The 55295-nt window shown below is 49.9% G+C and carries 51 protein-coding genes and 1 pseudogene (1 of these 52 running past the window's edge); 30 read left to right on the top strand and 22 right to left on the bottom strand.

Annotated features, from left to right (window positions below; genetic code table 11):
• Positions 1–6: 6 nt before the first annotated feature.
• Positions 7–894 carry a LysR family transcriptional regulator gene (locus Q0X97_RS01615; protein WP_302065508.1) on the bottom strand — a complete coding sequence of 296 codons (888 nt, stop codon included), beginning with the start codon at positions 892–894 and terminating at the stop codon, positions 7–9.
• A 101-nt stretch (positions 895–995) separates the two neighbouring features.
• Here Q0X97_RS01615 and Q0X97_RS01610 point away from each other — a divergent pair, with 101 nt between their 5' ends.
• The 14 genes and pseudogenes from Q0X97_RS01610 to recR all read left to right on the top strand — a co-directional run bounded on the left by Q0X97_RS01610 (position 996) and on the right by recR (position 12496).
• The gene (locus Q0X97_RS01610) at positions 996–1406 is read left to right on the top strand and encodes a DoxX family protein (RefSeq protein WP_302065507.1); all 411 of its coding nucleotides are present in this window, start codon (positions 996–998) and stop codon (positions 1404–1406) included.
• Between the two features lie 70 nt (positions 1407–1476).
• Positions 1477–2082, top strand: a complete 606-nt coding sequence (locus tag Q0X97_RS01605; RefSeq protein ID WP_302065526.1) for a nitroreductase family protein — start codon at positions 1477–1479, stop codon at positions 2080–2082.
• A gap of 207 nt (positions 2083–2289) precedes the next feature.
• Positions 2290–2963 (top strand): annotated as a pseudogene (locus tag Q0X97_RS01600) (dioxygenase).
• Positions 2964–3101: 138 nt separating this feature from the next.
• Positions 3102–3248: a cupin domain-containing protein gene (locus Q0X97_RS01595; RefSeq protein ID WP_302065506.1), complete on the top strand. Its 147-nt coding sequence runs from the start codon at positions 3102–3104 to the stop codon at positions 3246–3248.
• Positions 3249–3310: 62 nt separating this feature from the next.
• On the top strand, positions 3311–3562 hold the full coding sequence (locus tag Q0X97_RS01590; protein WP_302065525.1) for an MliC family protein: 252 nt from the start codon (positions 3311–3313) through the stop codon (positions 3560–3562).
• A gap of 566 nt (positions 3563–4128) precedes the next feature.
• On the top strand, positions 4129–5688 hold the full coding sequence (gene narH / locus Q0X97_RS01585; protein ID WP_302065505.1) for a nitrate reductase subunit beta: 1560 nt from the start codon (positions 4129–4131) through the stop codon (positions 5686–5688).
• Positions 5688–6356: a nitrate reductase molybdenum cofactor assembly chaperone gene (narJ, locus tag Q0X97_RS01580; RefSeq protein ID WP_085362530.1), complete on the top strand. Its 669-nt coding sequence runs from the start codon at positions 5688–5690 to the stop codon at positions 6354–6356. Before narH ends, narJ begins: the two co-directional genes overlap by 1 nt.
• Before the next feature lie 2 nt (positions 6357–6358).
• A complete protein-coding gene (gene narI, locus Q0X97_RS01575; protein ID WP_199903430.1) occupies positions 6359–7042 on the top strand; it encodes a respiratory nitrate reductase subunit gamma in 684 nt (227 codons plus the stop codon).
• Between the two features lie 278 nt (positions 7043–7320).
• Positions 7321–7905, top strand: a complete 585-nt coding sequence (locus Q0X97_RS01570; protein ID WP_302065504.1) for an aminodeoxychorismate/anthranilate synthase component II — start codon at positions 7321–7323, stop codon at positions 7903–7905.
• A gap of 98 nt (positions 7906–8003) precedes the next feature.
• A complete protein-coding gene (trpD, locus tag Q0X97_RS01565; protein WP_302067658.1) occupies positions 8004–9038 on the top strand; it encodes an anthranilate phosphoribosyltransferase in 1035 nt (344 codons plus the stop codon).
• A gap of 391 nt (positions 9039–9429) precedes the next feature.
• A complete protein-coding gene (locus Q0X97_RS01560; protein ID WP_302065502.1) occupies positions 9430–9696 on the top strand; it encodes a FeoA family protein in 267 nt (88 codons plus the stop codon).
• A 67-nt stretch (positions 9697–9763) separates the two neighbouring features.
• The gene (locus Q0X97_RS01555) at positions 9764–11626 is read left to right on the top strand and encodes a ferrous iron transporter B (RefSeq protein ID WP_302065501.1); all 1863 of its coding nucleotides are present in this window, start codon (positions 9764–9766) and stop codon (positions 11624–11626) included.
• On the top strand, positions 11626–11772 hold the full coding sequence (locus tag Q0X97_RS01550) for a FeoB-associated Cys-rich membrane protein (RefSeq protein WP_302065500.1): 147 nt from the start codon (positions 11626–11628) through the stop codon (positions 11770–11772). The genes Q0X97_RS01555 and Q0X97_RS01550 overlap by 1 nt, the downstream gene beginning before the upstream one ends.
• A 118-nt stretch (positions 11773–11890) precedes the next feature.
• Entirely contained in the window at positions 11891–12496 is a 606-nt protein-coding gene (gene recR / locus Q0X97_RS01545) for a recombination mediator RecR (protein ID WP_302065499.1), read from the top strand.
• Between the two features lie 73 nt (positions 12497–12569).
• Here the strand turns inward: recR and Q0X97_RS01540 are convergent, their stop codons facing one another.
• Complete coding sequence (locus tag Q0X97_RS01540) at positions 12570–13913, bottom strand: DEAD/DEAH box helicase (RefSeq protein ID WP_302065498.1); 1344 nt, start codon at positions 13911–13913, stop codon at positions 12570–12572.
• Positions 13914–14273: 360 nt separating this feature from the next.
• Here Q0X97_RS01540 and Q0X97_RS01535 point away from each other — a divergent pair, with 360 nt between their 5' ends.
• From Q0X97_RS01535 to Q0X97_RS01510, 6 genes are all read left to right on the top strand, one after another.
• Positions 14274–14675: a glycosyl transferase gene (locus Q0X97_RS01535; RefSeq protein WP_302065497.1), complete on the top strand. Its 402-nt coding sequence runs from the start codon at positions 14274–14276 to the stop codon at positions 14673–14675.
• A 27-nt stretch (positions 14676–14702) separates the two neighbouring features.
• Positions 14703–15650, top strand: a complete 948-nt coding sequence (locus Q0X97_RS01530) for a class I SAM-dependent methyltransferase (RefSeq protein WP_302065496.1) — start codon at positions 14703–14705, stop codon at positions 15648–15650.
• Positions 15651–15690: 40 nt separating this feature from the next.
• Positions 15691–15915 (top strand): methionine-binding protein, encoded by a 225-nt coding sequence (locus Q0X97_RS01525; protein ID WP_302065495.1) that lies wholly within the window; start codon positions 15691–15693, stop codon positions 15913–15915.
• 65 nt (positions 15916–15980) lie between these two features.
• The gene (locus Q0X97_RS01520; protein ID WP_302065494.1) at positions 15981–16502 is read left to right on the top strand and encodes a ricin-type beta-trefoil lectin domain protein; all 522 of its coding nucleotides are present in this window, start codon (positions 15981–15983) and stop codon (positions 16500–16502) included.
• A gap of 67 nt (positions 16503–16569) precedes the next feature.
• A complete protein-coding gene (locus Q0X97_RS01515) occupies positions 16570–17835 on the top strand; it encodes a GntP family permease (protein WP_302065493.1) in 1266 nt (421 codons plus the stop codon).
• A gap of 17 nt (positions 17836–17852) precedes the next feature.
• On the top strand, positions 17853–18995 hold the full coding sequence (locus tag Q0X97_RS01510; RefSeq protein WP_302065492.1) for a glycerate kinase: 1143 nt from the start codon (positions 17853–17855) through the stop codon (positions 18993–18995).
• A gap of 115 nt (positions 18996–19110) precedes the next feature.
• On the opposite strand, the gene Q0X97_RS01505 is transcribed toward Q0X97_RS01510, so the two are convergent.
• Together Q0X97_RS01505 and Q0X97_RS01500 are read right to left on the bottom strand one after the other, a co-directional pair.
• Complete coding sequence (locus Q0X97_RS01505; protein ID WP_244741697.1) at positions 19111–20409, bottom strand: adenylosuccinate synthase; 1299 nt, start codon at positions 20407–20409, stop codon at positions 19111–19113.
• A 13-nt stretch (positions 20410–20422) separates the two neighbouring features.
• Positions 20423–21580, bottom strand: a complete 1158-nt coding sequence (locus tag Q0X97_RS01500) for an ATP phosphoribosyltransferase regulatory subunit (protein ID WP_302065491.1) — start codon at positions 21578–21580, stop codon at positions 20423–20425.
• A gap of 468 nt (positions 21581–22048) precedes the next feature.
• Between Q0X97_RS01500 and Q0X97_RS01495 the strand changes: the two genes are divergently transcribed.
• Positions 22049–22183: a DUF3149 domain-containing protein gene (locus tag Q0X97_RS01495; protein WP_085389731.1), complete on the top strand. Its 135-nt coding sequence runs from the start codon at positions 22049–22051 to the stop codon at positions 22181–22183.
• A 158-nt stretch (positions 22184–22341) separates the two neighbouring features.
• On the opposite strand, the gene tssH is transcribed toward Q0X97_RS01495, so the two are convergent.
• The 5 genes from tssH to tssK form a co-directional block, all read right to left on the bottom strand.
• Positions 22342–25140: a type VI secretion system ATPase TssH gene (gene tssH, locus Q0X97_RS01490; RefSeq protein ID WP_302065490.1), complete on the bottom strand. Its 2799-nt coding sequence runs from the start codon at positions 25138–25140 to the stop codon at positions 22342–22344.
• A 313-nt stretch (positions 25141–25453) separates the two neighbouring features.
• Positions 25454–25942 (bottom strand): Hcp family type VI secretion system effector, encoded by a 489-nt coding sequence (locus Q0X97_RS01485; protein ID WP_302065489.1) that lies wholly within the window; start codon positions 25940–25942, stop codon positions 25454–25456.
• Positions 25943–26107: 165 nt separating this feature from the next.
• Entirely contained in the window at positions 26108–27772 is a 1665-nt protein-coding gene (locus Q0X97_RS01480; protein WP_302065488.1) for an OmpA family protein, read from the bottom strand.
• A 5-nt stretch (positions 27773–27777) separates the two neighbouring features.
• The gene (locus Q0X97_RS01475) at positions 27778–28440 is read right to left on the bottom strand and encodes a DotU family type IV/VI secretion system protein (RefSeq protein WP_302065487.1); all 663 of its coding nucleotides are present in this window, start codon (positions 28438–28440) and stop codon (positions 27778–27780) included.
• A gap of 1 nt (position 28441) precedes the next feature.
• On the bottom strand, positions 28442–29791 hold the full coding sequence (gene tssK, locus Q0X97_RS01470; RefSeq protein WP_302065486.1) for a type VI secretion system baseplate subunit TssK: 1350 nt from the start codon (positions 29789–29791) through the stop codon (positions 28442–28444).
• 154 nt (positions 29792–29945) lie between these two features.
• On the opposite strand from tssK, the gene tssB reads away from it, so the two are divergent.
• The 3 genes from tssB (at position 29946) to Q0X97_RS01455 (ending at position 32511) form a co-directional block, all read left to right on the top strand.
• On the top strand, positions 29946–30443 hold the full coding sequence (gene tssB / locus Q0X97_RS01465) for a type VI secretion system contractile sheath small subunit (RefSeq protein ID WP_302065485.1): 498 nt from the start codon (positions 29946–29948) through the stop codon (positions 30441–30443).
• A 40-nt stretch (positions 30444–30483) separates the two neighbouring features.
• On the top strand, positions 30484–32013 hold the full coding sequence (gene tssC / locus Q0X97_RS01460) for a type VI secretion system contractile sheath large subunit (protein WP_302065484.1): 1530 nt from the start codon (positions 30484–30486) through the stop codon (positions 32011–32013).
• 213 nt (positions 32014–32226) lie between these two features.
• Complete coding sequence (locus Q0X97_RS01455; protein ID WP_302065483.1) at positions 32227–32511, top strand: hypothetical protein; 285 nt, start codon at positions 32227–32229, stop codon at positions 32509–32511.
• Positions 32512–32576: 65 nt separating this feature from the next.
• On the opposite strand, the gene yfaE is transcribed toward Q0X97_RS01455, so the two are convergent.
• From yfaE to nrdA, 4 genes are all read right to left on the bottom strand, one after another.
• Positions 32577–32888 carry a class I ribonucleotide reductase maintenance protein YfaE gene (gene yfaE / locus Q0X97_RS01450; RefSeq protein WP_302065524.1) on the bottom strand — a complete coding sequence of 104 codons (312 nt, stop codon included), beginning with the start codon at positions 32886–32888 and terminating at the stop codon, positions 32577–32579.
• Positions 32889–32970: 82 nt separating this feature from the next.
• Positions 32971–34104 (bottom strand): class Ia ribonucleoside-diphosphate reductase subunit beta, encoded by a 1134-nt coding sequence (gene nrdB, locus Q0X97_RS01445; protein ID WP_302065482.1) that lies wholly within the window; start codon positions 34102–34104, stop codon positions 32971–32973.
• Between the two features lie 127 nt (positions 34105–34231).
• A complete protein-coding gene (locus tag Q0X97_RS01440; protein WP_302065481.1) occupies positions 34232–34684 on the bottom strand; it encodes a hypothetical protein in 453 nt (150 codons plus the stop codon).
• Positions 34685–34769: 85 nt separating this feature from the next.
• Complete coding sequence (gene nrdA / locus Q0X97_RS01435; RefSeq protein WP_302065480.1) at positions 34770–37049, bottom strand: class 1a ribonucleoside-diphosphate reductase subunit alpha; 2280 nt, start codon at positions 37047–37049, stop codon at positions 34770–34772.
• A 763-nt stretch (positions 37050–37812) separates the two neighbouring features.
• Here nrdA and Q0X97_RS01430 point away from each other — a divergent pair.
• The 3 genes from Q0X97_RS01430 to Q0X97_RS01420 all read left to right on the top strand — a co-directional run bounded on the left by Q0X97_RS01430 (position 37813) and on the right by Q0X97_RS01420 (position 40062).
• Positions 37813–38172: a hypothetical protein gene (locus Q0X97_RS01430; RefSeq protein WP_302065479.1), complete on the top strand. Its 360-nt coding sequence runs from the start codon at positions 37813–37815 to the stop codon at positions 38170–38172.
• 67 nt (positions 38173–38239) lie between these two features.
• Positions 38240–39211: a class 1 fructose-bisphosphatase gene (locus Q0X97_RS01425; RefSeq protein ID WP_302065478.1), complete on the top strand. Its 972-nt coding sequence runs from the start codon at positions 38240–38242 to the stop codon at positions 39209–39211.
• 116 nt (positions 39212–39327) lie between these two features.
• A complete protein-coding gene (locus tag Q0X97_RS01420) occupies positions 39328–40062 on the top strand; it encodes an ankyrin repeat domain-containing protein (RefSeq protein WP_115133674.1) in 735 nt (244 codons plus the stop codon).
• 254 nt (positions 40063–40316) lie between these two features.
• Here the strand turns inward: Q0X97_RS01420 and Q0X97_RS01415 are convergent, their stop codons facing one another.
• On the bottom strand, positions 40317–42548 hold the full coding sequence (locus Q0X97_RS01415) for a DNA internalization-related competence protein ComEC/Rec2 (protein ID WP_302065477.1): 2232 nt from the start codon (positions 42546–42548) through the stop codon (positions 40317–40319).
• A 204-nt stretch (positions 42549–42752) separates the two neighbouring features.
• On the opposite strand from Q0X97_RS01415, the gene Q0X97_RS01410 reads away from it, so the two are divergent.
• Positions 42753–43829: a sulfate ABC transporter substrate-binding protein gene (locus Q0X97_RS01410; protein WP_302065476.1), complete on the top strand. Its 1077-nt coding sequence runs from the start codon at positions 42753–42755 to the stop codon at positions 43827–43829.
• Between the two features lie 168 nt (positions 43830–43997).
• Positions 43998–44810, top strand: a complete 813-nt coding sequence (locus Q0X97_RS01405; protein WP_302065475.1) for an endo alpha-1,4 polygalactosaminidase — start codon at positions 43998–44000, stop codon at positions 44808–44810.
• 99 nt (positions 44811–44909) lie between these two features.
• Here Q0X97_RS01405 and Q0X97_RS01400 read toward each other — a convergent pair whose 3' ends face one another.
• On the bottom strand, positions 44910–45248 hold the full coding sequence (locus tag Q0X97_RS01400) for a P-II family nitrogen regulator (protein WP_054598602.1): 339 nt from the start codon (positions 45246–45248) through the stop codon (positions 44910–44912).
• Between the two features lie 258 nt (positions 45249–45506).
• Between Q0X97_RS01400 and purL the strand changes: the two genes are divergently transcribed.
• Positions 45507–49472, top strand: coding sequence for a phosphoribosylformylglycinamidine synthase (purL, locus tag Q0X97_RS01395; RefSeq protein ID WP_302065474.1), 3966 nt, complete (start codon positions 45507–45509; stop codon positions 49470–49472).
• 175 nt (positions 49473–49647) lie between these two features.
• On the opposite strand, the gene Q0X97_RS01390 is transcribed toward purL, so the two are convergent.
• The 7 genes from Q0X97_RS01390 to Q0X97_RS01360 all read right to left on the bottom strand — a co-directional run.
• Positions 49648–50217, bottom strand: a complete 570-nt coding sequence (locus tag Q0X97_RS01390; protein WP_302065473.1) for an SCP2 domain-containing protein — start codon at positions 50215–50217, stop codon at positions 49648–49650.
• A gap of 46 nt (positions 50218–50263) precedes the next feature.
• Positions 50264–51043: an SDR family NAD(P)-dependent oxidoreductase gene (locus Q0X97_RS01385; RefSeq protein ID WP_302065472.1), complete on the bottom strand. Its 780-nt coding sequence runs from the start codon at positions 51041–51043 to the stop codon at positions 50264–50266.
• A 1-nt stretch (position 51044) separates the two neighbouring features.
• A complete protein-coding gene (locus Q0X97_RS01380; protein ID WP_302065471.1) occupies positions 51045–51641 on the bottom strand; it encodes a TIGR00730 family Rossman fold protein in 597 nt (198 codons plus the stop codon).
• A 233-nt stretch (positions 51642–51874) separates the two neighbouring features.
• Positions 51875–52555 (bottom strand): TetR/AcrR family transcriptional regulator, encoded by a 681-nt coding sequence (locus Q0X97_RS01375; protein WP_302065470.1) that lies wholly within the window; start codon positions 52553–52555, stop codon positions 51875–51877.
• Positions 52556–52650: 95 nt separating this feature from the next.
• A complete protein-coding gene (gene murB / locus Q0X97_RS01370) occupies positions 52651–53688 on the bottom strand; it encodes a UDP-N-acetylmuramate dehydrogenase (RefSeq protein ID WP_302065469.1) in 1038 nt (345 codons plus the stop codon).
• Positions 53688–55067 carry an MATE family efflux transporter gene (locus Q0X97_RS01365; RefSeq protein WP_302065468.1) on the bottom strand — a complete coding sequence of 460 codons (1380 nt, stop codon included), beginning with the start codon at positions 55065–55067 and terminating at the stop codon, positions 53688–53690. Before Q0X97_RS01365 ends, murB begins: the two co-directional genes overlap by 1 nt.
• A gap of 86 nt (positions 55068–55153) precedes the next feature.
• Positions 55154–55295 carry the final stretch of a hypothetical protein gene (locus tag Q0X97_RS01360; RefSeq protein WP_302065467.1) on the bottom strand. Its footprint extends 311 nt past the window's final position, so 142 of the gene's 453 nt are visible here — the last part of the coding sequence; the start codon falls outside the window, past its right edge; it ends in the stop codon at positions 55154–55156.

Here is a 55295-nt window from a genome sequence, read left to right as displayed (position 1 = left end):
TAATCATCACTCCTTAACCTTCTCACTCAAAAAATCAATAAAACTCCTCACCTTCGCACTCAAAAACGCACGATCCACATAAGCGGCATAAAGTTTTGCCGTCAGGAAACGGTAGTCGGGCAGCAGGCGCACTACTCTGCCGGCGATTAGGTCTTCGCAGGCGCACCATTCGGGTTGGAAACCGATGCCGGCACCTGCGCGGATCAGGCTGCCTATCATCAAAGTATTGTCGCTGTAAACGGTGGATGTTAATTCGAGCAGGCTCTGTTCGCCGCTGTGTTTATGTTGGATTTCTATACGGCTTATATTGGTGTAAGAGGGCAAAATGGCGAGATGCCGTGCGACTTCTTCAGGAGTTTGCGGCACGCCGTTACGCCGCAGGTAATCGGGGGAAGCAAGTAAAAGGAACTCGATATCGGCCAATGGTTTGACAATCAACGACGGATTGGGGTCGTTGGAAACGCGCAGGGCGAGGTCGAAACCGTCGGCGATGAGGTCGGTATGGCGGTTGCTGAGCACCAAATCGAGCGCTACTTCGGGATAGCGTTGCGTGTATTCGCTGATCCAGCGGCTGATGCGCGGATTGGCGAACCATTGCGGCATGGTAATACGCAGAATGCCTTGCGGTTTTTCGGTTACGCCGGCGGCTTTCTGGGCGGCGGTTTCGAGGGTTTCGAGGGCGTGGCAGCACTGGCGGTAGTATTCTTTGCCGGTTTCGGTGAGGTGGAGGTTGCGGCTGTTGCGGTGTAAGAGCTTGGCTTGGAGGGTGCTTTCCAAATGGTTCACATGCTTGCTGGCCATGGCGTTGGAAATGCCTAAGTGTTCGGCGGCACGGGTAAAGCTGCCGTTTTCGACTACTTGGCGGAAGACTTTGAGGCTGAACAGGGTATCCATGATTTCTTAATAGGAAATGATTTTTCAATAAAACGAGTATATATCCATGAAAAGAGAATATCTATACTGCGCTCGTTTTTTTAACCACACGAGTAATCAAGATGACGAATTCCTGTAACCGCCTAGCCCGTTTCCAACCTGTTTTATTATCGGTTCTCCGCATCACTTCGGCCTATATGTTTATGCTGCACGGTACGGCGAAGCTGTTTGCGCTGCCGCACCTCGAAATGTTCGACGGCTTGCAACTTATGTCGATTTACGGTTTGGCCGGCATTCTTGAAGTATTCGGCGGTTTGTTCTTGCTGCTGGGTTTGTTTACCCGTCCGGTAGCGTTTGTTTTGTCCGGCCAAATGGCTGTGGCCTATTTTATGGCACATGCCGCCCAAATACCTTTGCTGCCGTTGATGAACGGCGGTGAAGCGGCGGCCCTGTTCTGCTTTATTTTCCTGTATATCGCAGCGGCAGGCGGCGGTGCTTGGGCCTTGGATAATAAATTCAACAAGGCAGCATAACGACTGCCTGAGAATATCTGACAAAAAAACTTTAATAATTTTCCATTTATCTTTCTATAAGGAAACTATGATGACTTATACGACTATTCAAAAAGCTGCTGAAACCCGCCGCTCCGTTTACGCTTTAAACAAAAACCTGCCTCTGCCTGCTGCCGAAGTGGCCGAGATTATCAAGCATGCCGTGCTGCACACGCCTTCGTCGTTCAATTCACAATCTACCCGTGTGGTGGTGCTGTTCGGTGCGGAACACGAAAAGCTGTGGCAATTTGCCGAAGATGCCTTGCGCGCCATCGTACCCGCCGAAAACTTCGAGCCGACCAAGCAAAAGCTGGATATGTTTAAAGCCGCAGCCGGTTCGGTGCTGTTTTTTGAAGACCAAAACGTCGTAAAAGGCTTGCAGGAACGCTTCCCCAGCTATGCCGACAATTTCCCTATCTGGGCGGAACACGCCGATGCCATGCACCAATACGCAGTATGGACCACGCTCGCCGCTGCCGGTATCGGCGCCAACCTGCAACACTACAACCCGCTGATTGACAACGCCGTTGCCCAAGAATGGTCGGTTCCCGCCAATTGGACATTGCGTGCGCAAATGGTGTTCGGCGGCATTGATGCACCTGCGGGTGAGAAAACATTCGAGCCGCTGGAAGGCCGTCTGAAAGTATTCGGCCTGTAAGCCGTTCGATTGATTATGCCTGTCTGAAACGGGTTAAGGGTTGGCTGTGCCAACACCTTATAGTCAATCAGATTATTTTTAATACAAGGCAGCAAGCCGAAGACAGTACAAGTAGTACGGCAAGGCACAGCAACGCAGTAGTAAAAATAATCTGATTGGCTATAGTTATCCGTTTTCAGACAGGCATCGTTACATTTCAATAGCCCTATGAACAAAACCCCCGCCCTATTTCTCGGCCATGGCAGCCCGATGAACGTTATCGAAGCGGATAATCCGTTTACCCGAGGCTTCAGGCAGGTTGCGGCGCAGTTTCCCAAGCCCCGCGCCATACTGATGATTTCTGCCCACTGGTACTTGCTGCCGAAGTGCAGCGTTTGCTCGCGCCCGAACCGGTATCCGTCGATATGCAGCGGGGTTTCGACCACGGCACATGGGGTGTACTCAAGCCTCTCTATCCCGAAGCCGACATTCCCGTCGTGCAACTGAGCCTGAACCGAAATCAACCCGCCGAATGGCATTTCGCATTGGCGCAAAAGCTCAAGCCCTTGCGCGAACAAGGCGTGTTGATTGTCGGCAGCGGCAATATCGTTCACAACCTGCGCACCATCAGCTTTGCCCATATCCGCCAAGCGGGTGCGGCTTACGAATGGGCGGAAACCTTCCGCCGCGACATCAACCAAGCCATTTTGAATCGGGATAACGAAACCTTGACCCACTACCTGCGTTTGGGCGAAGCTGCCGCTTTATCCGTGCCCACGCCCGAACATTACCTGCCCCTGCTCTACATCATGGCGTTGCGTGATGAAGAAGATGAAGTCAAGCTGTTCAATGACGAGATTGTCGGCGGTTCGTTAAGCATGACTTCGGTGTTGCTGGGATAAACTTTTCACTTATTCTTTGAATCAATGGCTTATGCTTTTTTCAGACGGCCTCAGCTACATAGGCCGTCTGAAAATCCCACATGAGGGTGCTTTGTAAATATCCCCGCCGCCCCGCCGAAAGAACAAGATATTTGACTGGTGCTGCAAGGCTATGCCGAACTGCCAGACGACGAAAACAGCAGCCGAATAATCGGCGCGGGCAAAAGCATCGTGATCGATTCCGGCCTGACACACCGCGTGCAAAATAACGGAACGGAAGATTGCGTGCCGGTTTCCGTGGAATAATACCGATGAGGGATTTCGAGGCGGTTTAAACAAATGCCTGCCTGAAAAGGTTTTAAACAGACATTTGCGACAACGGCTATAAAGTTTTTGTGAACTATAAAAGCGCCGACAATATCGTGGTCAGCTTTAACAACGGCAAAGATACGTTTATCGTTCCCGCCCATCGCGCTCCGGCCGCATCGGGTGAATATTATGCGAATGATGCCAATACCTTAAGATGGCATGAGAAAAACGGTACGGCCGTGCTCACTTACCCTGACAGCAATTACCGAACCAGCCGCAAACTTTTGGAAACAACTTGCCGCCCGCGCTAACCTGCCCCCCCCTCAAAAGGCCGTCTGAAAACTTTCAGACGGCCTTTTAGATCAAGATCGTTAACAAAACAATCATCCGATGATGCCAAAATGCCCGCTGTTGAAATCTTTAACTACTTGGTAGATTTCGGCTGTCGGCACGATAGATTCGGCGTACGTTGTGCATGATATTTCCTCTTGATAAACCTAGGCAGTGTCGTCATGATACTACCTGATTACTTCAATCTTATTATTTATTCATATCCGCGGCCGCCTGAAAAAAATTAAGATTTCAGACGGCCTCTTCCTGCTTTTCCCGACAGGCATGCAAACCGACTGCCTTTCAAATACTCCCAAAGTATTACTTCCATTCACTCTTTCAGCTAACCCGTCCCCCCTATTTTGCCGCCGTTTCTTACGCTTTCTAGGCATACTTTTCTTGCCCGCGCTCCTTTAAACTTTTACCTGTCAAAAATCTTTATAAAACAAACTTTACCGCTACCGCCCCATCATTTAACGGCTATTTTTCAGACGGCCTGCCGCTACTGGAGAGGCCGTCTGAAAACCAAACCAAAAGGAACACTACCATGAAAATCAGAGCACAAGTCGGCATGGTTCTGAACTTAGACAAATGTATCGGCTGCCACACCTGCTCCGTTACCTGTAAAAACGTCTGGACTTCGCGCGACGGCGTGGAATATGTGTGGTTCAACAACGTGGAAACCAAGCCCGGCATCGGTTTTCCGAAAAACTGGGAAGACCAAAACAAATGGAACGGCGGCTGGGTGCGCAAGCCTGACGGCAAGCTGGTGCCGAAGCAAGGCGGTAAGTTGAAGATTTTGGCGAATATTTTTGCCAACCCGAATATGCCGAAAATTGACGACTACTACGAACCGTTCACCTACGATTACGAGCATCTGCAAAACGCGCCGAAAATGAAAACGCCGCCAACCGCGCGTCCGGTTTCTGTGCTCACCGGCAAAAAAATGGACAAAGTGGAATGGGGTCCGAACTGGGAAGACGATTTGGCGGGTGAGTTTGAGAAACGGGCGAAAGACGTGCTGTTTGAAGGCATTCAGAAAGACATGCACGCTGCGTTTGAGCAAACCTTCATGATGTATCTGCCGCGCTTGTGCGAGCATTGTTTGAACCCGACCTGCGTGGCTTCCTGCCCGTCCGGCAGCATTTATAAACGCGAAGACGACGGTATCGTGTTGATCGACCAAGACAAATGCCGCGGCTGGCGTATGTGCGTATCCGGCTGCCCCTACAAAAAAATCTACTACAACTGGACTTCCGGTAAAGCGGAGAAATGCGTGTTCTGCTATCCGCGTATTGAAGCCGGCGAGCCGACCGTGTGTTCCGAAACCTGCGTAGGCCGCATCCGTTATTTGGGCGTGCTGCTGTACGACGCGGATAAAATCGAACAAGCCGCTTCGGTGGAAAACCCGCAGGATTTGTACGAACAGCAACTTGGTGTGTTTCTGAACCCGCATGATCCCGAAGTGCAGCGCGAAGCCTTGAAACAAGGCATCAGCCAAAGCTGGATTGATGCGGCGAAACAATCGCCGGTGTACAAAATGGCGATGGAATGGAAAGTGGCGTTCCCGCTGCACCCCGAATACCGCACCTTGCCGATGGTTTGGTATATCCCGCCACTTTCGCCGATTCAATCTGCCATCGAAAACGGTTTGGTGGGCGAAAACGGCATCATCCCGAGCGTGGACGAAATGCGCATCCCGCTGAAATATCTGGCCAACCTGCTCACTGCGGGCAAAGTCGAGCCGATCAAATTCGCGCTGGAACGCATGATTGCCATGCGCCGTTTCAAACGCGGGCAGGTGGTTCACGGCGAAACGCTGGCGCAAACGCTGGAAGGCACCGGACTCACGCCCGAGATGGTGGAAGACATGTATCAAATCATGGCGATTGCCAATTATGAAGACCGCTTTGTGATTCCGACTTCGCACAAAGAAATGGTGGAAAACAGCTTCGGCGACAAAGCCGGCTGCGGCTTTACCTTCGGCAACGGCTGCTCCGGCGGCAGCAGCGAAGAGAGCTTGTTCGGCAAACGCAAAGGCGCGCCGATTATCTTCCACGGCCTGCGCAAAGATGCCGAGAAAAACCGTGAAGAAGGAGTACGCTGATGAGTGCGAATCCTGTTTACAAATGGTTTTCCGCGCTGCTGTGCTACCCCGAAGCCGAGCTGATCGGAGCCCTGTCTGAATTTCAGACGGCCTTACAAGAATGGCCCGAGTTGCAAACACAAGCAGGCCGTCTGAACAGCTTTTTAGACTATTTAAACAGCCACAGCCTGCGCGAATTGCAGGAAAACTACGTCGCCACTTTCGACCGCAACCGCAACCATGCGCTCTACATTTTCGAGCATGTGTACGGTGAAGACCGCGACCGCGGAAGCGCCATGGTGGACTTGCTGCAAGAATACCGCAACCACGGTTTCGAGTTGGGCAACGATGAGCTGCCCGATTACCTGCCCGTATTGCTGGAATACCTGAGCCAAGTGCCGCCCGAACACGCGCAAAAACTGTTGGGCGATGCCGTGCATGTGATCGCCCACATCGGCGGCAAACTTGAGAAAAACGGTTCGCCCTATGCCGTGCTGCTACAAGGCATCACAGCCCTCAGCCCGGTAGCACCGCAGCCCCTCATCGAGCCGCCCGTGCGCGATATGGACGAAGCGATGGAAACGTTCGGCCCCGATATTTCCGGCACCGAGCCGCTGCTGAAACCGAGCGTCGAAACCGTACAGTTTTATCCTAAAGCCGCTTTTCAGACGGCCCAAACAGGAGCATAAACATGAATACCCTGCACCAATTCTTCTTCGGCATCTTCCCCTACATTGCCCTCGCGATTTTCTTTTTCGGCAGCCTCGTGCGCTTCGACCGCGAGCAATATTCGTGGAAAAGCGAATCCAGCCAAATCCTTTACGAAGGCCAATTGCGCTTGGGTAACATTCTGTTTCACGTCGGCATCTTGGCCGTGTTTTTCGGGCATTTGTTCGGCCTGCTCACGCCTTTATGGTTTTGGGACGCGCTGGGCGTTTCCCACGGTGCCAAGCAAATTTTCGCGATGGTAATGGGCGGCATCTTCGGCGTGATGGCGATGGCGGGCTTGATTATCCTGCTGCAACGCCGTCTGAAATGCGACCGCTTGGCCGCCAACACCACGTGGCGCGACAAACTGGTATTGATTTGGCTCATCATCACCTTAGGCTTGGGCTTGCTGACCATCTTCGTGAGCATGGGCCATACCGACGGCCACGAAATGGTGAAACTGATGACTTGGGCGCAGCACATCGTTACCTTCCGCGGTGAAGCCGCCGGCCATATCGAAGACGTGAACTTCCTGTTCAAACTGCATATGGTGATGGGCATGGGTTTGTTTGTGATTTTCCCGTTCACCCGCTTGGTACATGTGTGGAGCGGCTTCGCCAGCGTTGCCTATCTCGGCCGCGCATGGCAGTTGGTTCGCCGCCGTTAACAAAGTGAATATTTAAGAGGCCGTCTGAAAGCATTTTCAGACGGCCTCTTCCTCTTTTGGATTGAAACGCCCTTGCTATGCAGCTCTCATCTGTTGACCTTTTCCGCACACTAAGCACGGGCAGTATCACGTTATCCGCAAAAGCAAATTTACAACCGACGAAGAAATGTAGGCATTTATCAATGGTGTCGAAAATCTAAACACCGCCCGCTAATGCCGTTATAATCCTTTTCTTTCAGACGGCCTTTGCCCCCACATACCATACAGGTTTATCCATCATGCTTCTAATGATCGACAATTACGACAGCTTCACCTACAACATCGTCCAATATTTTGCCGAACTCGGCCAAGAGGTTGTGGTGCGCCGCAACGACGACATCACTTTGGAAGAAATCGCCGCCCTCAAACCGCAATATCTCGTTATCGGCCCCGGCCCCTGCTCGCCCAAAGAAGCGGGGATTTCCGTGGCGGCCATGCGGCACTTCGCCGGCAAGCTGCCGATTATGGGTATTTGTTTGGGACACCAAACCATAGGCGAAGCGTTCGGCGGCAATATCGTGCGGGCGCAAACGCTGATGCACGGCAAGGTTTCGCCGGTGTTCCACCGCGATTCGGGCATGTTTAAAGGTTTACCGAACCCCGTTACCTGCACCCGTTACCACAGCTTGGTTATCGACCGCGCTACCCTGCCCGATTGCTTGGACATTATGGCATGGACGGAAGACGGCGAAATCATGGGCGTGCGCCACAAAACCCATGCCGTTGAAGGCGTGCAGTTCCACCCCGAAGCCCTGCTTACCGAACACGGCCATGAAATGCTGGATAACTTCCTGAAAGAGTTCCAACATTTCCAAGCGGCTTAATCTTTTATTACAGGCCGTCTGAAAACAGGCGCGGCGCATTTTCCACCAAGCCGGAAATTTCAGACGGCTTCAATCCTACATACAAAGGCGGAATACCGATGATTACACCACAGCAAGCCCTTGCCCGATTGATTGACAACAACGAGCTTTTCTATGACGAAATGACCGACTTGATGCGCCAGATTATGCGCGGCGAAGTTGCGCCGGAGCTGGTAGCAGCCATTCTTACCGGCCTGCGCATCAAAGTGGAAAGCGTATCCGAAATCGCCGCCGCCGCCGGTGTGATGCGCGAATTTGCCGCCGGCGTGCCGGTGTTGAACAAGCATAATCTGGTGGACATCGTCGGTACGGGCGGCGACGGGGCGCACACTTTCAATATCTCCAGCACTGCCATGTTTGTCGCGGCGGTAGCAGGTGCGAAGGTGGCCAAACACGGCGGGCGTTCGGTTTCCTCTTCAAGCGGTTCCGCCGACATCATCGAGCAGATGGGTGCGTCGCTGGATTTATCGCCCGAGCAAGTGGGCCAATGCATCGAAAACGTCGGCATCGGTTTTATGTTCGCCCCCAACCATCACAGCAGCATGCGCTATGTGGCTCCCGTGCGCAAAAGCCTCGGCATCCGCACCATCTTCAACATTCTCGGCCCGCTCACCAATCCTGCCGCCGCCCCCAACCAACTGCTCGGTGTGTTTCATATCGACTTGGTCGGCATTCTTGCCCGCGTGCTGCAACAACTTGGTTCGCAACATGTTTTGGTGGTGCACGGCAGCGACGGCTTGGACGAAATCACCATCACGGGCGCATCCCGCGTGGCCGAACTGAAAAACGGCTCCATTAGCGAATACGACATCCACCCCGAACAATTCGGCATTGCCGTGCGCAAGAATCTGGATGAAATCAAAGTGCAAAACAGCCAAGAATCGCTGCTCAAAATGCAGAGCGTCTTAAACGGCGAACACGGTGCGGCCCGCGACATCGTGCTGCTTAATTCCGCCGCCGCCATTTACGCCGCCAACCTCACCGATTCCCTTTCAGACGGCCTCGAAGCGGCCCGCGAAGCGCTTGATTCGGGCAAAGCCAAAGCGAAACAGGCCGAATTTATCGCCGCCAGCCGGAAACTGGCCGAAGGATAACGGCAGGCCGTCTGAAAAATTTGCCACTCCGCAAAACCGTGCCGCTTGTTTTCAGACGGCATCGATACGGACGAATCGGCGCGTTCCGGTGCCACCTGCTTCGAAATCCCATTGCATCGGTAAGCGTGGTTTTATGAGATGCCCCATTGCCTCGAGAAAACAATGGCATATCTGACTTAGCTCAAAAAAACGCCAAATAAGCCCGAAAGGCCGTCTGAAACCTTTTTCAGACGGCCTTCGTCCGATTGCAGCCCTGCATGAAAAAGACTAATATAAATAACAGATAGATATAAATAAAAACTAATACTATTTCATACTGTCAAAACGATATCACGTCTTAAACTCAACTTCATGTTTGTCAAAACAACACAATAAAGAAGGTAGGTTTATTATGTCCGTAGTACCACTATCCCAACTGCGCCGAGGTGCCCGAGCGCATATCGATTCGATTCATCCCAACCCCTTATTCGGCGAGCTTGATCCGGTTGTCAGCCGCCGTTTGGCCGATTTAGGTTTCTCAAACGGCATGCCCTTAACCGTTATCGCCATCGGCTTGCTCGGCAAAGGCCCTTATGCGGTGAGATTGGGCAACCAATCGCAATTTTCTCTGCGGCTGGCCGAAGCTCAAAAAATCCTCTGCCACGTTACTGCCGATTAAATTCGGGTGAATAAAAATATTTTCAGACGGCCTCAGGCAACTGAAGACCGTCTATGGGAGATTCAAAATGGATTTGAGTTATTTCGCACTCGTAGGCTTGCCGAACTGCGGCAAGACCGTCCTTTTTAACGGGCTTACCGGCTCGAATGCCAAAGTTGCCAACTACCCCGGGGTAACGGTGGATCAGCGCGAAGGCGTTTTTCTCGACGATAAAAGCATTCACATCATCGACCTGCCCGGCACATACAGTTTGCGTACGACCAGTATCGACGAAACCGTGGCACGCGACGTTACCATAGGCAAACTCGGCCACCGCCCCGATGCGATTATCGCCGTGGCCGACGCAACCAATCTGCGCATGACTCTGCGTATGCTTCTCGAATTGAAAACCTTGAACCTGCCGATGATCGTTTCGCTGAACATGAGCGATGTGGCCTGTTCGCGCGGCCTGAAAATCGACGCGGCAAAATTGAGCGAATTGTTAAGCGTGCCGGTGCTCGAAACGGCCGCCGTCCGCAGCGACAGCATTCGTGCCGTGCGCGAAGCCGTTGCCAAACTGCCGCGCCACAATACCCATCCGCTGGATTCCGACGTTGCCTTGAAAAATTTGGAAGCTCTCGACAGTAACGAGCTGTATGCCGAAGCGGAAAAAATACTCAAGCAAGTCGTCCGCACGGAAATGAACCTGCCGGAATGGCACCGCCGCTTGGATGCACTGGTGCTGCACCGTTTCTGGGGCATCGTTATTCTCTTTATTATCTTACTTTTGATTTTTCAGGCCGTTTACTCATGGGCCGAGCCGCTGATGGATACGATAGAAGGCGCGTTCGGTTCGCTGGGAGAATGGGTAGCGGCCACCCTACCGGAAGGCGTGCTGCAAGATTTGCTGGTAAACGGTGTGATTGCGGGTATCGGCAGCGTGTTGGTGTTTCTGCCGCAAATCGCGATTTTGTTCGCCTTTATTCTACTGTTGGAAGACTCGGGTTATCTGCCTCGCGCCGCTTTCCTGTTGGATAACCTGCTCGCGAAAAGCGGTTTGTCGGGCCGGGCTTTCATTCCGTTGCTGTCCAGCTTCGCCTGTGCCGTGCCTGCGGTGATGTCGGCACGTACGATTCAAGACCCGCGCGAACGTTTGGTAACGATTGCCATCGCCCCCATGCTGACTTGCTCCGCCCGTCTGCCGGTTTATGCCTTGATTATCGCAGCCGTTATCCCCGAAAGAACCGTTTTGGGCGTATTCAACCTGCAAGGGCTGACGCTCTTCGGCCTGTATGTTGCCGGTATCGCATCGGCCGGCTTAACCGCTTATGTGATGAAATTGTTTGCACGCCGCAAAGGTAAAGTGCAGTACTTCCCTCTGTTGATGGAATTGCCCACTTTCCGTATGCCGAACTTCAAACACATCCTCATCAGCCTGTGGGACCGCGTCAAAGCCTTCTTAGTACGCGCCGGTACGGTTATTTTCGCCATGAGTGTGATTTTGTGGGTATTGGTCAGCTTCCCAGCCGCCCCCGAGGGCGCGGCAGGCGCGGCGATTGATTACAGCTTTGCAGGTAAAATCGGCCACTTGATACAGCCTTTGTTTGCCCCGCTGGGCTTCACTTGGGAAATGTGCATCGCCATGATTCCGGGGATGGCGGCACGCGAAGTGGTGGTTGCCGCACTCGGCACGGTGTATGCGGTAGGAGCCGGTTCCGAAGAAGCCGTCGAAAACGCCCTGATTCCTTTGGTGCACAACAACTGGGGCTTGCCGACCGCTTTCGCCTTCTTGGCATGGTACGTATACGCCCCGATGTGCTTGGCCACGCTCGCCGTGATCAAGCGCGAAACGAAATCCACTTACCATACCCTGCTGATTACCGGCTATCTGTTTGCACTAGCTTATATCTTTGCCCTTGTGGTTTATCAAATCGCTTCGAGGATTATGTGATGGAACAATATATTATCGTCGGCATCATCGTTGTCTTGTGCGTGCTCTACATATTGCGCAAATTCGTTTTCAAATCCAAAGCGGCACGTAACAGCGCATGCGGCGGTTGCGACCGTTGCAGCGGCAAAAGCGGCGGTTGCCACTGAACGTTTGAGTCTTGCGAAGAGGCCGTCTGAAAACATTTGGCCGGATCCACGGTTTTCAGACGGCCTGTTATATTCTTCGGCTATAATGCCGCTTTATCTTAATCAGGCCGTCTGAAACATGTCTAAGAAGCCCGATGCTTTCAACCGTTTGATCAATGCCTTGAAAATCCTGCCCAACGTCGGCCCCAAATCCGCCCAACGCATGGCTTACCAGCTTTTGCAGCACAACCGCGACGGCGCGCAGGAATTGTCCGCCGCCCTGCAAAACGCCCTCAAACACGTACAACATTGCACCCGCTGCAACACGTTTTGCGAAACAGAGCTTTGCGATATTTGCGCCGACGGCGAACGGGATTCCCGTCGTCTGATGATTGTGCACATGCCCGCCGACGTAGCCGGCATGGAAGCCGCCAACTGCCACGACGGTTTGTATTTTGTGCTCATGGGGCAGGTCAACCCCGTTCAAGGCATGGATTTAAACCATATCGCCTTGGAAAAACTGGTGGCATGCCTGCAAAACAGCGACGTGGAAGAAATCATCATCGCCACCAACTTCACCGCAGAAGGCGATGCCACCGCCTATGTGCTGGCGGAGCTGTTTAAAAACCTGCCCTACAAAGTGAGCCGTCTAGCGCGCGGTATTCCGCTGGGCGGAGAATTGGAATACGTAGATGCGGGCACATTGGCGCAAGCCGTTTACGAACGCCGCCTGCTGAAAGAATAACGCCTATATACGAAAAGGCCGTCTGAAAAACTGGTTGAACAGTGTTTTCAGACGGCCTTTTGCCTATTTGAAATCAGCTCCGTTTCGGCGCACGCTCCGTTTTACCGAAACCGCCCTTACCTGCCGGTTTTTTCTTTCCTTTAAAACCTTCGCCTTTGGGTTTGCCGCCGCCGAACTTTTTATCTCCGAATTTCTTGTCGCCGAACTTACGGTCGCCTTTCGCACCCCAGCCGCCTTTGCCTTTGGGCTTGCCTGTGCCGGCTTTGCTGCGTTTGCGCGTCGGTTCCATGCCTTCGACAGTCATTTCGGGCAGTTTGCGGCCGATGTATTTCTCGATTTTGTGCACTTTAACGTATTCGTTCACTTCCGCAAACGTAACCGCCAAACCGGTTCGGCCCGCACGACCGGTACGGCCGATACGGTGAACGTAATCTTCGGCCTGTTTCGGCAAATCATAATTGATAACGTGCGTAATAGTCGGCACATCAATACCGCGGGCGGCCACATCGGTGGCCACCAGAATTTTACAGCGACCTTTACGCAAATCCATCAGCGTGCGGTTACGCCAACCTTGCGGCATATCACCGTGCAGACAGTTGGCGGCAAAACCTTTTTCATACAGATCGTCGGCCAGTTGTTCGCTCATCACTTTGGTCGAAGTGAAAATCACGCATTGGTCGATATTGGCATCACGCAAAATATGGTCCAACAAGCGGTTTTTGTGGCGCATATCGTCGCAATACAAAAGCTGCTCTTCAATTTTGCCCTGATCGTCCACCCGCTCGATTTCAATCACTTCGGGGTTTTTAGTCAATTTGCGTGCCAATTTGCCGACTGCGCCGTCCCAAGTGGCGGAAAACAGCAGGGTTTGGCGGTCTTCCGGGGTGGCGGCCACGATGGTTTCGATGTCGTCGATAAAGCCCATATCAAGCATACGGTCGGCTTCGTCGAGCACCAGCACTTCCAAGCGGTCGAAATCCACTTTGCCGCTGTCCATCAGATCCATCAAACGGCCCGGCGTGGCCACAATCAAGTCAACCGGCTTGCCCAAGGCGCGGATTTGATAACTGAAAGACGCACCGCCGACAATGCTCACAGTGCGGAACCATTTCATATTCTGGGCATAAATTTGGGCGTTTTTTTCCACTTGCGCGGCAAGTTCGCGGGTGGGTGTCAATACTAACGCGCGCGGGCCTTTACCCGGTTTTTCACTGCGTTTGATCAGGCGTTGCAGAGTGGGCAGCAAAAAAGCGGCGGTTTTACCCGAACCGGTTTGTGCCGAAGCCATGATGTCGCGTTGTGCCAAAGCATGCGGCACGGCTTGTACTTGAATGGGTGTGGGGGATTCGTAACCTGCGCTGTTCAAAGCGGATAAGATGTTTTTATCGAGGTTTAAATCGGTAAATTTTACAGACATGGTTTTCCAAAACGGACAACAAAACCTTCTGCCCGAATGATTTTCAGGCAGCCTTGAAGCAACAGAAAACGTATTTGTAGCAAAGAATTACGCAAGGTCGTCGCAAGCTCTCGGGCTTGTGGTTAACATCGACAACAACCTGCAAAATATGCTTAATATTCAGTAAAATAAGCAATCGGAAAGCTGTTTGGATCAGCTTGGATGGAAGTTGGCTGAAGACGATGGCTTCAAAAAAGACAAGAAGCGAATAATAAAGATTTACCGCAAAATGGTCAAGCATGAAAGAGTTAAGTACGGTAAAATGGCCGATTTGCAATCTCGGAAACCTGAAATGTGTTGTTTCCGAAGGAATATCCCGATATGAATCGTTTCAAATATATTTTTTCCCTTTTACTTGCCAGCACAATCATGCTGTTATTAAACGGGTGCGGCAGGTCTGAAACCTACCGCGGCACTTGGAAGGCTATGGATACGAATAATGTTCCGATGGAAATCGTGTTTGAAGAAAAACAGTTTACTCTGTCTGACCTTCAAAAAAATACGAAAAAAACCTACCGGTACAGCCAAAATACAATCCAATACGAAAACGGTAAACACCGGTATGGAATTCAGGTGGAAAATGGTGCCAATTTCAGTATCGCCTTCCCTTTTCAAAACGATGAGGAATGCGCCATGCTGATTGCTCCCGACAACACCGTCGTTATGACGCTGGACAGAACCAAGCATCTGCCCCTGAAAGATTTTTGGCAACTCAACCGATAGCCCGCCGAGGCCGTCTGAAAGCAAAGCATGACCGACATCTCTCCCTTTGCCAACCGTTTGGGCAAAAACATCAAGCACTATCTGAAATGGGCGCGCCGTAACCACATCGAAGCATGGCGCATGTATGACCGCGATATTCCCCAATTTCCTTTCGCCATAGATGTTTACGGCGATCAGGTTCACTTACAGGAATACGATACCGGCTGGCTGATGCAGCCGGAAGAATACAAAGCGTGGCTGGCCGACGTGCTGGAAGCGATTTCGTTCGTTACCGGATTCGCCCCCGAGCAAATTCATTTCAAACGCCGCGAACGCCAAAAGGGGGCGCAGCAGTATGAAAAAACCGGCAAACAAAGCGAAGATTTCATCATCACGGAAAACGGGCGCAAATTTTGGGTAAACTTGGATAAATACCTCGATACCGGCCTGTTTCTCGATCACCGCAATACTCGTAAGAAAGTCGGCGAAATGGCTTCGGACAAGCGTTTTCTGAATCTTTTTTCCTACACCGGCAGCTTTACCGTTTATGCGGCAACGGGCGGCGCGGTAAGCAGTGAGACGGTTGATTTGTCCAATACTTATCTGGACTGGGCCAAACGTAATTTTGAATTGAACCAAATAGATATAAACCGGCATCAAATCATAAGAGCCGACGTATTCCAATATCTTCAGACGGCCTCCGAACAAGGTAAACGGTTTGATTTGATAGTGATGGATCCGCCGAGTTTTTCTAACAGCAAAAAAATGCTCGACATTCTCGACATCCAGAGCGACCATACGCATTTGATCGACGGAGCAATGGGGCTGCTGGCTTCAGACGGCCTTTTGTTTTTCTCCAATAATCTGCGCAGCTTTGAATTGTGCGCAAGCGTGTTGGAAAAATATTCGGTAAAAGATGTTTCCAAACAATCGGTTCCCGATGATTTCCGCAACAAAAAAATCCACCGATGTTGGGAAATACGACACAACCCCTAATATTCAGGTGGCTTACGCCGATTTGGGAAATGTTAAAAACATGAAAACAGCTTTATCCATCATCAGCTTGCTGTTGCTTGGCGGCTGCATTTACGCGGAAACCCCCGACGGACGTATTGCCGTATTGGATTTACCGGTACAAAGCGAAACCACCGTCAACAAAAACGTTACCATCAACGCCCCGCCCGGCACGACGGTGATTTATAATGAAGTCCAACCCGTATCGACGGTTTACCCGCGCCAGCGTCGCTATTACCATTATTAACGGTTTTCAGACGGCCACCCAATCGGTTGCCGTCTGAAAGCCAGTTTTATCAGAAAGGAGCAATCATGAAATTGCAAAGTATTTTATTGATTCCAGCACTATTACTCGGAGGTTGTCTTTATGTGGGGCCAGACGGTCATCCCCGCGCCGATATAGATGACCGTTACCCCGAGCATCGACCCGATGGCCGCAAAAACGACGACCGTTCGTCCCGATTTCCGCAAGGCAGAACGGTGCTCATCGAAACCGATAGCGGCAAATGTCTCGACCGTGGCCGCGGCTCTTACAAAGGTCTCATCAGTTACAGCTGCCACGGCGAAAACAACCAACGGTTTACCATGTTGGGTCGCAGCATCCGCGTGGAAGGCCTATGTTTGGATGTGGCTAACGAAAAAGACGGCGACGGAGCGGAAGTTATCGCTTATAAATGCCATGGCGGCATCAACCAGCAATGGTATCGCGACGGTTACACCATCCGCAGCCGCATGAACGGAAAATGCTTGGATGCGGGCAAATACGGCAACCAAGTACGCATGCACCGTTGCGACGGCAGCCGCGACCAAGATTTCTACCTTATCAGACGTTAATTTTCAGACGGCCTCTTTTATTGGAGGCCGTTAATATTTTGACCGACCAACCGATTTATCCATCATCATGACCGATATTTCCATTTCCGCATTCGGTGCCATTGTCGCACTGCTTCTCGCCATCTTTCTGATATTGAAAAAAGTTTCTCCGGCTTACGGCATGATGATTGGCGCGCTTGTCGGGGGCTTGGCCGGCGGTGCAAGTTTGGGCGAAACCGTCGGGCTGATGATACAGGGCGCACAAGGCATTACCACGGCGGTGATGCGGATTCTCGCGGCGGGCGTATTGGCCGGCGTGCTGATTGAGTCGGGCGCGGCAACCGTTATTGCCGAAACCATCGTGAAAAAACTCGGCGAATCCCGTGCGCTACTGGCGTTGGCTTTGGCCGCGATGATGCTTACCGCCATCGGCGTTTTTGTCGATGTGGCGGTCATCACTACCGCTCCGGTGGCGCTGGCATTGGCCAAACGCGTCGCCCTTTCCAAACCGGCGGTGCTGTTGGCAATGATTGGCGGCGGCAAAGCGGGTAACATTATTTCGCCGAACCCGAATGCGATTGCCGCCGCCGATGCTTTCAATATTCCGCTTACTTCCGTGATGACGGCCGGCATGGTTCCCGCCGCTTTCGGGTTGGCACTTACCTATTTCTTAGCCAAGCATTTGAAAAATAAGGGAAGCCACGTTCAAGACGACACGACCGACACGGAAAATGCCGATAACCGGCCATCTTTCGCCTCAGCCGTTTCCGCCCCGCTCACAGCCATTTTCCTGCTCGCTCTGCGCCCGCTGGCCGGTATCTCCATCGACCCGCTGATTGCTCTGCCCGTCGGCGGTTTGGTCGGCGTATTATTAATGGGTCAAATCAAACACAGCAACCGCTATGCCGCCAGCGGTTTGGGCAAAATGGCTCCGGTGGCGGTGATGCTGCTCGGCACCGGTGCATTGGCGGGAATCATTACCCATTCAGGTTTGAAAAATCTACTGATTGACAGCCTAACCGCCTCCGGCCTGCCTTCCTACCTGCTTGCCCCTGTTTCCGGCATTTTGATGTCGTTGGCAACCGCCTCGACCACTGCAGGCACGGCAGTGGCTTCTGGTGTGTTCGGCGGCACATTAATCGAATTAGGCGTAAGCAGTATCGCCGGTGCCGCTATGATTCATGCCGGAGCAACCGTGCTCGACCATATGCCGCACGGTTCGTTTTTCCATGCCACGGGAGGCAGCGTGTATATGAATATGAAAGAGCGGTTGCTGCTGATTCCGTATGAAAGTTTGGTCGGTTTGTTGATGACCGTTGTTTCAACGCTGATGTTCGGCGTATTTAAATTTTAATTTTTTCAGACGGCCTTATGAAAATCGTTATCGCCCCCGACTCCTTCAAAGAAAGCCTTTCCGCCTTGCAAGCCGCCGAAGCCATCGAAGCAGGCTTTAGAAAAGTGCTGCCGGATGCCGAATATGTGAAAGTGCCGATGGCAGACGGCGGCGAAGGCACGGTGCAATCGTTAGTGGATGCCACACAAGGCCGTTTGGTGGAAACGGAAGTTACCGCCCCTTTGGGGAATCCGATCAAAGCGGCATTCGGCATCTCCGGCGACGGGCAAACCGCCGTCATCGAAATGGCCGCCGCGTCCGGTTTGCATTTGGTGCCGCCTTCCCAACGCAATCCCTTGAAAACCACCAGCTACGGCACAGGAGAGCTCATTCAGGCCGCCTTAAAACACGGAGTCGGCAAGATTATTCTAGGTATAGGCGGAAGCGCCACCAACGACGGCGGTGCCGGAATGCTTCAGGCTTTAGGTGTAAAGTTGCTTGATGAAAACAATCGCGCCATCGGCTTTGGTGGCGGCAATCTGCATCGGCTTGCCCGCATTGATTTGGCCGAATCGGAAGGCCGTCTGAAAAACATCACCCTCGAAGTGGCCTGCGATGTGGATAATCCTTTATGCGGCAGTTTCGGAGCCTCGGCCGTATTCGGCCCGCAAAAAGGCGCAACGCCCCAAATGGTGGCTGATTTAGACCGCGCCTTGCGCCACTTTGCCAAAATCGTCAAACGCGACACGGGCGCAGACATCCTCACCCTTGCCGGTGCGGGGGCGGCGGGCGGCATGGGCGGCGGTTTATTGGTATTGCCCAATGTGGTTTTGAAGTCAGGCGTGCAAATCGTTACGGAAACCGTGAAACTTGCCGAAATTTTGCGCGATGCCGATTTGGTTATCACCGGCGAAGGCCGTATGGATGCCCAAAGCATTCGCGGCAAAACCCCGATCGGCGTGGCCAAAACCGCCAAAGTATACGGCAAACCCGTTGTCGCTTTGGTCGGTTGTTTGGGTGATGGTTACGAAGCGGTATACGGATACGGAATCGATGCCGTATTCCCGATTCTCCGCAACAGCGGCAGCTTGGCCGATGCTTTGGCAAACGGCTATGAAAATTTACTTTCTGCCGCACAAAATGCAGCCAGATTATATTGCTTGGCTAAGCAAAATTGCTGATATAGCGAAATTCCGATAACCGATATAAAGACAACAAACTGCAAACAAATAAACGAGGCCGTCTGAAAACTTGGTTTCAGACGGCCTCGTTATGACCTATCTATTGCTCGCCTTATTAAGCAAACGGATGCTGCAACACAATAGTTTCTTCACGGTCGGGGCCGGTGGAAACAATCGCTACCGGCGCGCCGCACACTTCTTCAATGCGCTTTAAATACGCTTTGGCATTGGCGGGCAGCTTGTCGAACTCTTTCACGCCGAAAGTGGATTCCGTCCAACCCGGCATGGTTTCGTAAATCGGTGTGCAGCCTTCCACCGCATCTGCGCCGAAAGGCAGGATGTCGGTTTTGCTGCCGTCGGGCAGTTGGTAGCCGGTACAGATTTTGATTTCTTCAATGCCGTCCATCACGTCAAGTTTGGTGATGCACATGCCCGAAATGCCGTTCACTTGAATGGAACGTTTCAAGGCGGCGGCATCAAACCAACCGCAACGGCGGGCGCGACCGGTTACCGAGCCGAATTCATGTCCGCGCTTGGCCAAGCCTGCGCCGATGTCGTCAAACAATTCGGTGGGGAACGGGCCGGAACCTACGCGCGTAGTGTAGGCTTTCACGATACCCAACACATAATTCAACATTTGCGGCGGCACACCGGCCCCTGCGGAAGCGGCTCCGGCCAAGCAGTTGGAAGAAGTTACGAAAGGATACGTGCCGTAGTCGATGTCCAGCAAAGTACCTTGTGCGCCTTCAAACAGCAGCTTTTCGCCTTTTTGGTTTTTCTCGTAAAGCGTGCGCGACACATCGCTGATCATAGGCTTGATGCGGCCTGCAAATTTCTCAACCACAGCCAACACGTCTTCAAATTTAACCGGCTCGGCTTTATGCAGGTGTTGCAACTGAACATTGTAGTATTCGATATTTGACTGCAATTTGGCTTTCAGTTGTTCAATGTCGAACAGGTCAACCATGCGGATGGCGCGGCGGGCGACTTTGTCTTCGTAAGCCGGGCCGATGCCGCGTCCGGTCGTGCCGATTTTACCGCTGCCGCGAGAGGCTTCACGGGCTTGGTCGAGGGCGATGTGGTAAGGCAGAATCAAAGTAGCGGTAGGGGCGATTTTCAGACGGCCTTCTACGTTTTTCACACCGGCTGCATTTAATTCGTCAATCTCGCCCAACAAGGCCTCGGGGCTGACCACAACGCCGGAGCCGATAAAGCATTCCAATTTTTCGTGCAAAATGCCGCTCGGAATCAAGCGCAGAATGGTTTTCTTACCGCCGACAACCAGCGTATGACCCGCATTGTGGCCGCCTTGGAAGCGCACCACACCGGCGGTTTCTTCCGCCAGCCAATCTACGATTTTGCCTTTGCCTTCGTCGCCCCACTGTGCGCCGATTACTACTACATTTTTAGCCATAATATCTAACCTGTTAAATTTCTGTTTCCATAATCTGCCAATCGCCGCCCTGCTTTTTCAGACGGCGTTTCGTCTGCTTCGTGCCGTTGTGTTCGACACCATAATCGATCACAACGCAATGTCCTTCGGCACGAAGCCGTTCAATCGCTTCCTGCGCCGCCGCCACATCTTGATGCGCCACGGCAATAAAAGAGGTTTGTTCGCTGTGCGGCAAACGCCCGATAAACATACGCAAATCAAAGCTGAAGCCGGTTGCGGGGCGGGCACGGCCGAAATATTTGCCCAAGCCGTCATAACGTCCGCCGCGCGCCACCGCATCGTGGCAGTCGCTGCCGTAAGCCGCATACAGCAAGCCGGTGTGGTAGTTGTCCACGCGTAATTCGGATAAATCGATATGAATGCTTCTTTGCGGGAAAGCATCGCAAACCGCTTGCAGTTCGTCCAATGCTTTGCCGACTGCAAACAAATCGGGCAAACGGCTACGCGCCTCTTGCAGCACTTCGCGACCGCCGTACAAAGTCGGCAGCAAAGCAAACGCTTTCGCCCACATGCCGTCAAGCTGCCATGCTTCGACTTGGTTGCGAACCGCCGCGGCATCTTTATCCTGCATCAAGGCCAACAATTGCTCTGCCTGCGCTTCATTCAAACCCGCCGCATCAGCCAAGGCACGGAATACGCCGATGTGCCCCAACGACAACAAAATATCGCCGAATTCGGCAATGCTTACGCTTTTCAGCATCAAATCAATCAGTTCGATATCTGCCGCTATGTCTGCAAAGCCGTAAAGCTCCGCCCCCACCTGCAAAGGCTCGCGGGTGTTCAAAAAACCGTCCGGACGGGCGTGCAGCACCGAACCTGCATAACACAAGCGGTTGATGCCGTTGTTGGCCGACAAAAGATGGGCATCAATGCGCGCCACCTGCGGCGTGATGTCGGCACGGATACCGAGCTGCCTGCCGCTGAGTTGATCGACGACGCGGATGGTCTTCAGCGACAAACCCGCGTCGATGCGGGTAAGCAGGGAATGGCTGTATTCCATCAGCGGCGGATGCACCAATTCATATCCGTGTACACGGAATAAAGCCAACAGCTTTTCCCGCGCACTCTCAAGCTGGCGCGCGGTGGAAGGCAAGATGTCGGCAATGTGTTCGGGTAACTGCCAAGACTGCATGAAACTCTTTCCGTAAACATAATGAAGGCTGTTTAAGCTTAAAATCGGGCAGGCAGCTTCAAATACTGCACCGTATTTGCACTCACCGGATTTTAAATTTAAACAGCCCTTTATGGCAGCCTAAACTGCCGAGTTATTAAAATCAGACTTTAACATAAAAAAACAATTAGTGCAGTCTGTTTTTTGATCAAGGTATTACTGCTTCTTTATACGCTCTAGAAAATAAGGATGGAATATAAATGAATGACTTTAAGTGGGCTCTGATTGCAGTATAGATATAGACGATAAGGCATGGCCGAACAACATGCCAAAGAACTAAGGCGTGATGGTAAATCGGTTTTTTATCTGCATATTTGCAAAATTATACAGAAAAGTTATTAACCTTGACTTGAATCAAAGTTGCATATCTGATTTTGTCCAATAATCGCACTTAAATAATTTCAAAATCAAAATTAAGGGAACACGTTGATGGAACTTTTAAACGAATTATTTAAATCGCCCATCGGTATTTTATCTTTCATAACTATCATGTTTGTGATGGTTATTGCTACATTTTTATTTTTCTGGGTAAAAAAACAAACCGATAAAAACCCTGAAAATTGATTTATTTGTTATTTTCATTGTTTTATCTCTTTCCTCTTGATGTGTGTGTGTTTGGGTGTGGCCGCGTGCCACCCCTTTTTTTTGCTGCAATAATACCAAACTCTAAGGATTTTATTCAGGAAGGCCGTCTGAAAATATTTTCAGACGGCCTCCTTAAGTTAGTTGAACAATACGTCTATACCGCCTTCGCCAATTTCCAACCGTGCTTGTGCAGGTACATGCCCTACACTCTGCTGCCATTGCAGAAAACTTTGCGCAATAGCCGGCATCACCTGACGATTGAGCAAGTGGTCAATATTACGTGCCCCGCTATCGCCAACAGTACATGAATCCGCCAATAATTCCACTAAATCATCGCTGTAACTTAAACGGGTTTGATGTTGGCCATGTAAACGTGTAGCGACTTTATCCAGCTTAAGACGGACAATTTTTGCCAAAGCCACTCTGTCTAACGGGCGGTACAGCACTATTTGCATACGCGCCAATAAAGCGGCTTGGAAATGATGCAGCAATATCGGTCGTATGGCCTCTTCTAATTCTGCTTGTGTATATTCAGGCTTGGCATTCTCCCCTGATTGCACTTCGTTTATTTGTTGTTCAGCTTCCGATTGATTTGCAACAATTTCCACCTGACAATCGACCATATTGCTGATATCGGTTTGATTATTATTGTGGCCTTCGGTTTTTTCAGGCTCTTCCGGCTGCAATAACTTAGCCAGCTCATCGGCTCCCAAGTTTGAAGTCATTAAAATCACCGTGTTTTTGAAGTCGATTTCTCTGCCTTCTCCGTCCCTCATCATGCCTTTATCAAAAACTTGATAGAACAAATTCAAAATATCTTTATGAGCCTTTTCAACCTCATCAAGCAAAACCACACTGTATGGCTTCTGACGGACAGCTTCTGTTAACACTCCGCCTTGACCATAGCCGACATACCCCGGAGGCGATCCTTTCAACTGAGAAACCGTATGTGCTTCGCGATATTCAGATAGATTGATGGTAACTAAAGACTTTTCGCCACCGAATAATGCATCGGCCAAAGCCAACGCAGTTTCCGTTTTACCCACACCGGAAGGCCCTGTGAGCAAAAACACTCCCAACGGAGCATCATTGGTTTTCAACCCTGCTTTCGCAGCACGCAAACTCTCGGCAATATCATGTATTGCTTCGTTTTGCCCCACCACTCGCTCTTCCAGCAAGCTTTCCAGTTTTAGCAGATTATCTAATTCATCTTTCAGTACGCTACCGGCCGGCACTCCGGTCCAGTCTGAAATGATATCTGCAATAATGGTTTCATTAACACTGGTGAAAATTAATGGATTATCTTGAGCAATTTCGTCCAGCCGGCTTTGTTTATCAGCCAAATCATGTTGGGCCTGTTCTCGTTCCTGCTGATACAATTCTACATTTTTAGCTGTTTCTATCAGATTTTGAATATCATCAGCCAATGTTTTTTCAGCCGAATAACGCTGGTGTAAAGATTCTCTCCTTTCGGTTAACAGAGCAATCTCTTTCTCTACGGTTTCAATTTGCTCTTGTGCTGTATCATTCAGACGGCCTAACTGCTGATCTGCCTGTAAGGCTTCGAGCTCCCTCTGTAAAGATGAAAGTTGTGCATCAATCAACCCGAAAATATGAGGTACCGTATCCAAGCTCATGCGGACACGTGCAGCGGCAGTATCCAATAAATCTACTGCTTTATCAGGCAATTGGCGACCCGTTATATATTTACGCGACAAGCGTACCGCAGCAACAACGGCCGCATCTTGAATATGCACACGATGGTAAGCGGCATAGCGTTGTTTCAAACCGCGCAACATAGTAAAAGCAGCCTCATCTTCAGGTTCATCTACTTTAACCATTTGGAAACGACGCTCTAATGCGGCATCTTTTTCAAAATATTGTTTATATTCGCTCCATGTGGTTGCTGCGACAGTACGCAATTCTCCCCGAGCCAGTGCCGGTTTAAGTAAATTGGCAGCATCAGCACCCCCTGCACTATTGCCTGCTCCGATTAAAGTATGGGCTTCGTCGATAAACAATAAAATCGGTTCCTCGGAACTTTGAACAGCTTCAATAACATTACGTAAACGCTGCTCAAATTCCCCTTTCACGCCGGCTCCGGCCTGAAGCAAACCTAAATCCAATACCAACACTTGAGTATTCTCTAGAATTTTGGGAACTTCATTTGAAGCTATTTTTAATGCCAGCCCTTCAACCAATGCTGTTTTACCAACACCCGGTTCTCCTACCAAAATGGGATTATTTTTACGGCGGCGGGACAAAATATCCATCATTTGTCGAATCTCCGTTTCCCGCCCAAAAACAGGATCTATTTCCCCTTTTTTCGCTTTCTCAGTCAAATTAATGGTAAAGCGCACCAAAGCATCATTATTATTTCCGGGCACAGGCATTACTGTCGATTTATTTTCCACAACAGACTGGTTATCTGAATTATTTTTCGAAACTACAAATGTATTCCGACAACCTTCAATAGAAACTTCGTCCAACCATCCTTCAAGGCGGTTAATTTGAGTCTCAGTTAAACTCAACAAAGGCCAAGCATCTTGCGACATCAAACGATAAGGGGATTTCAATAACGCCATATACAAGTGGGCGGAACGTATTTCTGATACCCCTTCATCTGAAGCAAGCAGCCAGGCATCTGATAACAAATTAACTAATAATTTCGAAAGAGAAGGATTTCCACGCATATTTCGGGGCAACTTATCCATTGTAGCCAACAGAGGATTCCATATGCCGTTTGAATTAATCTCATAGCGACGCAATAACGCGGCTACATCGCCGTCTCCCAATTCCAATAATTTAATAAACAAATGATCGACTGTTATTTCCGCATGACCTCGTGTTTGGCATAAACTGGCGGCAGCTTCCATTGCTTGTTGGCAATGATTATTTAAACGACGTAATAATAAAGCTTGATTTTGAGTAGACATGAAAATTCTCTAAAGTCGGAGATTAGTGAGGAAGACCGTTGGATGTAATAAATCTGATTTCTGGATGGATCGAAATGGTTTTCAAATTTTTATGCTGATAACAAATCAAAGTCTTATCATTTTGCTTTTACAAAGATAATTCCTAATGATATTCATAGAAACTTTGATTGCAACGTAATATCTCAATTAAAAATAATTTAAGATGACTACTATCACTAAAAAAATAATAAAAAATGTATCATCTAATTACTTTAAAATGGATTTATTATAAAAGAAAAAGTGCTGCCCTTTCAGGCAGCACTTTGAAAGGTTATTAAGCGCGGCTTTCATTCCAGCTGTCAGAATGAATGATATTGCCGTCTTTATAAGTCCAAGTAATTTTTTCGTAGCGCAATTCAACACGCTCCAAATGATTGTAACGCTCGCGGGCGGGATCTTTGATGTTGTGCATCACAGGAGCCACGCCAACTACTTTTACATTATCCAACTTGGTATTGAAGTATTCTTTTTCTTGGCCGGCATCATCAATTTGATACCATTTAATTTCTACTTCTTTCAAAGTTTGGCCGGTAGTTACTGCTTTGTATAAGTAAGGAGATGAAGCATCGTATTCTTTAAATAAAACAATTGGCTCATGAACACGAGTACCAGTCAGCTTACCAGTGTTGGCATCAGTAGGAATACGCACATTATGTTGGAATTCAACGATTTCAACGCTATCTTCGCGACCATTTACATCTACTGAACCTTTGATAGCAGAACCGCCATCATCTTTTAACCACATATAAGCAGGAATTGCCATATTTTGCTCCTTTAAAGGGATTGTTTAAATTTCTCAAATACAGTTTCAAAAAGATAAGTAAACAGTATCCAAGATGACCAAACTCTTTACAAATTTTATAACATATCCATAAAACTATGACATTCGTTTGATAAGAGTGCTATTTCGCAGATAAACGTCATTTCTTTACTCCAAAGTCATTATCTCATTTGGAATAAGAATAATTTCTACCCTACGATTTTTGGCTTTTCCTACTTCAGTAGCATTGTCAGCTACAGGTTTAATATCACCATATCCTTTAATAGCAAAACGAGTTACAGGCAAATTCGATGAAATAACCAACCAATCCCGTACAGCGAGGGCTCTTTTTTCCGATAATTGTAAATTTGCCTTGGAATTACCTACATTATCTGTATGGCCTTCAATTAAAATTTGAGTATCAGGGTGATCTTCAATTACTTTTAGAACACTAATCAAAGCTTTATTTGCATTATGTTTAAGTTCATACTGCCCTGTTTCAAATAAAGCCAAACTATCAAGTGTTAATACAACTGCTTTTTTAGGCTGCACTTCCAAACGTTTTTCTGTTGGTTGTGGCATTGGTTGCGTTGTTGCTAACAATTGCTCCAATAAAGGTATATATGTATTTGCTCGGTACAGCCCTACACCTAATGTCGAAGGAATACCCTCAAGTTGATATTTTTTCAACAGCTGCAAATCCCGCTTCAATACTTCAATCGTCTGTTTATCAATATCTTTTTTATTATTTCTCTCTGTTTCAAAAGTTACTATATGTTGTTTTAAACGACCCAATAATTGACTGTTGTTATATGCTGATAATGCAGACGCTAAAATAAATGCAATAGAAATAATAGATAAGATTTTAAAACCTAAATCAACAACCATATTTCTTTTATAAATAGCATCATTGCTTAACAATTCTTTTGGAGATCCAACTAATTTTGATGAAGAAGCTGAAGGCCATTGCAATCCTCCAGTCATTTCATGGATACAATTATTCCATATTGAGTGAATATTGGTTTCTCCACCTGCCACAACACTAATGCTTCTCATATTGATATAAGACCAGCTGGTGTCAGATTGCTTCATAAGTTGACTTTCTAAACAGGTAAGTGCTTGGCTAAGCAAAACATAATTACAGTTATTTATACTATTTTTATATTTTAAAAATATTGTTGCTAATGCCTGTTGAAAATCCTCTACAAACTTATGAATATCAGATTCATTACATCTTTCTTTCAATTTAAAAGTGTACCAAACTGCCTCATTTCCTTGTTTAGGAACAATAATATTTGCGGGCGTATGAATGATTAAATTAACCGGAACAACTATGCCCAATCTTTTCTGTAAAAATAGGATATTTCTTAACCAATCTTTCAAACGGATTGCAACATCATGATGTAAAGCAGGAAATACAGATAATTCAATACTTAAAGCCAACGTTGTTTTGAAATGCACATTTAACAAATTTGAAGCAATGCTATGGAGATGCTCCGGATTTCGAACCAGAACATGCGTTGCACCACTCTTGCTGAAAACCGGGGAACCGAAAAATGACTGATCATCATTAAGAGATAGTACATATGTATCTGTTTTTTCAACATTCCTTAATGCTTTTTGAATTTTCTCCCATTCGTCAAGACCAATCAAATCATAATTCTTTGCTCTTTTGCAAATAAAACTCCAAACAACAACACCAACCAAAACAAATAATATAGATATTGCTATTTTTTTAGGCCAACTGCCCTCCATGTATGTAAGAACAGCATAGAGAGCGGTTAACTCAGAAAATAACAACAATATCAAAAAATTGAACCGTTCTGATTTCATAATATTTATGCTTTAATCTGGATTTGTTGTACCAAACCATCCAAATAATTTCCAAATGCAAAATAAGAAATAACCGCCAATAACAGACAGCAAACAAAAACCCATAAAGGATTTATATGAAATTTCCCTTTAATAGGTGTTCCTTTTTGATCTGAGAAAAAAAATTGGCCATCTGCAGTTTCTACTCCATCTAAAGAAATATTAACCAATTCTCTTAAATTACTCCGCCACTTATCTGCCTCTGCCGGGTTTAAAACATAACGACCATGGAATCCTAAATTCATAATACTTAGATAAGCTTCAGCTAATTTAAGATTTGGTGAGGCACTTTTACAAAGTTCCTCTATCCGATCACATAAAACGTCTCCAGCATGATAGGATTGGAAAAAATGTACTTGTAATGGCTCCATCTCCCACACATCACGTTCATGGCCTTGCAAATATTTCAAAGAAATCTCGTCCAACAAAGCACACTGCGCATAAGATAACTGCTCAATATCTGCTGCTGAAAATCCCTCGCTAGTCAATTTTTCTTTAAATTGCCCTACCAATTTTTTGCAATGTGCATGCCAAGCTGATGATTTTCCCGGATATGCGCCTGAAGCCAAAGCTGATATAGCAAGTGCAGTGTCCCGTAAACTACTTCTAATTAAAAATTGTTTATTCATCTTAAATACTCACAACAGCATATAAATTTAAATGTAAATTAGTTATGGAAGCAGGCACATAAATACTGCAAGCCTGTGTTTTCATCATACGTTGAAACGCCGGATGATGACGATCCAACTTGAAATACGCGTTATCCATGCGGAAAGGCAATCCCGGAGGAGTTTGATTAAGAAGATGTAACGGCACTCCTAAAACCGCAGTGTTAATTACACGCTCAACATCTTCCGGTGCTCCGATTTTGCTGATAAGAGGTAATTGTTTTTGTAGCTCGAGAAAAGAAATCGAATCGGAATGTGCTGATAAATAAAACTCTGTTTTATCATCAATTCTGCTATCAAAAATTTGCGCGCGCCATTGGGTTGTTTTGAAATGTTCTAAATTAATTTCAATCACAGGAGATGGAATCACTTCATCCAACAGACTTCTGATTTTGTTTTCCAAGCGACTGAAAGTACCATATAAATCAACATGATTATATACATCAATATCTGCAACAGATTCTTCTATTCTATATGTATACAGCATACCAAGTAAATGGCTGAGTAATTTATATAATTCTTCCGGATGTTTTTCGGGGTAACGTGTCAGATGCATCAATTCAGGATAAATACTGTTTAACCCGTGTAAAAACCAAAATAAAGTTGAATCGGATACAGAAAAATCAACTAAATTTCCGCCGCGGGCACGTCTTCTAGCAGATAAGCTGTCAATTCTTGACATCAATAAAGAAGAAATTCTTTTTAAATATGCAACCAACCACTGCGAGCCCGCCATTAACAGCAAAGGAGGAATGTAGTTTATATCCAACATAAGCCGCCCATTTTCATTTCGAACGAGCCTTGCGATAGGGCAAGTTATATATTCGTCATTAGCCTCGAAATCAAATCTCAATTGCAAATTATATTGTTCTACACTTAATTCAACTTCTTCATTGGAAAACATGTCCATTACACGCTCAAAACGCTTTACAAAACGTTTTGGTGCAGCCAAATTATCAGAATCCGATACCAAATTTGTTGAATTACTTTGCCAAATAGGTATCGCCAAATAAATGTCAATCCTATTTTTGTCTGAAGGAATATCACTTAAATTTCTAGTAGAAACATTTGCTCCTGTTAACCGTGTATCAACGAATGTACCATCCGGAAAACATAACTGAATAGCATCTAATTTAAGTTTTCCTGCCTCAATAGCTTTATAGTCAAAAGATTGGTCAAATATACCCCATTGGAATTTACCCAACATTTTGATTAAAGATCTTGAAACAAACTCTTCATATTGATTTTGCTGTTGAAAATGCTGTGGAGATAACAAAAGACCTTCTTCCCACAAAGGCTTATAGATTTTCACTGTTAAGTCATCCTTTTAAATAACCGATAATCAATCTGGGTAGACAATAACATATTTTAACACTTATACTCCAATTTGAATTACCAACGGTATATTTTTACCACAAACGAATATAAAAATTTAAACCCGTATCAAATAATTTTAGGATGTCGACATGAGCAAAAGCTTCCAAAATGAAATCCCTTCAGCACGAATCAACATCAAATTAGATTTGCACACCGGTGGAGCGCAAAAAAAAGTAGAACTGCCCCTCAAATTATTGGTAGCCGGCGATTACAGCAACGGCCAAGATAACCGCCCTCTTGCGGAAAGAGAAAAAGTAAATATCGATAAAAATAACTTTGATTCCGTACTCTCAGACTTTAATCCAAAGATTGATATGGCCGTTAAAAACACCTTATCGCCGGAAGGAGGTGATTTAAACGTGCAATTAAACTTCAAATCTATGAATGATTTCCATCCTGAGCAAATTGCCCGAAATGTTCCTGAATTACGGGCCTTAATGGCTATGCGTAATCTGTTGCGTGACCTGAAATCGAATCTGTTGGATGACGTGAGCTTCAGACGTGAATTGGAAGCAATTTTGAAAGATGAGAATTTATCTAACGAATTGCGCGCTGAATTAGAAAAAGTTGCTCCCCTAAATAAATAAAATTACCGAATATTCTAATTTATCGAAGCAAGGAAATAAGATGCAAAAAACACAACAAACAACAAATACCGTTGTAGAGCATATCGAGGCTCCCAGCATATATGAAAATCTATGCAAAAAAATCAATTTATCAGCTATTGATTCGGTAATCGATATTGACCAATTTCAAAGCAATGAAAAAATGTCTGAATCATCTGCCGATGAACGTATCGCTGCTGCAGTTAATGTTTTTTTAAAAATGATTCAAGACTCTTCACAAAAAGTGGAGCGTTTGGATAAAAGTCTTTTGGATTACCATATTGCAAGAATTGATGAAAAAATAAGCCGGCAATTGGATGAAATTCTACATAGCGAAGCGTTCCAGAAAACAGAATCTGCATGGAGGGGTTTGAAATTTCTGGTGGATCGCACAGATTTTCGTCGCAATGTTAAAATTGAAGTGTTGGATGTATCTAAAGAAGACCTGATACAAGATTTTGAAGATGCACCTGAAATAATACAAAGCGGCTTATATCTCCACACTTACACCAATGAATATGATACCCCCGGTGGAGAACCCATCGGTGCAATCATTTCTAACTACGAATTCGGCCGTAGTCCTCAAGATATTTCCCTGTTGAGAAATATTTCACGTGTTTCAGCTTCCGCACACATGCCGTTTATCGGTTCGGTAGGTTCGGAGTTTTTCGGCAAAGAAAGCATGGACGAAGTAGCTGCGATACAAGACATCGGCAATTACTTAGACCGTGCGGAATATATCAAATGGAAAAGCTTCCGAGAAAGTGATGATGCCCGCTACATCGGCCTGACTCTTCCCCGCTTCCTTGCCCGTCTTCCTTACGGAAGCGATACCGTACCCGTTCGTAGTTTTAATTACGAAGAGCAGGTTAAAGGTAATGATCATGACCGTTACCTATGGGCAAATGCATCTTTCGCCTTTGCTGCAAACATGGTTCGCAGTTTTGTGAATAACGGTTGGTGTGTACAGATCCGTGGTCCGCAAGCCGGCGGTTTAATCGAAGATTTGCCCATCCATATGTACGATTTAGGTACCGGTAATCAAGTTAAAATTCCAACTGAAGTTTTGATTCCGGAAACCCGTGAATTTGAATTTGCCAATCTTGGTTTTATTCCTTTATCTTTCTACAAAAACCGTGATTACGCTTGTTTCTTCTCCGCAAACTCGGCTCAAAAACCCGCTTTGTACGAAACAAAAGAAGCAACGGCCAACAGTCGAATCAACTCTCGCCTGCCTTACGTCTTCCTGCTTTCACGCTTGGCGCATTATCTGAAACTGATTCAACGGGAAAATATCGGTACGACAAAAGATCGTCGCTTACTGGAATTAGAATTGAACACTTGGATCAATACCTTGGTTACAGAAATGACCGACCCAAGCGATGAATTGCAGGCGACCCATCCGTTACGGGAGGCCAAAGTTGTCGTTGAAGATATTGAAGATAATCCGGGCTTCTTTAAAGTACGTCTGTATGCCCGTCCACATTTCCAAATCGAAGGATTGGATGTAAATCTATCTCTTGTCTCACAAATGCCGAAAGATAAAAAATAAGTATAACCACATTCACAAAAAGCTTCCGTTGTTTCGAAACGGGAGCTTTTTTCTTGTTATTGCAAATAAATTTGTTGATTGAAAATAATGTAAAACAAACCCTACTTACAACACATCCTCGTAAAAACCTCGCCGATACTTGCACATAGGCACTTTTAACCCTATTCTGCCTTTAATGGCACATTGATTGTGCCGTATATAAAGGAAACAACCATGAAAAAAACCAAATTCTTTGCTTTATTTGCCGTTACGGCCCTCGCTATGGGAGCAAACGCTTATGCGGCTAAAGAAATCAAAGTAGCTTCTAATAACACACCATACACACAAGATAACGTGCAGAAAATCGCTGCCACTGCAGTCAGCATGGGTGTAAAAGAACCTGTGTCTTTAAACTTAACCGGTGCCAATCTGACTGTATCTGGCGATAATTCGATCAAATGCACATTCAAAGTAGGCGACGGTGATACACCTAAAATCCAAGGTGTAAACTGTAAGTAAGCTTTTTTTATATTCTCTAATAAAGGGGCCGTCTGAAAATTTTCAGACAGCCTTTCTTCATTGGCTCAATCAGTTTCAGTTTGATCTTCAAATAAATCCACATCAAACAAATCAGGTTCCGGCGAACGAATATGACAATCTATCTCTATTGCCTCAGAAACACGACAACAACAGGGCAATATCTCGTTGGGCCCGATAAATGCTAACGGGAAATGATCATAATCCACACGACCCGATAAAATCTGAACGCGACAGGAACCACAATACCCGCTGCGGCATTGGTATTCAACTTCATGCCCCGTCCGCTCCAACCCTTCCAAAAGAGTTTCCCCCTCTTTCAGTTCAAAAGCAGTATCACGGGTAGTAATCAAAGCCATGCTGACTGTCCGGTAAAAATTAATCAGGCCGTCTGAAAGTACAGAAACGCCTGCACTTTCAGACGGCCTGACAACTGTGTTTTTAAAGCTCGAAATCACCCAAATCATCGGCGCTCACTTCGGCATCAATCTGGCCGATTAAGTAAGAGCTGATTTCCACTTCCTGCGGTGCCACTTGAACATTATCAGACGACAGCCACGCATTGATCCACGGAATCGGGTTTTGGCTCGCTCCTTCAAAAGCAGGTTTCAAACCGACCGCTGCCATACGCAGATTGGTAATATATTCAACGTACTGGCTGAGAATTTCCTTATTCAGGCCGATCATCGAACCGTCTTTAAACAGATATTCCGCCCATTCTTTTTCCTGTATGGCCGCCGTTTTAAACAACTCGAAACATTCCTGCTCCAACTCGGCGGCAATCTGCGCCATTTCAGGATCATCCGCACCGCTGCGCATCAAGTTCAACATATGCTGCGTACTGGTCAGATGCAAAGCTTCATCACGCGCAATCAGCTTGATGATTTTCGCATTGCCTTCCATCAACTCGCGTTCGGCAAAAGCAAACGAGCAGGCAAACGACACATAAAAACGAATCGCCTCAAGCACATTCACGCACATCAGGCACAGATACAGTTTCTTCTTCAGCTCGCGCTTGTTAACCGTAACCACCTTACCGTTCACATGATGCTCGCCTTCGCCCAACAGATTGTAGTATTGGGTATATTCGATCAAATCATCGTAATAGCAGGCGATATCTTCCGCGCGGGCAATAATGTATTCGTTATCGACAATATCATCGAACACCACCGAAGGATCGTTCACAATATTGCGGATAATGTGCGTATAGCTGCGCGAATGGATGGTTTCCGAAAACGACCACGTTTCAATCCACGTTTCCAATTCCGGAATCGACACCAACGGCAACAAAGCCACATTCGGGCTGCGCCCCTGAATCGAATCCAACAGCGTTTGGTATTTCAGATTGCTGATGAAAATATGCTTTTCATGCTCGGGCAGATTCTGGTAATCGATACGGTCGCGCGACACGTCGATTTCTTCCGGCCGCCAAAAGAAAGACAATTGTTTTTCAATCAGTTTTTCAAAAATTTCATATTTTTGCTGGTCATAACGGGCAACATTCACAGGCTGGCCGAAAAACATCGGCTCCAGCAAAGCATCGTTTTTTGCTTTGCTGAATGTGCTGTATAACATGACTAGGTGTTCGCAGGACATTGGAAACTTTCAATAAATCTAGGATAATTAAGACGTTTTTTAGAAAATTTTACTTTATTGTTAATATATTAGTATTAGGCTTGTTTTCAATTAAAAATTAGACCAATTAATTTGGCTTATTTTTTAAATTTCGAATGAATTTTTCATTAATCTGTTTGCGTTTTTCTAATTGTCTCCCAGTTAAATTTCTTTTCCCTTTTGTATTGCAACAAAACTCATATTCCCAATCATTAATCCATCCATGTTTGTAGCCATAATGAATACATGCCTCATTAAGGGCTTTTCCTTTATCTTTTGTTACTCTTTTAATTCCATTAAAAATTAAATGCGATGGTAAACCAACAAATTTTTTAACACAGCAATTTCCAACTGTAACTTTATTGCTATTAACTTTATTTTTTAAAATACACAACTCAATTATTGGATAATGTCCACACAAACAACGCTCAGGCTCCGTTGCTTCATAAACGTGAAGTAAGTTCCACTCCATTTTAGCCTCTGACCAATTCTCCGATTGGGACAGCCGCATAATGTTTTCAATTAATTTATATTCTGACATATTCCCTCTCCTCGATTTTTCGCTGCACTTTTAATTACCTGTAATCTATAAATTTAGTAAACCATACAAATAAATTATATCCAGCTTAAATCTTACAAGCCCCACCCGCGCAGCCGTCGTCCTGCAAATCGGTCTGCGTATCGTCCGCACCGTCGCGGGTGTTGTGGTAATACAGGGTTTTCAAGCCGAATTTGTAGGCGGTGAGCAAATCTTTCAGCAGTTGCTTCATCGGTACGCGGCCGCCTTCGAAGCGTTGCGGGTCGTAGCTGGTATTGGCGGAAATGGCTTGGTCGACAAACTTCTGCATAATGCCGACGAGTTTCAAATAACCGTCGTTGGAAGGCATTTGCCACAGCAGTTCGTATTGGTTTTTCAGACGGCCGAATTCAGGCACCACTTGTTTCAGAATGCCGTCTTTCGAGGCTTTCACAGACACCAAACCGCGCGGCGGTTCGATACCGTTGGTGGCGTTGGCAATCTGCGAGCTGGTTTCAGACGGCATCAAGGCGGTTAAGGTTGAATTGCGCAGGCCGTGCTTCACAATGTCGGCACGCAGGCTTTCCCAATCGAGATGCAGCGGCTCTTGGCAGATGGCGTCCAAATCTTTTTTGTAGGTATCAATCGGCAGTTTGCCTTGCGCATAGGTGGTTTCGTTAAACAGCGGGCAGGCACCGAATTCTTTGGCGAGTTCTACCGAGGCTTTGAGCAAGTAGTATTGAATGGCTTCAAAGGTGCGGTGGGTCAAAGGAATAGCGGAATCATCGCTGTATTTCACGCCGTTTTTCGCCAGATAGTAGGCGTAGTTAATCACACCGATGCCGAGGGTACGGCGGTTCATGGTGGCGATTTGGGCCGCTTTAACGGGGTAATCTTGATAATCCAGCAAAGCATCAAGTGCGCGGACGGCGAGATCGGCCAAGCCTTCGAGTTCATCCAAACTTTCCAACGCGCCTAAGTTGAATGCCGACAAGGTACACAAGGCTATTTCGCCGTTCGGATCGTTGATGTCGTTTAACGGCTTGGTCGGCAAGGCGATTTCCAAGCACAGGTTGGATTGGCGCACGGGCGCGACTTTGGGATCAAACGGGCTGTGCGTGTTGCAATGATCGACGTTTTGAATGTAGATGCGGCCGGTGCCGGCGCGCTCCTGCATCATCAGTGAAAACAGTTCGGTTGCAGGCAACGCACGTTTGCGGATATTCGGATCCTGCTCGTATTGCGTGTACAAACGCTCGAATTCGTCTTGATCGGCAAAAAACGCTTCGTACAAACCGGGTACTTCGTTGGGCGAGAACAAGGTAATGTTGCCGCCTTTAATCAGGCGGGTATAAAGCAGACGGTTGATTTGCACGCCGTAGTCGAGATGGCGCACACGGTTGTCTTCTACGCCGCGGTTGTTTTTCAGCACCAGCAGGCTTTCCACTTCGATGTGCCACAGCGGGTAAAACAGAGTGGCCGCACCGCCGCGCACGCCGCCTTGCGAACAAGATTTAACTGCGGCTTGGAACATTTTGAAAAACGGAATACAGCCGGTGTGTTGCGCTTCACCGCCACGGATTTCGCTGCCCAAGCCGCGGATACGGCCTGCGTTGATGCCGATACCGGCACGTTGCGAAACGTATTTCACAATCGCGCTGGTGGTGGCGTTGATGCTGTCGAGGCTGTCGTCGCACTCAATCAACACGCAGCTTGAAAATTGACGCGTCGGCGTGCGCACACCCGACATAATCGGCGTAGGCAGGGAAATTTTGAAGGTGGAAACCGCATCGTAAAAACGTTTCACATAATCCAAACGGGTGGTTTTCGGATATTTGGCAAACAGGCACATGGCCACCAAAATATACAGAAACTGCGGCGTTTCGTAGATTTGGCGGGTAACGCGGTTTTGCACCAGATATTTACCTTCAAGCTGCTTAACCGCGCCGTAAGAGAAAGTCATATCGCGCTCGTGGTTGATATAATCGTTCAGTTCTTCAAATTCTTCACGGCTGTAATCCGCCAGAATGTGGCGGTCGTATTTGCCTGCTTCGGTAAGCTTGGAAACGTGGTCAAACAGATGCGGCGGTTCGAATTCGCCGTAAGCGATTTTGCGCAAATGGAAAATCGCCAAACGCGCGGCAAGATATTGGTAATCGGGCGTATCTTGGGAAATTAAGTCGGCAGCGGCTTTGATGATGGTTTCATGGATATCTTCGGTGCGGATGCCGTTGTAGAACTGGATGTGCGATTTCAGCTCAACCTGAGATACCGAAACGTTATCCAAACCCTCTGCCGCCCAGTTGATGACGCGGTGGATTTTATAGAGGTCCAACGGTTCCAAACGGCCGTCGCGTTTGGTTACTTTCAGGTTGTTTGCTGCATTCATCTACTTCACCTTAAGAATTTCTTAAAACACAAGATACAGTAGTACCGTGATAATTTGGGCACAATATACTGTATTTTCGATTGAGCTTCCAGACTTGACAAAGTTGGGAAAAAGAAGTTCTTCCCTGCCGTTTTAACGGGCAAGCACATAAAGCATACGCTTGTCCGAAACGGCTTGATTAAAGAAAATTCAGCCTTTTTTCAGGCACTCGATGCCACCTGCAACATTGCGGCGGATTTCTCCTGCACATAACGCATTTTTCCATGGCGAAAAAAGCATTTTTGCTGAGAAAACATCATCATCAAACTTCAAATCGAAAGTTTGAAGCCAGCTTGGGTAACAATCATCGCAACGAGCGTTAATTATTGTAAATTTTTTATCATAACGTAAACATTGTTACCTTGTCCACACTTCGTCATGAGGGCAATTTTATTACCGTTCCGCCCTGCAAACCAAACTTCAGACGGCCTTCTCCCGCTACATTTTTTCTTTTCCAGCAGCGGAGCCGACATTTCCGCCAATGCGGCCGAAATCTTGCATATCCGGCATATTTCTCTTTCACGTTGCTGCAACACATACTTTTTTATTTTGTTGCTTGAATCGAACTGCTTTAAATAAAAGGCCGTCTGAACAAAGCAAGCATCGGCGCGGTTTTCAGACGGCCTTTCGATATAGAAACCGGCACCGATTTGCTTTACAATCCCCGCAACCGTTTGCCTGCCCTTCCCAACCGCAGGCATCCGCCCGAAACGGAACCGAAACCATGCATAAAAAACACCGCAATTTATCCGCCCTACTGCTCATCGCCGCCCTGCTCTCGGCCTGCGGCGGACAGCAACAGCAAACCGAACCACCCTCGAAAAACCGAACCGATTCCGCATTTCGCACAGAATTTATGGCTTCGTTCACCAAGCAATGCATCAGCAGCATTCCCAAAGAAGCTGCCGTTTCGGAGCAAACCGCCCAAGAGTTCTGCGCGTGCGGCGCAAGCAAAGCCGTGGAAACGGTTACTCCCGCAGACATGACCCGAATGATGGCCGGCGGCCGAGACCAAAAAGAAATCGAGCAGCGTGTCGAGCGTGCGGTCGAGCCTTGTAAAACACTCTTGAAACGCCCTTCTTGAAATAAAATCCGACAGGCCGTCTGAAATATTTTTTAAGACGGCCTCCATCACTTGAAGCGAGAACATCATGACTACTTTTTCTGAATTCTTACCGCAACACCTGCAACAAAACGCCCTTCCCGAAAACTTGGGCGGCGTGCTCCAATCGGTTGTCGCCGCCTGCGCGAAAATCAACAGCCAAGTGCGCCAAGGGGCGCTGGCCGGTATTTTGGGCGAAGCGGGTACGGGGAATGTGCAGGGAGAAGACCAAAAAAAACTGGATGTTATCGCCAACGATATTCTGATTGACACCCTGAAAGCCAACCCTGCCGTAGCAGGTTTGGCCAGCGAAGAAGAAGATACTTTTGTGGCTTGCAACGAAAACGGCCGCTATCTGGTGCTGTTCGATCCGCTCGACGGTTCGTCCAATATCGACGTAAACATTTCCGTCGGCACCATTTTCTCGATTTTGGCCAAACCTGAAGGCGTGCTGACTACCGAATCGTTTCTGCAAAAAGGCAGCGAACAGGTGGGCAGCGGTTATGTGCTCTACGGCCCGCAAACCCAGTTGGTGTTTACTGTGAAACACGGCGTGTTTGTGTTCACACTTGATTCAAGCGGCCAATTCGTTCAAACGCAAGCCCATCCGAAAGTGCCGGTGCAAACCAAAGAATTCGCCATCAATATGTCGAACCAACGCCATTGGTTCCCGCCCATGCAGCGATATATTTCCGAACTGCTTGCAGGTGACACCGGTGTGCGCGGCAAAAACTACAATATGCGCTGGGTGGCCTCGATGGTGGCCGAAATCCACCGCATCCTGATGCGCGGCGGCGTATTCATGTATCCGCAAGACAAACGCGATCCGGCCAAACCCGGCAAACTGCGCCTGATGTACGAAGCCAACCCCTTGAGCCTGATTTTGGAACAGGCGGGCGGCGCGAGCAGCAACACCATTCAAAACATGCTCGATATCCGACCCGAAGGTCTGCACCAGCGCGTATCGGTGGTGCTCGGCAGCCGCGAAGAAGTAGAATATGTAAATAAATTGCACCGTTGATTAAGGTTTATTTAAATATCTTGAGGCCGTCTGAAACAAAAGGTAAAGTTTCGGACGGTCTTTATGTATCGTATTACATGATTTTTTCCCAATCCGATTTTTTCAAAGGAAACTTTATGTCCATTCAAAAATTTATCCCCGCCGCCCTGCTCGCGGCCGCCTTCGTTTTGCCCGTAGCCGCTTCGGCCGCGCCCGCTGCCAAAGGCAAATTCCGTTACAGCATGGCCGAAATGCAGGATATCGCCAATCCGAAAAAACTCTCATGGCGCATTTTCTACGACAAACCTTCCGAAGGCCCCGATGCCGAATGGTTTGATGCCGTGAAGCAAGGCAACTTGGCCAAAGTGAAAAAAATGGTGGCCAAAGGTCAAAACCTCGAAGCCAAAGACGAAGCCAGCTTGGGTCAAACCGCGCTCGGTTGGGCGGCGTTTATCGGCTATGAAGACATGGTGGATTACCTGATTGCCCAAGGTGCCGATTTGAACGCCACCGACCGCGGCGACGTGTACAACGTGCTCAAATCCGCCGTGTTGGGCAAAAACACCAAAATCGTGCGCAAGGTGTATGCCAAACTGAAAGACAAAACCGATCTGAACGACCAAACCGTAGAAAGCGACGGCGAAACGCTGCTGATGGTGGCCGCCAGCAACAACCGCATCGAAACGGTGAAATACCTGCTTTCACTCGGCGCAAATCCGAACTTGGTTACCACACAAACCAACAAATCCGCCGGCTCGTACAACCAAAGCGCCCTTTCTTACGCCTGCACCCGCGGGCATAAGGAAATGCAGGCTTTGCTGATTTCCAAAGGTGCCATCAACCACCGCACCGGCAAATCGAGCTGCGAATAACATCTTTGCCGGGCCGTCTGAAAAAATGGATTCAGACGGCCTTTTTGCGAATGCGGCAAACCTTGGGTTTCAAAACCGTTTGTAAGGGCAGATTGCATATCCGCCCTAAAAATAACACGTCATACTCGGGCTTGACCCGAGTATGACGCACTTTGACGAACCGTGATGAAGTAAGTTGATTAACTATATTGAGCACCGTTAGCGTTTTATCAGAGCGATTCCCTACTCTACAAAGCAAGATTCAATACCCGCCATCATTCAAACGGCTTCCTCTGCCAATAAGGTTTATCCGTTTTCAGACGGCCTACCTGCACCTCTTCCCCCGCGCCTAATTCAAACACCAAGCCGCCCGACAAATCGGTACGCAACAGCGCGATGCCGTGCGCTTTCACGCGGTTTTGCACCGCAGCGGCGGGGTGTTTGTAAGCATTGGCATAGCCGCTCGAAGCCACGGCGTATTGCGGCGAAACGGCGTTCAGAAAGCCGCCTGCCGACGAAGTGTCGCTACCGTGATGCCCCAGCACCAGCACTTGGCTGTACAAGCCTTCGCCGTATTTTTCCACCAACGCCAGCTCGCCGCGTTTGCCCAAATCGCCCGTTACCAGCAGCGACTGACCGCCCGCCAGCACGCGCAGAACACAGCTTTGCTCGTTGTCGTCGGCCGTTTTCAAGTTTTCAGACGGCCTCAAAAACTCAAACACCACGCCGTTCCATTGCCATTGCCGCTCCCCGCAAAACCGCGCGCCCTGATAAAACTCAGGCTGCCCAGCCCAAATTTCGCGCAGCTGTTTGGCTTGACGGATTTCGGCAAAACCGCCGTCGTGGTCGGTATCGTGGTGCGACAGCACCAGCACGTCCAAACCGCGCACACCCGCGGCATTCAGGCCGGGCAGAATCTGCGCGTTGGCGATATGCTCCGTGCCGGTATCGAACAACAGATTATGCTCTTTCGTCTGCATCAACACCGACAAACCCTGCCCCGCGTCCCACACCGTTACTTTCAGACGGCCTTCCGCAAGCGGCGGCGGGCGGTACAGCACAAAGCCCGCCAACACCAGCCATGCCAGCGGTTTCCAGCCCGTGCCGCGCGGCAGCAGCGCCATCAACACCGCCGCCACTGCCAACGGCAGCAAATAAGGCGGAGCGGCGGCAACCGCATATTCGGGCGCGACTTGCGCCGTGAGCACCAGCAGCCGCATCGTGTATTCGCCCGCCGCAGCCGCCAGCCATTGCAGCCAACCAAACGGCAACAACGAAGCCAACAGAGCCAGCGGCACCAACACCCACGAAAACCACGGAATCGCCAACGCATTCACCAACGGACTAATCAAAGGCAGCGAAGCGAACATACTGCCCAACGCCACCACCGACAACAGCGACACCGCCCATTGCCCGCGCACCGCCAACAGCCAGCCGCGTTCGTTCAGACGGCCTGCCGACACCCACAACAACGCGCCGACCAAACCGAACGACAGCCAAAACCCCGCGCTCAATACCGCCAACGGGTCAAACAGCAGCACCACCGCCAGCGCCTGCCACCAACCCGTCCACACCGACGCACCGCTGCCGCGCCACCAAGCCCATGCCAACGCCAGCAGCATCAACACGCTGCGCTGCGTCGGCACCGAAAAGCCCGCCAAACCCGCATAAAACAATGCCGCCGCCAAACCCGCCGCCAGCATCCACGCCCGCGGCCGTTTCGGTACGCGCGGCAGCAGGCGCAGCAACTGCTTCGTCAGCCACCCCGCCAGCACCGCCACCATGCTCACATGCAGGCCGGAAATACTTACCAGATGGTTCAAACCCAAAGGCCGGAACGCCTGCCACGCCTGCGCGCTCAAAGCCGATTGCTCGCCGATGCTCAACGCCCGCATCAAACCGAGGCCGTCTGAAAAATCCTGCCCGCGGGTATCGGTTTGCTGCCAACGCAGGCTGACCGTTTCGCGCAAGGCCGATAAACCGCCGGCACGGTTTTGCGCCGCAGCCTGCCGCTCTTTGCCGATATTGCCCACGCCGCCGATGCCGTTGGCCAACGCCCATGCTTCACGGTTGAAACCGCGCAGATTCGCCTCGCCCACCGGCGGCCTTACCCGCGCCTGTACCCGCCATTCGCTGCCGACCGGCCAATCGCGCAAACGGTAATCGGACAGCAACAAACGGTATTCCCGCCCCGCATCATCGCGCGCAACGGCCGTAAAACGCACCCGTTTATCGTCGCGCTGCGGCAAATCCGCCACTTTTACCGTAAGCGGCACATAGGCCGTCTGAACCGCAGGCCATTGTTTTTCCAAAGCGGCTTGCGTGCGCCCAATGCCGTATAACGCGCCGGAAAAACATATCAGCAGCCACGCCGCCGTCCGAAACCGCCACGCCGCTGCAAACAGGCACAGCCATACCGCCGCCAGCGCCGTCCAAGACGGCACGGCGGGCAAAGCAAACGAAGCGGTAACGCCGCCCACCCAGAGCGGCAGCCAGAAACGAGGCATAGATGATTGTTTCTACAAAAATAATAAACATGAAAGAATAAATCAAAATCAGGCCGTCTGAAAACCGTTGCCCGCGCCGGAGATGGTTTCAGACGGCTTATAACCAAAGGCAATGATGATAAAACCAAGTATTCTTTCTCTTTTTCAGACGGCCTCGATAAAGTGTCGACCATACTCAAACCAATTACTGCAAAGGAAAATACCATGTCGGCAACACGCTTTCTCCCATTTGCCGCCGCGCTCGGCACCCTACTGGCTTTATCGGCCTGCTCGCCCGATGCTGCCAAAAATCAGGCCGAAGCATCCGCATCCGACGGAAACACCGTTGCTTCTTCCGACGGCAAAAACATCAAACTGCTGAACGTTTCCTACGATGTGGCCCGCGATTTCTATAAAGAATACAACCCGCTGTTTATCAAAGAATACCAAGCCCGCAACCCCTGTGTGGCGATCAACGTGCAGCAATCGCACGGCGGTTCGAGCAAACAGGCTTTGGCCGTCGCCAACGGCCTGCAAGCGGATGTAGCCACCATGAACCAAACTTCCGATATCGAGCTTTTAGCAAAAAAAGGATTGGTCGCATCAGACTGGCACACCCGCCTGCCCGACAATGCCGTTCCCTTTACCAGCACCACCGTGTTTCTCGTCCGTAAAAGCAATCCCAAGCAAGTGCGCGATTGGGCGGACTTAGCTAAAGACAATCTGCAAATCGTAATCGCCAACCCCAAAACTTCGGGCAACGGCCGTTACGCTTTCCTCGGCGCATTCGGCTACGGCTTGAAAGCGCACAACGGCGACGAAGCCCAAGCCAAAGCCTTTACCGCCAAACTGCTCAAAAACGTGCCCGTGTTTGAAAACGGCGGGCGCGCCGCCACCACCACGTTTACCCAGCGCGATATCGGCGACGTGCTGATTACTTTTGAAAACGAAGCCAACCATGTGAGCCGCAACCTTGCACCCGGCCAGTTTGAAATCGTGTATCCGAGCTACACCATTCTCTCGGAAAGCCCCGTCGCCGTCGTCGATGCCGTGGCCGATAAAAAAGGCACCCGTGCCGCCGCCGGCGAATATTTGAAATACCTGTGGAGCGAACCGGCGCAAGAGCTGGCCGCCAAACTCTATTTGCGCCCGCGCAACGCCGCCGTGTTGGCGAAACACCAAGCCGATTTTCCCGCCGTCGAAACGTTCCGCCCCAACGAGGTTTTCGGTTCTTGGGATGACATTGCAAAGAAATTTTTTGCCGACGGCAGTTTGTTCGACCAATTGAACGCCGCCAAATAAAATATTCTTTCCTTTTGAACCGTCAGGCCGTCTGAAAATATGTTTTCAGACGGCCTTCCGCACGCTCAAACGTATCACGGCCGCACGCAAGGCTTCGGGCCGTCTGAAACTTATCCCCGCTCCCCGCCTCAATCATATTGCCCTTGTTTTTCCGCCCGAAGCCCCTTTATGAAAACGGTAACATTCCCCGCCTTGCTGCTTGCGGGCATCATCATGTTGTGCAGCGCGGTTGGCGAATCAAAAGAAACGTACGGCGTATTTATCGGCATGAATCCCGCCGATACCGCGCAACTGCACCGATATGAAACCGTGGTCGTGGATGCCGCCGGATTTTCCGCCGCAGATATCGCATGCCTGCATTCCAAGGCGGACAAAGTATTTTCCTATCTCAATATCGGCTCGCTGGAAACCTTTCGGGATTACTACCCGCGTTTCCGCCCCATCACACTCGGCAAATACGAAAACTGGCCGGATGAATATTGGGTAAACGTTTCCGATAAAGAATGGCAGGCTTTTACGGTAAACACGCTCGCCAAACAGCTTGTCGAAAAAGGCATAGACGGCTTTTTTATCGACAATGCCGATGTTTATTTCCATTATCTCGAGCCGGATATCTATCAGGGCCTTAAAAACATCCTCGGCGGCTTGCGGCAATACCGGCTGCCCGTAATCATCAACGGCGGAGACGCTTTCGCCCGACAAGCGGCACGGAAAAAAGAATTGCAGCAACTGGCTACCGGCGTAAACCAAGAAACCGTATTTACCTCCATCAACTTCGCCACCAAACGTTTCGCCCCCCAAACCGCTGCAAACCGCCGCTATTTCACGCAATACCTGCAAGAAATGAAAGCGGCGGGCATGCAGGTTTATCTGTTGGAATACGGAGCCGAAGGCCGTCTGAAACAACAGATTCGGGATTACTGCCGCGCCAACGGGTTCAAATGCCATATCGCCGCCCGTTTGAATCTGGATAAAGAATAGAAAGCGGCCGAACCTCTGCATATCGGCAAAGAGGCCGTCTGAAAATTTCAGACGGCCTCTTGCTGCATTTGCCAAAACGGAATTTGCATCACATATATATTACACAGCCGCATCCGACCGCTCGCCCGTGCGGATACGGATTGCCTCTTCAACCGGCAGAATAAAAATCTTGCCGTCGCCGATTTTGCCCGAACGCGCGGTTTCGATAATGGTTTCCACCGCCCGCTCCACGTCGGCATCGCTCAATACCAACTCCACTTTCACTTTGGGCAGAAAATCCACTGCGTATTCCGCGCCGCGGTAGATTTCGGTGTGCCCTTTCTGGCGGCCGAAGCCTTTCACTTCGGTAACGGTCATGCCGGTGATGCCGATTTCGGTTAACGCTTCGCGCACGTCGTCGAGTTTGAACGGCTTGATAATGGCCTCGATTTTTTTCATGGTTTTCTCGCTTTGAAGAGGATTCAGACGGCCTGTTTTTAACATAAAGCACAGCAAGGTTCAATGGGCTTTTCAGGCCGTCTGAAAAGGAAAATCCAGCCAATCAAACGGGTTTTTAATACAAGACAGCAAGCCGCAGACAGTACGGCTAATACGGCTGGCGCATTAAAAATTAATTCGGTTGATTGCAGCCGAGCAGACCATACTGATTTTGTGTACAATTACGCCCATTTCCAACCGCATGTGTGAGCTAGATTCATGTCCGTCGTATTGCCCTTGCGCGGCGTTGCCGCCCTGTCTGATTTCCGCATCGAAAAACTCCTGCAAAAAGCCGCAGCCGCCGGCCTGCCGAAAGCAGAATTAAGCAGCGAATTTTGGTATTTTGTGAGCAGCGAATCCGCGCTGAACAACGAAACCGCAACGAAATTGCAGGCTTTGTTAGAAGCAGAAAGTGTCGAAAAAACACCCGAAGCCGAAAACAGCCTGCATTTGTTTTTAATCACCCCGCGCATCGGCACCATTTCGCCGTGGGCATCCAAAGCCACCGACATTGCGCACAACTGCGGCTTGGGCGAAATCGAACGCATCGAGCGCGGCATGGCGGTGTGGGTGAAAGGCGAACTGAACGCCGAGCAAAAACAGCAATGGGCCGCCCTCTTGCACGACCGCATGACCGAAAGCGTGCTGCCCGATTTTCAGACGGCCTCACGGCTCTTCGCCCACCCTGAAGCGCAAACCTTCGCCACCGTTGATGTTTTAGGCAAAGGCAAAGATGCTTTGGTACAAGCCAACAGCGAACTGGGCTTAGCGCTGTCGCCCGACGAAATCGACTATCTGCTGGAAAACTACCAAGCCTTGCAGCGCAACCCCAGCGATGTCGAACTGATGATGTTTGCGCAGGCCAACTCCGAGCACTGCCGCCACAAAATCTTCAATGCCGACTTCATCTTAAACGGCGAAAAACAGCCCAAATCGCTGTTCGGCATGATCCGCGACACCCACAACGCCCACCCCGAAGGCACGATTGTGGCCTATAAAGACAACGCCTCCATCATCGAAGGCGCGAAAATCGAGCGATTCTACCCGCGTGCGGACGAGCAGCAAGGCTACCGCTTCAGCGAAGAAGAAACGCACATTTTGATGAAAGTAGAAACCCACAACCACCCTACTGCCATCGCACCTTTCGCGGGCGCGGCCACCGGTGCGGGCGGCGAAATCCGCGACGAAGGTGCCACCGGCAAAGGTGCACGCCCGAAAGCAGGTTTGACCGGCTTTACCGTGTCCAACCTCAACATCCCCGGCTTCAAACAACCGTGGGAAGGCGGCTACGGCAAGCCCGACCACATCAGCAGCCCGCTCGACATCATGATCGAAGGCCCCATCGGCGGTGCGGCGTTCAACAACGAATTCGGCCGCCCCAACCTTTTGGGCTATTTCCGTACCTTTGAAGAAGAGTTCGAAGGCCAAATGCGCGGTTACCACAAGCCGATTATGATTGCCGGCGGCTTGGGCAACATTCAGGCAGGCCAAACCCATAAAGACCAAATCCCCGAAGGCGCATTATTGGTGCAACTCGGCGGCCCCGGCATGTTGATCGGGCTCGGGGGCGGCGCGGCTTCGTCTATGGATACCGGCAGCAACGCCGCCGATTTGGACTTCAACTCGGTACAGCGCGGCAACCCCGAAATCGAACGCCGTGCGCAAGAAGTCATCGACCGCTGCTGGCAGCTCGGTAAAAACAACCCGATCGTGTCGATTCACGATGTCGGCGCGGGCGGATTGTCGAACGCCTTCCCCGAATTGGTCAACGACGCAGGCCGCGGCGCGGTATTCAAACTGCGCGACGTGCCGCTGGAAGAGCACGGCTTAAGCCCGATGCAGATTTGGTGTAACGAAGCGCAAGAGCGTTATGTATTGTCGATATTGCCGGAAAGCCTTGATTTGTTCCGCGAAATCTGCGAGCGCGAACGCTGCCCGTTTGCCGTTGTCGGCACCGCCACCGACGACGGCCATCTGCAAGTGCGCGACGATTTGTACGGCAATAATCCCGTTGATTTGCGGCTGAACGTCTTGCTCGGCAAACCGCCCAAAACCACCCGCAGCGACAACACCGTAAGGCCGTCTGAAAAACCGTTTTCAGGCAGGCATATCGACTTGAAAGAAGCCGCCTACCGCGTGTTGCGCCTGCCCACCGTGGCCGCCAAAAACTTCCTGATTACCATCGGCGACCGCAGCGTCGGCGGCATGACCCACCGCGACCAAATGGTGGGGCGTTACCAAACTCCCGTAGCCGATGCCGCCGTAACCATGATGGGCTTCAACACCCACAAAGGCGAAACCATGGCCATGGGCGAAAAACCGACCGTCGCCCTCTTTAACGCGCCCGCTTCCGGCCGCATGGCCATCGGCGAAACGCTGACCAACCTCGCCGGCGTGAATATCGGCGACATCGGCAACATCAAACTTTCCGCCAACTGGATGGCCGCCTGCGGCAACGCCGGCGAAGACGAAAAACTCTACCGCACCGTCGAAGCCGTGTCGCAAGCCTGTCAGGAACTGGGCATCAGCATTCCCGTGGGCAAAGATTCGCTGTCGATGAAAACCGTGTGGAAAGACAACGGCGCGCAAAAATCGGTAACTTCGCCGTTGAGCCTGATTATTACCGGCTTCGCACCGGTGCAGGACGTGCGCAAAACCGTTACGTCCGAATTGAAAAACGTAGCCGACAGCGTATTGCTGGCCGTGGACTTGGGCTTCGGCAAAGCACGCATGGGCGGCTCGGCCTTAAGCCAAGTGTATAACGATATGGCAGGCGAAGCGCCGGATATCGAAGCAGGCCGTCTGAAAGCGTTTTACCAAGTGATTCAGCAGCTTGTGGCCGAAGATAAACTCTTGGCTTACCACGACCGCAGTGACGGCGGCTTGTTTGCTACGTTGGTGGAAATGGCATTTGCTGCACGTTGCGGCTTGGATGTAGATTTAAATTTATTACTTGCACAAACATTTATTACCAACCATACCGCTCTGTCTCAATCATTGCAGACTGAAGAGGTAAAAGCGTTGGCAGAATGGCAAGAAACCATTGCCCGCACATTATTTAATGAAGAGCTGGGTGCTGTTATCCAAGTTAAAAAACAAGATGTTGCCGATATTATCAATTTATTCTATCAACAAAAGCTGCATCACAATGTCTTTGAAATTGGTGCTCCGACCGATGAAAATATGCTCTTCATCCGCGACGGGCAAACGCACCTTATTTCTGACAAATTAATCAAACTGCAACAAACCTGGCAAGAAACCAGCCACCAAATCCAACGCCTGCGCGACAACCCCGAATGCGCCGACAGCGAATTTGCCCTGCTGGCAGACGACAAGCGCAGCGCGCTGTTTGCCGACCTGAAATTCGACCTTAAAGAAGACATCGCCGCGCCGTTTATCGCGAGTGGTGCCAAGCCGAAAATCGCCGTGTTGCGCGAACAAGGCGTGAACGGGCAGGTGGAAATGGCCGCCGCCTTTACCCGTGCGGGCTTCGATGCTTACGACGTACACATGAGCGACCTGATGGCCGGCCGCGTGAAACTCGCCGACTTCCAAATGCTCGCCGCGTGCGGCGGTTTCAGCTACGGCGACGTATTGGGCGCAGGCGCAGGCTGGGCGAAATCCATCCTGTTCCATCCCGAACTGCGCGACCAGTTCAGCGCCTTCTTCGAGCGCGGCGACACGCTCACTTTGGGCGTGTGCAACGGCTGCCAAATGGTGAGCAACTTGGCGGAAATCATCCCCGGCACGCAAGGCTGGCCGAAGTTCAAACGCAACCGAAGCGAGCAGTTTGAAGCCCGCCTGAGCATGGTCAACGTGCCCAAATCGCCCTCGCTGATTCTGGCCGAAATGCAAGGCAGCCATCTCCCCGTAGTCGTGAGCCACGGCGAAGGCCGCGCCGATTTCGCCCATATCGGCGGCAAAATTTCAGACGGCCTCAATATTGCCCTGCAATATGTGGACGGCTTGGGCGCAGTTACCCAAACCTACCCGCTCAACCCCAACGGCTCGCCGCAAGGCATCGCAAGCGTAACCAACGCCGACGGCCGCGTAACCATCATGATGCCGCACCCCGAGCGCGTGTACCGCACCGCCCAAATGAGCTGGCACCCCGACGATTGGCAAGACAGCGAACTTTCCGGCTGGTACAGAATGTTTGCCGGCGCGCGTAAAGCATTCGGTTAACGATCCAACCGGATAACGAACAGCCCGCATCCATTGCTTAAAAACAATGGATGCGGGCTGTTTTCAACGGTTGGAAATCATCCGCACCGGCAAGCGGTTAAGGGGAAAAAAAGCGGGCATGTTTGAAGCGGTAAGAACAATCGAACGGATATGATCACGTATATCTTATCCTTATTTATTCCGACTTGCGCCGCTCCAATTTTTCCAAACGGGCATTCAATCGGGCAAAGTCGTCGCGCAAGGTGTCGACTTGCCGCGACCATGTTTCAAAAGTTTCACGATTGATTACCGGCGATTCGGGTTCGCGGGCATAGTCGCCGAACTGTTCCAGCATACTTTGGCCGAAAGCCTTGAGCGTTTGGCCCACTCGGGCGGCCCGTGTGCCGATACTTCCGGCCACCGCATCACCGAACAGTCGGCTCAAGTCGTCGTCGGCGTAATAGCGCAAACCGCCGAACAGCGGCAGCAAAGCCATGCCGGTATCGGTGTCGCCACTGAGGGCCACATCGCCGACTCCGGGTGTTTGCCCTTGCAGCACTTTTTGCAGGGCGCTGTTTTGAAAAGTGATTTCAGCAACTGCTTCGGCTTCGCTGTGTTCAAGAAAACCTTCGGCATTTAAGGTGCCGTGTATGCGCAAACCGGCGGCATTCAGGCACACGGTGGTGCCGGCGAATCCGGCCAGCGCCGCTTGGGTTTCGCGGTTTTGCCGAATCAGGTGGTTGATAACGGGAATCAGGGCTGTCATGGGCGTTCTTTCTTATCAGGCCGTCTGAAAAAGTTTCAGACGGCCTTCAGTCTAAAACGGTGGAAAAATCATCATACGCGGTGTTTACGATTTTACCGCTGCTGCAATCGGTTTCATCAAAGGTCAATTCCGGCAGACCGAGTTTGGCGGCTTCGACCCGATAAAACTCGTGTTTGGGCGGATGCCGCTTTTCTACGATATTGCGGACGCGCAAGCCGCTCGGCGTACAGGCGGCCAAATATAAGGCGGCAACGGCGCGGCTTTGGTGCAGCATGTTCACGGGGCGGTGCATGCCTGCCGCTTTTTTGCCGCTTTTCAACAAGCTGTTGAGCGGATGGCGTTCGGCGGAATACAACCCACCCAAACGCAGAATATCGACATGCTCTATACCGCTTTCGAGAAACAGCCGCTCCGCCGCCAGCACTTTTTGCGCACTTGCCGTTTGCGGTTGCGGCGTGCTATGTTCGGTGCATTCCCGCACCTCTTCGCCGTAAACACTGGTGCTGCTTACGTAAACAATATGCCGTATGCCGAACTGTTTTGCCGCTTGCGCCCAAACCGCCAGCAAATCGGTATAGCGGCCGACTGCCGACGGCGGCAACAGGCAGATCCACACTTTTTTATCGGACCATTTGCGCCAAAAGGCCGTCTGAAAAACTTTTTCATCGTTTAAATCGACGGCATCCAATTCAATCGGCAGATTGATGTCGTCGGAAGTCAGGCTGCGTTTCAAGGCCGACACGCGGCCGCCGTTTTCAAATAATTTTTCAGCCAGCGGGCGGCCCAGATAACCCATGCCGAGTATGGCCGTATCGGGTGTTTTCATTTCAGACGGCCTCTGCATTCTTCCAATCCGGCGTTACCCATTTGGATACGTCCACAAACCGGTAGGCCGCCATTTTTTCCAGCAAACCTTCGGGGGTGCCGTCGACGCACAGCAGGTTCATATTGGCTTGCGGCATAAAGCCCGCATCGGCGGTTTGCTGCAACATGGCTATCATCGGATCGAAAAAGCCGTTTACATTCAATATGCCTATAGGCTTGCCGTGCAGCTTCAACTGGGCCTGCGAAAGCACTTCAAACAGTTCTTCGTAAGTGCCCAACCCGCCAGGCATGGCGATAAAGGCATCGGCGAGCGCTATCATTTTGTTTTTGCGCGTGGTCATATCGGGTGTTTCGACCAACTCGGTTAAGCCGGTATGCGCCACTTCTTTTTCCCGCAAAAACGTGGGAATCACACCGGTTACTTTACCGCCGTTTGCCAGCACGGCATCGGCCACCGTTCCCATCAGGCCGATTCTGCCGCCGCCGTAAACCAAACGGCTGCCGCGTGCGGCTATGGCCGCCCCCATCGCTTGAGCCGCATGGAAATAAGCGGAGGTATCTCCCAGATTGGAACCGCAATAAACAACAATGTTTTTCATGTTACCGGCAATTTCAAAAAAGTAAGAAGCGGGTATTGTATAGCAAATAAACCCACTTTTGATACGAGGCGGCAAGCCGCAGGTAATACAAGCGATACGGCCAAGCGCAGCAACGCCGCAGCAGTTGTAAGTTTATTTGTTACCGCAAATATGGCCGTCTGAAACAAGGCTACGTAAAAAGGCCGTCTGAAAAGTTTCAGACGGCCTCCGATCAAAAACAGTTTATTGCCGTTTCAGCCCCGATACATCGTATCGTTCACACAGTCCGATTCCAACGTCAGGCTGCTGACGGTTTCGTCAAACTCGGCCAGATATTCCGGCAAAAGATAAGGGCGCAGCAGGCTGAGGGTGCGCTGGATGCCGCGGACTTTGGAATCTTCGGTCAGTTTGGCGCGGCCGCGCAGCGAGCCGTCGAAATCGAACCAGTATTTGGTTACCATCCACATGTTTAAAGCCAAATCGTTCATGGCGGTTTCGTCGGCTTTGATGATGCCCAAGCCGTTTAAGCGGGTGAGCAGGTTCACCAGCAGCGGCGACACTTTGGCTTGGGTGAAATTATTGTGTTCGCCCAACAACTCCGCGCTTCTTGCCAGCAAGGTGTTCACGTCGCTGAAGAGGAAACGGTAGCGCCACATCACGTCGTAAATACCCGACATGTAGCTGATGGCGTCGCATACGCCTGCGGGCAGTTGGGCGTTGTGCAGGTAGTTGAGCAAATCGTCGCTGTACCGTTTGAACAGCTGGACGATGATTTCGTCTTTATTGCGGAAATGGTAATAGAGGTTGCCCGGGCTGATGCCCAAATGGGCGGCAATGTGGTTGGTGCTGATGTTGCGTTCGCCTTCTTCGTTGAACAACATCAGACCCGCATCAATGATTCTGGTATAAGTATTTATTTTTATTTCTTTTGCCACGTTGCTACTCCTTAAGGCGGCATACCGCCGCCCGTTTCAATTTATGCCCTTAACAAACGGTTGATTATAACCAAGCCGTTTTGTTTTGGCTGCAATCACAACGAAAAAGATGCCGGAAGCCAGTTCGGTTCCGCATGCAATGCCACACCGAAGCGTTCCTGTACGATTTGGCAGATGTATTGCGCGAGGCGGTAAACGTCTTGCGCTGTGGCCTGCTGTTTGTTGACCAGCACCAAAGCCTGTTTGTCGTGCACCGCCGCACCGCCTATGCCGTAGCCTTTCAGACGGCATTGGTCGATCAACCAGCCCGCCGCCAGTTTGACGCTGCCGTCGGCTTGCGGGTAATGCGGCATTTCGGGGTATTGTGCCAGCAGCTTTTGCGCGGTTTCGTTATCGACAATCGGGTTTTTGAAAAAACTGCCGACATTGCCCAGCACTTTCGGGTCGGGCAGTTTGCTGGCGCGGATGCTGCACACGGCTTCGGATACGTCTTTCGCCGTTGCCGCACGGCCTGCGCATTTTTCCGCCAATACGGCAGCCAAATCGCCGTAGCGGACGTTGGCGGTGAATTGTTCTTTTAAGGCGAACACAACCGAAACAATCACATAGCGCCCTTTGCCTTGCTGTTTGAACAGGCTTTCACGGTAGGAAAAGCAGCAGTCGGCATTGCTTAATTCGACAAAAGTTAAAGTGTCCAAATCAAAGCAGCGCACGCTGTGGATGATGTCTTTCACTTCCACGCCGTATGCGCCGATATTCTGCACCGGCGACGCGCCTACCGTGCCCGGAATCAGGCTGAGGTTTTCCAAACCGCTCAAGCCCATATCCAGCGTTTTCAACACAAAGTCGTGCCACACTTCGCCGGCCTGCGCTTCTATATAAACGAGGCCGTCTGAACGGAAAAGTTCGCGTATGCCTTTATTTTGCATGTGGACGACCAGCCCGTCGTAGTCGCGCATCAGCAGGATATTGCTGCCGCCGCCGAGCCACAAAACGGTATGGCGGTCGAATTGGGGCAGCTTTACCAATTCCGGCAAATCCGCTTCGTTTTCCAACACGGCAAAATCACGCGCCGCGGCTTTGAGGCCGAATGTGTTGAGCGGCGTTAAATCCACATCGTGCAACAATTGCATCACAACATCCTTTTACGTTCAGCCACCGAACGGCTGCATATTTCCAAATACCAAACCAGTAAAACGGCGGCGACGGTGAGCGAAATCACCAGTGCCGTCCAAAAACCGTAAATGCCCATGTCTGCCGAATAGGCCAGCAGATAGCCCGGTACCAAACCGAAGCCCCAAAAGGCCACGGCGTGAATCAGCATCGGGATTTTGGTTACTTTATAACCGCGCAGGGCATAAGAAGCGACGCATTGGGTGGCGTCGCCCAACTGAAACACCGCCGCAAACAGCAGCACCGTTGCCGCAATCGCCAATACCGCCGCATCGTCGGTGTACATGCCTGCCAGCGGGTAGCGTAAAAATACCAACAGCAAAGCGGTAAACACCGCCATCACCACGCCCAAAACCAATGAAACGCCCGAAATATAACGCGCCCGCGCATATTCCCTGCGGCCGATGGTGTAGGCCACCCGCACCGTGCCTGCCGAGCCGATGCTTTGCGGAATCATATAAATCACGCTGGTTAAGCTGATCACCACTTGCTGCGCCGCCACATAATCTTCGCCTTGCCGTGCCACCAAAAACACGATGCACGAAAACAGGCTCACTTCCAGAAAAAACGACAAACCGATCGGTGCGCCCAGTTTCCAGATTTGTTTGAACACCTTCATATCGGGCTTGCTGAACCGCTCGGTCAGCTTAAACTGCCTGAAGTATTTCTGCTTCACCACATACAGCCAAAGCGCGGCGGCGTTGAACCAAAACACCAAGGTAGTTGCCACACCGCAACCCGCACCGCCCAGCGCAGGCATGCCGAATTTACCGTACACAAACGCATAATTGAGCGGCACGTTCAGAAAAAACGCCAAAAAACTCACAATCATAATCACGCGCGGCCGGTTCAGGCTTGAAGCATAGGCATGCAAGGCGCGGTGTATCATCGCCGCAGGCATGGCCAAGCCGGTAAACAGCATGTATTGCGCCATCATGCTTTCGACGTTTTCATTCAAATCGAGCAGTTTCTGAAACGGAACAATAGCCAGCCACATCAGCAACATGCCTATCACGCCCATCATCAGGCCGAACCACATACTCTGCCGCCCCGTTTCGCCCACTTCGTCGTATTTGCCTGCGCCGTAAAGCTGGGAAATGATCGGATTCAATGCCGTCATCACGCCGAGGAAAGTGATGTACACCATCACAAACGCGCTGCTGCCGAGGGCGACGGCGGCCAAATCGTTTTTACCCGCACCGCCCGCCATCACCGTATCCACAAAGCCCACACCCACTTGCGCCACTTGGGCAAGCAGCATCGGCAGGGCGAGCAGCACGAGTTTTTTGCTTTCTTTACGGAAAACGGGGTAGGAATAACGGTTTAGGTCGAAAAGCATAAAGATTCCAAATTCAGACGGCCTGTTTCAGACGGCCTCTTACGGATAATGTAGGTTGCGGAGGGCTGTATTTTTTCAGACGGCCTTCACATCCGAAAGCCGTTTGCCGCCAAATGCCGCAAACGCCGTTGGCGGTGGCGGAAAAAGAGGCGGGCAGCGATTGCCATCGGCGCAGTCAGCATGCCCGCATCTATTTCCACACGGTCGCCATACAGACAGCCGCCGTTT

Origin of the sequence: Neisseria sp. MVDL19-042950 (genome assembly GCF_030504625.1) — a bacterium.
Classification (GTDB): domain Bacteria; phylum Pseudomonadota; class Gammaproteobacteria; order Burkholderiales; family Neisseriaceae; genus Neisseria.
This window is presented reverse-complemented; position numbering and strand designations above follow the sequence as displayed.

Bases quoted from the DNA above. Each gene is read 5' to 3' on its own strand.
- Q0X97_RS01540 (WP_302065498.1), bottom strand. From the start codon at position 13,913: ATGTCTGTAAAATTTACCGATTTAAACCTCGATAAAAACATCTTATCC.
- Q0X97_RS01390 (WP_302065473.1), bottom strand. From the start codon at position 50,217: ATGACAGCCCTGATTCCCGTTATCAACCACCTGATTCGGCAAAACCGC.
- Q0X97_RS01400 (WP_054598602.1), bottom strand. From the start codon at position 45,248: ATGAAAAAAATCGAGGCCATTATCAAGCCGTTCAAACTCGACGACGTG.
- Q0X97_RS01405 (WP_302065475.1), top strand. From the start codon at position 43,998: ATGAAAACGGTAACATTCCCCGCCTTGCTGCTTGCGGGCATCATCATG.
- Q0X97_RS01500 (WP_302065491.1), bottom strand. From the start codon at position 21,580: ATGCAGTCTTGGCAGTTACCCGAACACATTGCCGACATCTTGCCTTCC.
- Q0X97_RS01385 (WP_302065472.1), bottom strand. From the start codon at position 51,043: ATGAAAACACCCGATACGGCCATACTCGGCATGGGTTATCTGGGCCGC.
- yfaE (WP_302065524.1), bottom strand. From the start codon at position 32,888: ATGGCTTTGATTACTACCCGTGATACTGCTTTTGAACTGAAAGAGGGG.
- Q0X97_RS01430 (WP_302065479.1), top strand. From the start codon at position 37,813: ATGCATAAAAAACACCGCAATTTATCCGCCCTACTGCTCATCGCCGCC.
- Q0X97_RS01480 (WP_302065488.1), bottom strand. From the start codon at position 27,772: ATGAAATCAGAACGGTTCAATTTTTTGATATTGTTGTTATTTTCTGAG.
- Q0X97_RS01410 (WP_302065476.1), top strand. From the start codon at position 42,753: ATGTCGGCAACACGCTTTCTCCCATTTGCCGCCGCGCTCGGCACCCTA.
- Q0X97_RS01495 (WP_085389731.1), top strand. From the start codon at position 22,049: ATGGAACTTTTAAACGAATTATTTAAATCGCCCATCGGTATTTTATCT.
- trpD (WP_302067658.1), top strand. From the start codon at position 8,004: ATGATTACACCACAGCAAGCCCTTGCCCGATTGATTGACAACAACGAG.
- narI (WP_199903430.1), top strand. From the start codon at position 6,359: ATGAATACCCTGCACCAATTCTTCTTCGGCATCTTCCCCTACATTGCC.
- Q0X97_RS01420 (WP_115133674.1), top strand. From the start codon at position 39,328: ATGTCCATTCAAAAATTTATCCCCGCCGCCCTGCTCGCGGCCGCCTTC.
- nrdA (WP_302065480.1), bottom strand. From the start codon at position 37,049: ATGAATGCAGCAAACAACCTGAAAGTAACCAAACGCGACGGCCGTTTG.
- Q0X97_RS01425 (WP_302065478.1), top strand. From the start codon at position 38,240: ATGACTACTTTTTCTGAATTCTTACCGCAACACCTGCAACAAAACGCC.
- Q0X97_RS01515 (WP_302065493.1), top strand. From the start codon at position 16,570: ATGACCGATATTTCCATTTCCGCATTCGGTGCCATTGTCGCACTGCTT.
- Q0X97_RS01440 (WP_302065481.1), bottom strand. From the start codon at position 34,684: ATGTCAGAATATAAATTAATTGAAAACATTATGCGGCTGTCCCAATCG.
- Q0X97_RS01615 (WP_302065508.1), bottom strand. From the start codon at position 894: ATGGATACCCTGTTCAGCCTCAAAGTCTTCCGCCAAGTAGTCGAAAAC.
- Q0X97_RS01380 (WP_302065471.1), bottom strand. From the start codon at position 51,641: ATGAAAAACATTGTTGTTTATTGCGGTTCCAATCTGGGAGATACCTCC.
- Q0X97_RS01530 (WP_302065496.1), top strand. From the start codon at position 14,703: ATGACCGACATCTCTCCCTTTGCCAACCGTTTGGGCAAAAACATCAAG.
- Q0X97_RS01610 (WP_302065507.1), top strand. From the start codon at position 996: ATGACGAATTCCTGTAACCGCCTAGCCCGTTTCCAACCTGTTTTATTA.
- Q0X97_RS01570 (WP_302065504.1), top strand. From the start codon at position 7,321: ATGCTTCTAATGATCGACAATTACGACAGCTTCACCTACAACATCGTC.
- Q0X97_RS01365 (WP_302065468.1), bottom strand. From the start codon at position 55,067: ATGCTTTTCGACCTAAACCGTTATTCCTACCCCGTTTTCCGTAAAGAA.
- tssH (WP_302065490.1), bottom strand. From the start codon at position 25,140: ATGTCTACTCAAAATCAAGCTTTATTATTACGTCGTTTAAATAATCAT.
- Q0X97_RS01560 (WP_302065502.1), top strand. From the start codon at position 9,430: ATGTCCGTAGTACCACTATCCCAACTGCGCCGAGGTGCCCGAGCGCAT.
- Q0X97_RS01520 (WP_302065494.1), top strand. From the start codon at position 15,981: ATGAAATTGCAAAGTATTTTATTGATTCCAGCACTATTACTCGGAGGT.
- Q0X97_RS01505 (WP_244741697.1), bottom strand. From the start codon at position 20,409: ATGGCTAAAAATGTAGTAGTAATCGGCGCACAGTGGGGCGACGAAGGC.
- purL (WP_302065474.1), top strand. From the start codon at position 45,507: ATGTCCGTCGTATTGCCCTTGCGCGGCGTTGCCGCCCTGTCTGATTTC.
- murB (WP_302065469.1), bottom strand. From the start codon at position 53,688: ATGCAATTGTTGCACGATGTGGATTTAACGCCGCTCAACACATTCGGC.
- Q0X97_RS01455 (WP_302065483.1), top strand. From the start codon at position 32,227: ATGAAAAAAACCAAATTCTTTGCTTTATTTGCCGTTACGGCCCTCGCT.
- Q0X97_RS01525 (WP_302065495.1), top strand. From the start codon at position 15,691: ATGAAAACAGCTTTATCCATCATCAGCTTGCTGTTGCTTGGCGGCTGC.
- narH (WP_302065505.1), top strand. From the start codon at position 4,129: ATGAAAATCAGAGCACAAGTCGGCATGGTTCTGAACTTAGACAAATGT.
- Q0X97_RS01415 (WP_302065477.1), bottom strand. From the start codon at position 42,548: ATGCCTCGTTTCTGGCTGCCGCTCTGGGTGGGCGGCGTTACCGCTTCG.
- narJ (WP_085362530.1), top strand. From the start codon at position 5,688: ATGAGTGCGAATCCTGTTTACAAATGGTTTTCCGCGCTGCTGTGCTAC.
- tssC (WP_302065484.1), top strand. From the start codon at position 30,484: ATGCAAAAAACACAACAAACAACAAATACCGTTGTAGAGCATATCGAG.
- recR (WP_302065499.1), top strand. From the start codon at position 11,891: ATGTCTAAGAAGCCCGATGCTTTCAACCGTTTGATCAATGCCTTGAAA.
- Q0X97_RS01510 (WP_302065492.1), top strand. From the start codon at position 17,853: ATGAAAATCGTTATCGCCCCCGACTCCTTCAAAGAAAGCCTTTCCGCC.
- tssB (WP_302065485.1), top strand. From the start codon at position 29,946: ATGAGCAAAAGCTTCCAAAATGAAATCCCTTCAGCACGAATCAACATC.
- Q0X97_RS01605 (WP_302065526.1), top strand. From the start codon at position 1,477: ATGACTTATACGACTATTCAAAAAGCTGCTGAAACCCGCCGCTCCGTT.
- Q0X97_RS01535 (WP_302065497.1), top strand. From the start codon at position 14,274: ATGAATCGTTTCAAATATATTTTTTCCCTTTTACTTGCCAGCACAATC.
- Q0X97_RS01485 (WP_302065489.1), bottom strand. From the start codon at position 25,942: ATGGCAATTCCTGCTTATATGTGGTTAAAAGATGATGGCGGTTCTGCT.
- Q0X97_RS01475 (WP_302065487.1), bottom strand. From the start codon at position 28,440: ATGAATAAACAATTTTTAATTAGAAGTAGTTTACGGGACACTGCACTT.
- Q0X97_RS01550 (WP_302065500.1), top strand. From the start codon at position 11,626: ATGGAACAATATATTATCGTCGGCATCATCGTTGTCTTGTGCGTGCTC.
- Q0X97_RS01555 (WP_302065501.1), top strand. From the start codon at position 9,764: ATGGATTTGAGTTATTTCGCACTCGTAGGCTTGCCGAACTGCGGCAAG.
- nrdB (WP_302065482.1), bottom strand. From the start codon at position 34,104: ATGTTATACAGCACATTCAGCAAAGCAAAAAACGATGCTTTGCTGGAG.